Consider the following 57,671-nt stretch of genomic DNA (forward strand, 5'->3'; position numbering starts at 1 on the left):
GGCTTAAGAACAAGGCAGAATTTTTTGGTAAGTAGTTATTCTACAATCAAAAATTCTAACGCAGTTATCAAGCGTTTTAACAAGCTAGGATGATCAGTTATTTACTACGATTGGTATAACCATCATCCATATTCCCCCATACTCACCCGAACTCAACCCTATTGAACAAGTGTGTAGTTGGCTCCGACAGCATGAAATTGCCAATCGTTGCTTTAATAGCTACGAGGATATCGTAGACAAGCTCTGTAACGCTTGGAATCGGTTCTGTGAAGATAAGAATAGAGTCATTTCACTTTGTTTTAGGGACTGGGTTAATCTGACTTATTAATTAGTGCGATTGGTATAATACCAATCGCACTAATTTTGTGATCTAATATCAGCTTCAAAAGGAGCTGATATGACACACGATTTTCCTAAGCTTATCCAAGCAACATCTGACGCGAGAAAACGAACTAGACTTCTTGCTATTTCGCATTTCATTGATGGGAAGACTCGTACTGAGATATCCCAATACCTAAAAGTCAGCCGAGGCAGTGTGAATCGTTGGGTCAGTGCCTACCTAGAAAACGGACTCGATGGGTTGGTAGAAAAGCAGCATACAGGCAGACCTTCCCGCCTTTCTGAAGGACAACGCTCTCAACTAAAAAAATATATCAGTGACAATGCAATCAAACCTGATGGAGGAAGACTACAAGGCACTGATATTATTGAGTATATAAAACAAGAGTTTGACCTCGTTTATAGCCTATCTGGTGTATATAAATTATTGAGAAAGCTAAACTTAGTGTGGATTACTACTCGGTCTAAGCACCCCAAACAGTCACTTGAAGCACAAGAAGCTTTTAAAAAAATTCCTAATCGAAACGATCAATAAGATCCCTGGCCACATTCCATTAAATGACGTCCAAATTTGGTTTCAAGATGAAGCGAGATTTGGTCAACGGAATACAACGACAAGAATATGGGCTGAGAAGGGCACTCGCCCTTTAGCGATTCAGCAGCAACAGTTTGAGTCGGCGTATTTATTTGGTGCCGTATGTATTAACACTGGTGAGACCGAAGCAATAGTTTCTCCGCTGAGCAACATGGAGGCCATGCAGAAACATTTAGCGCTCATTTCGTCAGCGACTCCTTGCGGCAAGCATGCTGTAATTATTATGGACCAAGCCAGTTGGCATCAAAGCTATCTTGCCGATGAGTTCAAGAATCTAACCATCATCCATATTCCTCCATACTCACCCGAACTCAACCCTATTGAACAAGTGTGGAGTTGGCTCCGACAGCATGAAATTGCCAATCGTTGCTTTAATAGCTACGAGGATATCGTAGACAAGCTCTGTAACGCTTGGAATCGGTTCTGTGAAGATAAGAATAGAGTCATTTCACTTTGTTTTAGGGACTGGGTTAATCTGACTTATTAATTAGTGCGATTGGTATAAGTGGCGTAGTGGCCGGGGTTGCGGGCAACCGGGACTCTTTCGACCGAAGGGCGAATACAGTTATTCAAACGTAAAAAAGCCCAAGCAGTTATGCTTGGGCTTAATATAAGTGGCGGAGTGGACGGGACTCGAACCCGCGACCCCCGGCGTGACAGGCCGGTATTCTAACCAACTGAACTACCACTCCGCAGTGGTAAACACGTCTTTAGACGTGGTTCCAACTATTTGTCTTCACTTTTTAAAAGTGAAAATAAATTTGGAGCCTGGCGATGTCCTACTCTCACATGGGGAAGCCCCACACTACCATCGGCGCTATTGCGTTTCACTTCTGAGTTCGGCATGGAATCAGGTGGGTCCACAACGCTATGGTCGCCAAGCAAATTCTTTCTTCTCTGATTTTCTTTCAGAAAAGTAATCTGGAAAGCTGTTTCTTGTTCTCTTCAAACTCATTCAAGCGTTTGTATCTTTGAGTCCATCAAAACCCCTTGGGTGTTGTATGGTTAAGCCTCACGGGCAATTAGTACAGGTTAGCTCAACGCCTCACAGCGCTTACACACCCTGCCTATCAACGTTCTAGTCTTGAACAACCCTTTAGGACGCTTAAAGCGCCAGGGAAGACTCATCTCAGGGCTCGCTTCCCGCTTAGATGCTTTCAGCGGTTATCGATTCCGAACTTAGCTACCGGGCAATGCCATTGGCATGACAACCCGAACACCAGAGGTTCGTCCACTCCGGTCCTCTCGTACTAGGAGCAGCCCCCTTCAATCTTCCAACGCCCACGGCAGATAGGGACCGAACTGTCTCACGACGTTCTAAACCCAGCTCGCGTACCACTTTAAATGGCGAACAGCCATACCCTTGGGACCGACTTCAGCCCCAGGATGTGATGAGCCGACATCGAGGTGCCAAACACCGCCGTCGATATGAACTCTTGGGCGGTATCAGCCTGTTATCCCCGGAGTACCTTTTATCCGTTGAGCGATGGCCCTTCCATTCAGAACCACCGGATCACTATGACCTGCTTTCGCACCTGCTCGAATTGTCATTCTCGCAGTCAAGCGGGCTTATGCCATTGCACTAACCTCACGATGTCCAACCGTGATTAGCCCACCTTCGTGCTCCTCCGTTACTCTTTGGGAGGAGACCGCCCCAGTCAAACTACCCACCAGGCACTGTCCGTAATCCCGATTCAGGGACCAACGTTAGAACATCAACACTACAAGGGTGGTATTTCAAGGACGACTCCACCACATCTAGCGACGCGGTTTCAAAGTCTCCCACCTATCCTACACATGTAGGGTCAATGTTCAGTGCCAAGCTGTAGTAAAGGTTCACGGGGTCTTTCCGTCTAGCCGCGGGTACACTGCATCTTCACAGCGATTTCAATTTCACTGAGTCTCGGGTGGAGACAGCGTGGCCATCATTACGCCATTCGTGCAGGTCGGAACTTACCCGACAAGGAATTTCGCTACCTTAGGACCGTTATAGTTACGGCCGCCGTTTACCGGGGCTTCGATCAAGAGCTTCGACCGAAGTCTAACCCCATCAATTAACCTTCCGGCACCGGGCAGGCGTCACACCGTATACGTCATCTTACGATTTTGCACAGTGCTGTGTTTTTAATAAACAGTTGCAGCCACCTGGTATCTGCGACTCTCGTCAGCTCCATCCGCGAGGGACTTCACCGATAAGAGCGTACCTTCTCCCGAAGTTACGGTACCATTTTGCCTAGTTCCTTCACCCGAGTTCTCTCAAGCGCCTTGGTATTCTCTACCCGACCACCTGTGTCGGTTTGGGGTACGATTCCTTACAATCTGAAGCTTAGAGGCTTTTCCTGGAAGCATGGCATCAATGACTTCACCACCGTAGTGGCTCGACATCGTATCTCAGCGTTAAGAAAGTCCGGATTTACCTAAACCTTCCGCCTACGTACTTGAACCTGGACAACCGTCGCCAGGCCCACCTAGCCTTCTCCGTCCCCCCATCGCAATTGTAAGAAGTACGGGAATATTAACCCGTTTCCCATCGACTACGCCTTTCGGCCTCGCCTTAGGGGTCGACTTACCCTGCCCCGATTAACGTTGGACAGGAACCCTTGGTCTTCCGGCGAGGGAGTTTTTCACTCCCTTTATCGTTACTCATGTCAGCATTCGCACTTCTGATACCTCCAGCAGCCCTTACAGACCACCTTCAACGGCTTACAGAACGCTCCCCTACCCCGCACACTAAAGTGTGCAGCCGCAGCTTCGGTGTATAGCTTAGCCCCGTTACATCTTCCGCGCAGGCCGACTCGACCAGTGAGCTATTACGCTTTCTTTAAATGATGGCTGCTTCTAAGCCAACATCCTGGCTGTCTGAGCCTTCCCACATCGTTTCCCACTTAGCTATACTTTGGGACCTTAGCTGGCGGTCTGGGTTGTTTCCCTCTCCACGACGGACGTTAGCACCCGCCGTGTGTCTCCCGGATAGTACTTACTGGTATTCGGAGTTTGCAAAGGGTTGGTAAGTCGGGATGACCCCCTAGCCTTAACAGTGCTCTACCCCCAGTAGTATTCGTCCGAGGCGCTACCTAAATAGCTTTCGGGGAGAACCAGCTATCTCCAGGTTTGATTGGCCTTTCACCCCTAGCCACAAGTCATCCGCTAATTTTTCAACATTAGTCGGTTCGGTCCTCCAGTTGATGTTACTCAACCTTCAACCTGCCCATGGCTAGATCACCTGGTTTCGGGTCTATATCCAGAGACTGAACGCCCAGTTAAGACTCGGTTTCCCTACGGCTCCCCTAAACGGTTAACCTTGCCACTGAATATAAGTCGCTGACCCATTATACAAAAGGTACGCAGTCACACCACGAAGGTGCTCCTACTGCTTGTACGTACACGGTTTCAGGTTCTATTTCACTCCCCTCACAGGGGTTCTTTTCGCCTTTCCCTCACGGTACTGGTTCACTATCGGTCAGTCAGTAGTATTTAGCCTTGGAGGATGGTCCCCCCATATTCAGACAGGATATCACGTGTCCCGCCCTACTCGATTTCACTGATTATGATGTGTCGGTTACGGGGCTATCACCCTTTATTGCGGCACTTTCCAGAGCCTTCACCTGCATCATTAAAAGCTTAAGGGCTAATCCAATTTCGCTCGCCGCTACTTTCGGAATCTCGGTTGATTTCTCTTCCTCGGGGTACTTAGATGTTTCAGTTCCCCCGGTTTGCCTCTTGCTGCTATGTATTCACAACAAGATACTTACTTATGTAAGTGGGTTTCCCCATTCGGAAATCCCAGACTCAAAAGGTTTTTACTACCTAATCTGGGCTTATCGCAAGTTAATACGTCCTTCGTCGCCTCTGACTGCCAAGGCATCCACCGTGTACGCTTAGTCACTTAACCATACAACCCGAAGAAGTTTCGAGTTGATGACTTATTTGCTTTCACTTTTCAAAAGTGAAGACAAAACAGCAACCAAGGTTTTTGGTTGTAATAAGAAGGGTTAATTCTTATTACGTGTTTGCCGGACTCAATGGTGAATCAATGTAAACATTGATTCGAATACAAGACACTTGAATGTGTTTGTGTTGTGTTTACTGTTCTTAATAAATAAGAGCAGATAAACATTGAGAACTTTTAATTTGATTTAAATAACTGTGTTATTTAAATCAGTCAGCTTTCCAAATTGTTAAAGAGCATGAGACTTCGTTAGAAGTTCATTTTCTAAAGACTCTCACAGTCGAAAAATCCAACCAGCAACCTAAATTGTGGTTTGGAGTTTTGAACTTCCAAGAATATTTAGAGAATGGTGGGCGATACCGGGCTCGAACCAGTGACCCCCTGCTTGTAAGGCAGGTGCTCTCCCAACTGAGCTAATCGCCCACGATAGTTTCCTCTTGCTTTCACTTTTTAAGAAAAGTGAAACAAAAGCCATTCTTCGCGGAAAGAATGGTGGGTCGTGCAGGATTCGAACCTGCGACCAATTGATTAAAAGTCAACTGCTCTACCAACTGAGCTAACGACCCAATGGTATCCCGTAGGGGAGTCGAACCCCTGTTACCGCCGTGAAAGGGCGGTGTCCTAGGCCTCTAGACGAACGGGACACTAAGTTTGCTTCCACTTTAAAAAGCAGAACCAAATTGCTTGAAGATATTGGGATATCTTCGTCTCTTTTACTTTCTAAACCGTATCAATCTGTGTGGACACTTATCGTGAATATCTTCGTATAAGGAGGTGATCCAGCCCCAGGTTCCCCTAGGGCTACCTTGTTACGACTTCACCCCAGTCATGAACCACAAAGTGGTGAGCGTCCTCCCGAAGGTTAAACTACCCACTTCTTTTGCAGCCCACTCCCATGGTGTGACGGGCGGTGTGTACAAGGCCCGGGAACGTATTCACCGTAGCATTCTGATCTACGATTACTAGCGATTCCGACTTCATGGAGTCGAGTTGCAGACTCCAATCCGGACTACGACGCACTTTTTGGGATTCGCTCACTCTCGCGAGTTGGCCGCCCTCTGTATGCGCCATTGTAGCACGTGTGTAGCCCTACTCGTAAGGGCCATGATGACTTGACGTCGTCCCCACCTTCCTCCGGTTTATCACCGGCAGTCTCCCTGGAGTTCCCACCCGAAGTGCTGGCAAACAAGGATAAGGGTTGCGCTCGTTGCGGGACTTAACCCAACATTTCACAACACGAGCTGACGACAGCCATGCAGCACCTGTCTCAGAGTTCCCGAAGGCACCAATCCATCTCTGGAAAGTTCTCTGGATGTCAAGAGTAGGTAAGGTTCTTCGCGTTGCATCGAATTAAACCACATGCTCCACCGCTTGTGCGGGCCCCCGTCAATTCATTTGAGTTTTAATCTTGCGACCGTACTCCCCAGGCGGTCTACTTAACGCGTTAGCTCCGAAAGCCACGGCTCAAGGCCACAACCTCCAAGTAGACATCGTTTACGGCGTGGACTACCAGGGTATCTAATCCTGTTTGCTCCCCACGCTTTCGCATCTGAGTGTCAGTATCTGTCCAGGGGGCCGCCTTCGCCACTGGTATTCCTTCAGATCTCTACGCATTTCACCGCTACACCTGAAATTCTACCCCCCTCTACAGTACTCTAGTTTGCCAGTTTCAAATGCAGTTCCGAGGTTGAGCCCCGGGCTTTCACATCTGACTTAACAAACCACCTGCATGCGCTTTACGCCCAGTAATTCCGATTAACGCTCGCACCCTCCGTATTACCGCGGCTGCTGGCACGGAGTTAGCCGGTGCTTCTTCTGCAGCTAACGTCAAGAAATGCCGCTATTAACGACACCCCCTTCCTCACTGCTGAAAGTACTTTACAACCCGAAGGCCTTCTTCATACACGCGGCATGGCTGCATCAGGCTTGCGCCCATTGTGCAATATTCCCCACTGCTGCCTCCCGTAGGAGTCTGGACCGTGTCTCAGTTCCAGTGTGGCTGATCATCCTCTCAGACCAGCTAGGGATCGTCGCCTTGGTGAGCCATTACCTCACCAACTAGCTAATCCCACCTAGGCATATCTTGACGCGAGAGGCCCGAAGGTCCCCCTCTTTGGCCCGTAGGCATCATGCGGTATTAGCCATCGTTTCCAATGGTTATCCCCCACATCAAGGCAATTTCCTAGGCATTACTCACCCGTCCGCCGCTCGACGCCGTTATCGTTCCCCGAAGGTTCAGATAACTCGTTTCCGCTCGACTTGCATGTGTTAGGCCTGCCGCCAGCGTTCAATCTGAGCCATGATCAAACTCTTCAATTTAAGATTTTGTTGACTCAATGAATACTGATTCTATCTAACGATAGTGAATTGACTGTGCTCTTATTGGTTTTCACTTTAAAAAGTGAAATCAAACAGCTCAATGCTGTACCAATTCGAATTGGTCACTCAGTTCATTGAAATCATTTTGATACTGAAGTATCTGTTGCCTTTGCTTATAAAAGCGAAAACAAACTTAGTTGATATTCATCAACGAGTGCCCACACAGATTGATAGGTTTAAATTGTTAAAGAGCTTTGCTATCAACGCTTTAGCGTTGAAGCGGATGCGTATAATACGCGATTGACTCTGTAAGTCAACATAAAACTCTAAAAAGATTAGAACTTTATGGTAACTTGCTTAGATACTAAGCAAAGTCGAAATTAAAGCCTGGCGATGTCCTACTCTCACATGGGGAAGCCCCACACTACCATCGGCGCTATTGCGTTTCACTTCTGAGTTCGGCATGGAATCAGGTGGGTCCACAACGCTATGGTCGCCAAGCAAATTCTTTCTTCTCTGATTTTCTTTCAGAAAAGTAATCTGGAAAGCTGTTTCTTGTTCTCTCAAACTCATTCAAGCGTTTGTATCTTTGAGTCCATCAAAACCCCTTGGGTGTTGTATGGTTAAGCCTCACGGGCAATTAGTACAGGTTAGCTCAACGCCTCACAGCGCTTACACACCCTGCCTATCAACGTTCTAGTCTTGAACAACCCTTTAGGACGCTTAAAGCGCCAGGGAAGACTCATCTCAGGGCTCGCTTCCCGCTTAGATGCTTTCAGCGGTTATCGATTCCGAACTTAGCTACCGGGCAATGCCATTGGCATGACAACCCGAACACCAGAGGTTCGTCCACTCCGGTCCTCTCGTACTAGGAGCAGCCCCCTTCAATCTTCCAACGCCCACGGCAGATAGGGACCGAACTGTCTCACGACGTTCTAAACCCAGCTCGCGTACCACTTTAAATGGCGAACAGCCATACCCTTGGGACCGACTTCAGCCCCAGGATGTGATGAGCCGACATCGAGGTGCCAAACACCGCCGTCGATATGAACTCTTGGGCGGTATCAGCCTGTTATCCCCGGAGTACCTTTTATCCGTTGAGCGATGGCCCTTCCATTCAGAACCACCGGATCACTATGACCTGCTTTCGCACCTGCTCGAATTGTCATTCTCGCAGTCAAGCGGGCTTATGCCATTGCACTAACCTCACGATGTCCAACCGTGATTAGCCCACCTTCGTGCTCCTCCGTTACTCTTTGGGAGGAGACCGCCCCAGTCAAACTACCCACCAGGCACTGTCCGTAATCCCGATTCAGGGACCAACGTTAGAACATCAACACTACAAGGGTGGTATTTCAAGGACGACTCCACCACATCTAGCGACGCGGTTTCAAAGTCTCCCACCTATCCTACACATGTAGGGTCAATGTTCAGTGCCAAGCTGTAGTAAAGGTTCACGGGGTCTTTCCGTCTAGCCGCGGGTACACTGCATCTTCACAGCGATTTCAATTTCACTGAGTCTCGGGTGGAGACAGCGTGGCCATCATTACGCCATTCGTGCAGGTCGGAACTTACCCGACAAGGAATTTCGCTACCTTAGGACCGTTATAGTTACGGCCGCCGTTTACCGGGGCTTCGATCAAGAGCTTCGACCGAAGTCTAACCCCATCAATTAACCTTCCGGCACCGGGCAGGCGTCACACCGTATACGTCATCTTACGATTTTGCACAGTGCTGTGTTTTTAATAAACAGTTGCAGCCACCTGGTATCTGCGACTCTCGTCAGCTCCATCCGCGAGGGACTTCACCGATAAGAGCGTACCTTCTCCCGAAGTTACGGTACCATTTTGCCTAGTTCCTTCACCCGAGTTCTCTCAAGCGCCTTGGTATTCTCTACCCGACCACCTGTGTCGGTTTGGGGTACGATTCCTTACAATCTGAAGCTTAGAGGCTTTTCCTGGAAGCATGGCATCAATGACTTCACCACCGTAGTGGCTCGACATCGTATCTCAGCGTTAAGAAAGTCCGGATTTACCTAAACCTTCCGCCTACGTACTTGAACCTGGACAACCGTCGCCAGGCCCACCTAGCCTTCTCCGTCCCCCCATCGCAATTGTAAGAAGTACGGGAATATTAACCCGTTTCCCATCGACTACGCCTTTCGGCCTCGCCTTAGGGGTCGACTTACCCTGCCCCGATTAACGTTGGACAGGAACCCTTGGTCTTCCGGCGAGGGAGTTTTTCACTCCCTTTATCGTTACTCATGTCAGCATTCGCACTTCTGATACCTCCAGCAGCCCTTACAGACCACCTTCAACGGCTTACAGAACGCTCCCCTACCCCGCACACTAAAGTGTGCAGCCGCAGCTTCGGTGTATAGCTTAGCCCCGTTACATCTTCCGCGCAGGCCGACTCGACCAGTGAGCTATTACGCTTTCTTTAAATGATGGCTGCTTCTAAGCCAACATCCTGGCTGTCTGAGCCTTCCCACATCGTTTCCCACTTAGCTATACTTTGGGACCTTAGCTGGCGGTCTGGGTTGTTTCCCTCTCCACGACGGACGTTAGCACCCGCCGTGTGTCTCCCGGATAGTACTTACTGGTATTCGGAGTTTGCAAAGGGTTGGTAAGTCGGGATGACCCCCTAGCCTTAACAGTGCTCTACCCCCAGTAGTATTCGTCCGAGGCGCTACCTAAATAGCTTTCGGGGAGAACCAGCTATCTCCAGGTTTGATTGGCCTTTCACCCCTAGCCACAAGTCATCCGCTAATTTTTCAACATTAGTCGGTTCGGTCCTCCAGTTGATGTTACTCAACCTTCAACCTGCCCATGGCTAGATCACCTGGTTTCGGGTCTATATCCAGAGACTGAACGCCCAGTTAAGACTCGGTTTCCCTACGGCTCCCCTAAACGGTTAACCTTGCCACTGAATATAAGTCGCTGACCCATTATACAAAAGGTACGCAGTCACACCACGAAGGTGCTCCTACTGCTTGTACGTACACGGTTTCAGGTTCTATTTCACTCCCCTCACAGGGGTTCTTTTCGCCTTTCCCTCACGGTACTGGTTCACTATCGGTCAGTCAGTAGTATTTAGCCTTGGAGGATGGTCCCCCCATATTCAGACAGGATATCACGTGTCCCGCCCTACTCGATTTCACTGATTATGATGTGTCGGTTACGGGGCTATCACCCTTTATTGCGGCACTTTCCAGAGCCTTCACCTGCATCATTAAAAGCTTAAGGGCTAATCCAATTTCGCTCGCCGCTACTTTCGGAATCTCGGTTGATTTCTCTTCCTCGGGGTACTTAGATGTTTCAGTTCCCCCGGTTTGCCTCTTGCTGCTATGTATTCACAACAAGATACTTACTTATGTAAGTGGGTTTCCCCATTCGGAAATCCCAGACTCAAAAGGTTTTTACTACCTAATCTGGGCTTATCGCAAGTTAATACGTCCTTCATCGCCTCTGACTGCCAAGGCATCCACCGTGTACGCTTAGTCACTTAACCATACAACCCGAAGAGGTTTCGAGTTGATGACTGTTTGCTTTCACTTTTCAAAGTGAAGACAAAATAGCAACCAAGGTTTTTGGTTGTAACAAGAAGGGTTAGTTCTTATTACGTGTTTGCCGGACTCAATGGTGAATCAATGTAAACATTGATTCGAATACAAGACACTTGAATGTGTTTGTGTTGTGTTTATCTAATAAAAGATAAACATTGAGAACTTTTAATTTGATTTAAATAACTTTGTTATTTAAATCAGTCAGCTTTCCAAATTGTTAAAGAGCAGATTTCTTAATGAAACCATGTTTAAAAGCACTATCGCTAATGCGCTTAAAGATGGTGGAGCTAAGCAGGATCGAACTGCTGACCTCCTGCGTGCAAGGCAGGCGCTCTCCCAGCTGAGCTATAGCCCCAACGAAATCGATATTGACCGCTATCTCTGGGAAAAGATAGTGGTGGGTCTGAGTGGACTTGAACCACCGACCTCCCGCTTATCAGGCGAGCGCTCTAACCAGCTGAGCTACAGACCCAATATCGTCTCTTAACTTTCTAAACCGTATCAATCTGTGTGGACACTTATCGTGAATATCTTCGTATAAGGAGGTGATCCAGCCCCAGGTTCCCCTAGGGCTACCTTGTTACGACTTCACCCCAGTCATGAACCACAAAGTGGTGAGCGTCCTCCCGAAGGTTAAACTACCCACTTCTTTTGCAGCCCACTCCCATGGTGTGACGGGCGGTGTGTACAAGGCCCGGGAACGTATTCACCGTAGCATTCTGATCTACGATTACTAGCGATTCCGACTTCATGGAGTCGAGTTGCAGACTCCAATCCGGACTACGACGCACTTTTTGGGATTCGCTCACTCTCGCAAGTTGGCCGCCCTCTGTATGCGCCATTGTAGCACGTGTGTAGCCCTACTCGTAAGGGCCATGATGACTTGACGTCGTCCCCACCTTCCTCCGGTTTATCACCGGCAGTCTCCCTGGAGTTCCCACCCGAAGTGCTGGCAAACAAGGATAAGGGTTGCGCTCGTTGCGGGACTTAACCCAACATTTCACAACACGAGCTGACGACAGCCATGCAGCACCTGTCTCAGAGTTCCCGAAGGCACCAATCCATCTCTGGAAAGTTCTCTGGATGTCAAGAGTAGGTAAGGTTCTTCGCGTTGCATCGAATTAAACCACATGCTCCACCGCTTGTGCGGGCCCCCGTCAATTCATTTGAGTTTTAATCTTGCGACCGTACTCCCCAGGCGGTCTACTTAACGCGTTAGCTCCGAAAGCCACGGCTCAAGGCCACAACCTCCAAGTAGACATCGTTTACGGCGTGGACTACCAGGGTATCTAATCCTGTTTGCTCCCCACGCTTTCGCATCTGAGTGTCAGTATCTGTCCAGGGGGCCGCCTTCGCCACTGGTATTCCTTCAGATCTCTACGCATTTCACCGCTACACCTGAAATTCTACCCCCCTCTACAGTACTCTAGTTTGCCAGTTTCAAATGCAGTTCCGAGGTTGAGCCCCGGGCTTTCACATCTGACTTAACAAACCACCTGCATGCGCTTTACGCCCAGTAATTCCGATTAACGCTCGCACCCTCCGTATTACCGCGGCTGCTGGCACGGAGTTAGCCGGTGCTTCTTCTGCAGCTAACGTCAAGAAATGCCGCTATTAACGACACCCCCTTCCTCACTGCTGAAAGTACTTTACAACCCGAAGGCCTTCTTCATACACGCGGCATGGCTGCATCAGGCTTGCGCCCATTGTGCAATATTCCCCACTGCTGCCTCCCGTAGGAGTCTGGACCGTGTCTCAGTTCCAGTGTGGCTGATCATCCTCTCAGACCAGCTAGGGATCGTCGCCTTGGTGAGCCATTACCTCACCAACTAGCTAATCCCACCTAGGCATATCTTGACGCGAGAGGCCCGAAGGTCCCCCTCTTTGGCCCGTAGGCATCATGCGGTATTAGCCATCGTTTCCAATGGTTATCCCCCACATCAAGGCAATTTCCTAGGCATTACTCACCCGTCCGCCGCTCGACGCCGTTATCGTTCCCCGAAGGTTCAGATAACTCGTTTCCGCTCGACTTGCATGTGTTAGGCCTGCCGCCAGCGTTCAATCTGAGCCATGATCAAACTCTTCAATTTAAGATTTTGTTGACTCAATGAATACTGATTCTATCTAACGATAGTGAATTGACTGTGCTAAGACCGAAGTCTTAATTGGTCACTCAGTTCATTGAAATCATTTTGATTCCTAAGAATCAATTTTTGATATTCATCAACGAGTGCCCACACAGATTGATAGGTTTAAATTGTTAAAGAGCTTTGCTATCAACGCTTTAGCGCTGAAGCGGATGCGTATAATACGCGATTGACTCTGTAAGTCAACATAAAACTCTAAAAAAGATTAGAACTTTATGGTGACTTGCTTAGTGACTAAGCAAAGTCGAACCTTTTGTCTTCACTTTTGAAAAGTGAAAATAAATAGGAGCCTGGCGATGTCCTACTCTCACATGGGGAAGCCCCACACTACCATCGGCGCTATTGCGTTTCACTTCTGAGTTCGGCATGGAATCAGGTGGGTCCACAACGCTATGGTCGCCAAGCAAATTCTTTCTTCTCTGATTTTCTTTCAGAAAAGTAATCTGGAAAGCTGTTTCTTGTTCTCTCAAACTCATTCAAGCGTTTGTATCTTTGAGTCCATCAAAACCCCTTGGGTGTTGTATGGTTAAGCCTCACGGGCAATTAGTACAGGTTAGCTCAACGCCTCACAGCGCTTACACACCCTGCCTATCAACGTTCTAGTCTTGAACAACCCTTTAGGACGCTTAAAGCGCCAGGGAAGACTCATCTCAGGGCTCGCTTCCCGCTTAGATGCTTTCAGCGGTTATCGATTCCGAACTTAGCTACCGGGCAATGCCATTGGCATGACAACCCGAACACCAGAGGTTCGTCCACTCCGGTCCTCTCGTACTAGGAGCAGCCCCCTTCAATCTTCCAACGCCCACGGCAGATAGGGACCGAACTGTCTCACGACGTTCTAAACCCAGCTCGCGTACCACTTTAAATGGCGAACAGCCATACCCTTGGGACCGACTTCAGCCCCAGGATGTGATGAGCCGACATCGAGGTGCCAAACACCGCCGTCGATATGAACTCTTGGGCGGTATCAGCCTGTTATCCCCGGAGTACCTTTTATCCGTTGAGCGATGGCCCTTCCATTCAGAACCACCGGATCACTATGACCTGCTTTCGCACCTGCTCGAATTGTCATTCTCGCAGTCAAGCGGGCTTATGCCATTGCACTAACCTCACGATGTCCAACCGTGATTAGCCCACCTTCGTGCTCCTCCGTTACTCTTTGGGAGGAGACCGCCCCAGTCAAACTACCCACCAGGCACTGTCCGTAATCCCGATTCAGGGACCAACGTTAGAACATCAACACTACAAGGGTGGTATTTCAAGGACGACTCCACCACATCTAGCGACGCGGTTTCAAAGTCTCCCACCTATCCTACACATGTAGGGTCAATGTTCAGTGCCAAGCTGTAGTAAAGGTTCACGGGGTCTTTCCGTCTAGCCGCGGGTACACTGCATCTTCACAGCGATTTCAATTTCACTGAGTCTCGGGTGGAGACAGCGTGGCCATCATTACGCCATTCGTGCAGGTCGGAACTTACCCGACAAGGAATTTCGCTACCTTAGGACCGTTATAGTTACGGCCGCCGTTTACCGGGGCTTCGATCAAGAGCTTCGACCGAAGTCTAACCCCATCAATTAACCTTCCGGCACCGGGCAGGCGTCACACCGTATACGTCATCTTACGATTTTGCACAGTGCTGTGTTTTTAATAAACAGTTGCAGCCACCTGGTATCTGCGACTCTCGTCAGCTCCATCCGCGAGGGACTTCACCGATAAGAGCGTACCTTCTCCCGAAGTTACGGTACCATTTTGCCTAGTTCCTTCACCCGAGTTCTCTCAAGCGCCTTGGTATTCTCTACCCGACCACCTGTGTCGGTTTGGGGTACGATTCCTTACAATCTGAAGCTTAGAGGCTTTTCCTGGAAGCATGGCATCAATGACTTCACCACCGTAGTGGCTCGACATCGTATCTCAGCGTTAAGAAAGTCCGGATTTACCTAAACCTTCCGCCTACGTACTTGAACCTGGACAACCGTCGCCAGGCCCACCTAGCCTTCTCCGTCCCCCCATCGCAATTGTAAGAAGTACGGGAATATTAACCCGTTTCCCATCGACTACGCCTTTCGGCCTCGCCTTAGGGGTCGACTTACCCTGCCCCGATTAACGTTGGACAGGAACCCTTGGTCTTCCGGCGAGGGAGTTTTTCACTCCCTTTATCGTTACTCATGTCAGCATTCGCACTTCTGATACCTCCAGCAGCCCTTACAGACCACCTTCAACGGCTTACAGAACGCTCCCCTACCCCGCACACTAAAGTGTGCAGCCGCAGCTTCGGTGTATAGCTTAGCCCCGTTACATCTTCCGCGCAGGCCGACTCGACCAGTGAGCTATTACGCTTTCTTTAAATGATGGCTGCTTCTAAGCCAACATCCTGGCTGTCTGAGCCTTCCCACATCGTTTCCCACTTAGCTATACTTTGGGACCTTAGCTGGCGGTCTGGGTTGTTTCCCTCTCCACGACGGACGTTAGCACCCGCCGTGTGTCTCCCGGATAGTACTTACTGGTATTCGGAGTTTGCAAAGGGTTGGTAAGTCGGGATGACCCCCTAGCCTTAACAGTGCTCTACCCCCAGTAGTATTCGTCCGAGGCGCTACCTAAATAGCTTTCGGGGAGAACCAGCTATCTCCAGGTTTGATTGGCCTTTCACCCCTAGCCACAAGTCATCCGCTAATTTTTCAACATTAGTCGGTTCGGTCCTCCAGTTGATGTTACTCAACCTTCAACCTGCCCATGGCTAGATCACCTGGTTTCGGGTCTATATCCAGAGACTGAACGCCCAGTTAAGACTCGGTTTCCCTACGGCTCCCCTAAACGGTTAACCTTGCCACTGAATATAAGTCGCTGACCCATTATACAAAAGGTACGCAGTCACACCACGAAGGTGCTCCTACTGCTTGTACGTACACGGTTTCAGGTTCTATTTCACTCCCCTCACAGGGGTTCTTTTCGCCTTTCCCTCACGGTACTGGTTCACTATCGGTCAGTCAGTAGTATTTAGCCTTGGAGGATGGTCCCCCCATATTCAGACAGGATATCACGTGTCCCGCCCTACTCGATTTCACTGATTATGATGTGTCGGTTACGGGGCTATCACCCTTTATTGCGGCACTTTCCAGAGCCTTCACCTGCATCATTAAAAGCTTAAGGGCTAATCCAATTTCGCTCGCCGCTACTTTCGGAATCTCGGTTGATTTCTCTTCCTCGGGGTACTTAGATGTTTCAGTTCCCCCGGTTTGCCTCTTGCTGCTATGTATTCACAACAAGATACTTACTTATGTAAGTGGGTTTCCCCATTCGGAAATCCCAGACTCAAAAGGTTTTTACTACCTAATCTGGGCTTATCGCAAGTTAATACGTCCTTCATCGCCTCTGACTGCCAAGGCATCCACCGTGTACGCTTAGTCACTTAACCATACAACCCGAAGAGGTTTCGAGTTGATGACTGTTTGCTTTCACTTTTCAAAGTGAAGACAAAATAGCAACCAAGGTTTTTGGTTGTAACAAGAAGGGTTAGTTCTTATTACGTGTTTGCCGGACTCAATGGTGAATCAATGTAAACATTGATTCGAATACAAGACACTTGAATGTGTTTGTGTTGTGTTTACTGTTCTTAATAAATAAGAGCAGATAAACATTGAGAACTTTTAATTTGATTTAAATAACTCTGTTATTTAAATCAGTCAGCTTTCCAAATTGTTAAAGAGCAATAATAGCTCGAAGCTTACGCTTCAAAACCATCAATCTGTGTGGACACTTATCGTGAATATCTTCGTATAAGGAGGTGATCCAGCCCCAGGTTCCCCTAGGGCTACCTTGTTACGACTTCACCCCAGTCATGAACCACAAAGTGGTGAGCGTCCTCCCGAAGGTTAAACTACCCACTTCTTTTGCAGCCCACTCCCATGGTGTGACGGGCGGTGTGTACAAGGCCCGGGAACGTATTCACCGTAGCATTCTGATCTACGATTACTAGCGATTCCGACTTCATGGAGTCGAGTTGCAGACTCCAATCCGGACTACGACGCACTTTTTGGGATTCGCTCACTCTCGCGAGTTGGCCGCCCTCTGTATGCGCCATTGTAGCACGTGTGTAGCCCTACTCGTAAGGGCCATGATGACTTGACGTCGTCCCCACCTTCCTCCGGTTTATCACCGGCAGTCTCCCTGGAGTTCCCACCCGAAGTGCTGGCAAACAAGGATAAGGGTTGCGCTCGTTGCGGGACTTAACCCAACATTTCACAACACGAGCTGACGACAGCCATGCAGCACCTGTCTCAGAGTTCCCGAAGGCACCAATCCATCTCTGGAAAGTTCTCTGGATGTCAAGAGTAGGTAAGGTTCTTCGCGTTGCATCGAATTAAACCACATGCTCCACCGCTTGTGCGGGCCCCCGTCAATTCATTTGAGTTTTAATCTTGCGACCGTACTCCCCAGGCGGTCTACTTAACGCGTTAGCTCCGAAAGCCACGGCTCAAGGCCACAACCTCCAAGTAGACATCGTTTACGGCGTGGACTACCAGGGTATCTAATCCTGTTTGCTCCCCACGCTTTCGCATCTGAGTGTCAGTATCTGTCCAGGGGGCCGCCTTCGCCACTGGTATTCCTTCAGATCTCTACGCATTTCACCGCTACACCTGAAATTCTACCCCCCTCTACAGTACTCTAGTTTGCCAGTTTCAAATGCAGTTCCGAGGTTGAGCCCCGGGCTTTCACATCTGACTTAACAAACCACCTGCATGCGCTTTACGCCCAGTAATTCCGATTAACGCTCGCACCCTCCGTATTACCGCGGCTGCTGGCACGGAGTTAGCCGGTGCTTCTTCTGCAGCTAACGTCAAGAAATGCCGCTATTAACGACACCCCCTTCCTCACTGCTGAAAGTACTTTACAACCCGAAGGCCTTCTTCATACACGCGGCATGGCTGCATCAGGCTTGCGCCCATTGTGCAATATTCCCCACTGCTGCCTCCCGTAGGAGTCTGGACCGTGTCTCAGTTCCAGTGTGGCTGATCATCCTCTCAGACCAGCTAGGGATCGTCGCCTTGGTGAGCCATTACCTCACCAACTAGCTAATCCCACCTAGGCATATCTTGACGCGAGAGGCCCGAAGGTCCCCCTCTTTGGCCCGTAGGCATCATGCGGTATTAGCCATCGTTTCCAATGGTTATCCCCCACATCAAGGCAATTTCCTAGGCATTACTCACCCGTCCGCCGCTCGACGCCGTTATCGTTCCCCGAAGGTTCAGATAACTCGTTTCCGCTCGACTTGCATGTGTTAGGCCTGCCGCCAGCGTTCAATCTGAGCCATGATCAAACTCTTCAATTTAAGATTTTGTCGACTCAATGAATACTGATTCTATCTAACGATAGTGAATTGACTGTGCTCTTATTGGTTTTCACTTTAAAAAGTGAAATCAAACAGCTCAAGGCTGTACCAATTCGAATTGGTCACTCAGTTCATTGAAATCATTTTGATTCCGAAGAATCTGTTTGCCTTTGCTTATAAAAGCGAAAACAAACTTAGTGATATTCATCAACGAGTGCCCACACAGATTGATAGGTTCTAATTTTTAAAGAGCTTCTAGCGTTTTGTGATTTATATCTCAATCGCTAGGGGTGCGTACTATACTCGCACTGTTTTGAGAGTCAAGGGTTATTTTCAAACTCTTTTTTCTCTACCGATTTCAGTGTGTGACTTTCGTCTCACTCCGTGTCGGTGAGGCGGCATTATAGAGAGATTCGAATGGAGCGCAAGGGCTTTTTTAAATAAAAATTTCGTTCGACTAAAAAGCCATCAAAAGCGCTTGTTTTGAATAAAAACTAAACATTTGAGACGCATCACAGCAATACATTGGAAAAATACAAACCATGAACGTAAGATTCATGTGTCTATTTTGTTAATAGTAGATGCGTCTATTTCGTTTATTAATATGTAGTAATCCGATATGAATTCAAAAAAATCGATGTTGTTAATTGTCGCACTGGCTGTATTAGGCGGCATTGTGTTTTCACAGGTTGATATATCGCCTGCAATTACTTTCGTTCTCGGTGTCTTGGCTTCAGCTTTTATTCTTAACCTTTCAGGCTCAGACACAAAATCAGATTCAGAACCTAAAGCTTCAACTCAAACCCTATACGTGGGTAACCTTCCATATAAAGCCAACGAATCACATGTTCGCGAACTTTTCTCTGAACACGGTGAAGTATTTGCCGTAAGACTAATGAAAGATAAGCGTACTGGTAAAAGAAGAGGATTTGGTTTCGTGGTGATGGCTAGCAACGATGTCAATAACGCCATTGCTAGCTTAAATGATAAAGACTATATGCAGCGTACCTTGAAGGTACGTATCGCAAATGACCCTAAGCATCCTGAAGCGGACGGATCTGAACAGGCATAAAACCCATTTCTTTTAATGTTCTATTGAGTGCACCTTCTTTTCTTAGGGGTGCACTACAATATACCTCTCTTATTCCCACTACTTTATCTTCACTTTCGACTGCTAATAGGCTTTGGACACGTTTGGCAATCGCATTGCCCGAGTCCACTAACATAACATCCTCTCCCATTACGCTCTGGATCTCTTCTTTTATTAATGGGAAATGCGTACACCCTAATACAGCGACATCCACAAGATTCATCATTGGACTGAGAATCTGAGCCAACTCCTCGAGGTTAACGAGCTCCCCACGTAATTTCTCTTCTGCCATGTCCACCAGCTTTGTCGAACCCAATAGTTCAACGTGCTTATCACTAGAAAAGCTTTTGATCAGATCATGAGTATATTGACGAGTAATCGTTGCTGGCGTGGCAATCAGACCAACCGCTTTGTTTGCCATAAGAGATGCAGGCTTGATCGCCGGAACGACACCAACGATTGGAATCGTATTATTGGCACGCAAGGTTGGAAGAACAATGGTACTTGCGGTATTACACGCAATCACCACTATATCGATAGCGTGGCTTTTGATAAAGCTAGCGACAATTTGCTCAACTCGATCTATCAGAACCTGTTGTTCCAATTCACCATAGGGATAGGCTTCATTATCGAAAGCATAGATATAGTTATGGTTCGGCAGTAGCTTGTTTATCTCTTTATAGACAGATAAACCTCCGACGCCCGAATCAAATACCAGTATGTTTTTTTGTTGCTCGCCCAACACTGCATCTACCTATAAATAAGTTCGCAGCAATCATACCTCTTCACTTATTATTCGCCAACTTAGTCACGGCTTATGTTAGCCAAGTAACGTTGATGTACGAAACGTTCTCCTCTATCGACTTCAAGCAACGAAACCTTTATTGCCCCATCAAATGATGGTGCTTTAGTTACTAATGTGTGGAACTCTCCATCCTCACCGCAAGGGTCAACACCGTTGGGGAGGTTCTCTAACAATGACTTTGTATAAGCTTGCCCACAATACTCTGCGGACAAAGCATTGGTATCGATTGTTACTAAGAAGGTTTCGATGCCTCTATCTATGATCTCATCGGCCAGTTTACTGCTCTCTTCTCCAAGTAGTGGGAATACACACTCCCAGCCAGCAGGTTCAATATAACTTCGACGATAATCCGCAATACCATTGCAGAACATGTCGCCAAATGCGACCGCATCAATGGTTAAACTCGATTGCTTCAGTGCATTAACAATAGTGCTCTGATAAATTTCGTTTGATGGGAACACTTCCGGCAGCTCAATCATGATGAGAGGTAAACCGAGTAGTTCCGCCTGCATTGCGACGACTTCTCTTGGGGTTGCTTGAAAAGGGACCTCGTCGCCGACATAAGTTGTATATAGACCAACCACTTCATAGTCAGAACTTTCTACTAGGCGTTCGAGGGTTAACGTAGAGTCTTTACCAGAAGACCAGCTGATGATGACTTTCTTTTTCATATTGGATATCTATCGATAAGAAAAAACCGCCCGAGGGCGGTTTAGGTAATTAGAATTGGTATGAGGCACTTAGGTAATAGCTACGCTCTGGAGTTATGTAATCTTTCGCAGTTTGATAATCTTCATCAAACAGGTTATTAACTTTTCCTGATAAAGTAATATTCGACGTAACATAATAGTTTGTCGATAGATTCCACAGTGAGTAGGCGTCTAATTTGTCATTGTTACTGTAGTCACTGTAACGATCACCTTGATAAACCATACCCAAAGATAAGTCCCACGAGTCTTGGGAAAAAGTACCAACCCACGAAGCTGTTTCTTTTGCTCTTCGAGCTAATTGCTTCCCTTCTGAATCCTCGGGATCCATATAAGCAAGACCAACTGTGTGATAAATAGGCCCAGTATCAAAGCTACCTTCAAACTCAACCCCAGAAATATCAGCATCCGTATTTGTTGGTGCCCAGTTCAAGTGTTCATAATAAATTATCATGTCTTCCAACTTAGAAGTGTAAGCACTCAATCTCCAATCAATCAGTTCGAATTGACCAATTAGACCAATTTCAGATGAAGCAGACTCCTCTACCTTGAGATCTGGATTACCATACGCTGGATCATATAAATCATAGAATGACGGAGCTTTGAATGCCGTTCCATAACTACCATACACTCTAAGTTTTTCATTAAAATCATAGGCGACAGCAGCAGACCAAGTCGTGAAGTTATCAAAACTAGTATCGTCGTCGAACCTAACGCTACCATCTAAGGTGAACTGACCAAGCTCTTTAGTTGAGGTAACGAATACACCCGTATTCGTTCTATCTTTTTTCACGTAGTCCACTGTACCGCTAGATACATCTTCATTTACAACATCTAAACCGGCATTAACTTTGAAACCATCTTCAACAAAAAATGAATTCAGCCAATTTAAAGATGTACGATTCGTTTTGTATGTTGATACGTACGCAGGTTCACTTACAGGGTAAGTAGTACTCTCTTGGATAGACTTCGAAAGATTAATACGACTAGACAGAACATCATTACTGTATAGCGCACCACCGCTTACTTGGAAGAACTCTGCATCTCGTTCATTTAGAGTTGTCGCAAATGAACTATTGTTACCATTGTACTCAGATAAACTATCGCTATAGAAAACATCTAGATTCAACTGAACCTGAGAAGAAAGTTCATGGAAAAGTGATGCCGAAAAATCCTTTGACTCTCCACCATATTCACCACCAATGTCTTTCGATGTACCAGCCTTAATGTTATAGCCGTCCGTCTCTTTGTAATTTACAAAAAACGTCCCATAAGTTTTTTCATTTAATTGTCCACGAGACTGCCAAGATGTCTGATAGTAACTGTCACTTCCCATACTCGTTTTAATTTGATGCAGAGAATCACCAGCCTGATGAGTGATGAAGTTAATAACACCACCAATAGCATCGGCACCATAAATGGCAGCACGAGGACCACGGATAATTTCAATTCTCTCAATGATCTCGATAGGTAAGAGAGAGAGATCAAAACCACCTTGAGATGCGCTATTTACTTTTACTCCATTCAAAAGAATGAGCGAGTGCTTACTCTCAGAACCCCGAATAAAAATAGAAGTCGAATGAAATGAGCTTCCATTTTCCCCAAGCTGTACGCCAGGAACGTACTTAAATACTTCTGTTAATGACTTAGCTTGAAGAATGTCTATCTCTTCACGTGTAATCGTGGTCACTGAAGCCAACACACTTGCTTCTGACTGCTCAAAACGGTTCGCCGTCACCACCATGGTTTCATCGGCAGAGGCTTCTTGGGCGTGTAAATTGGAGATAGGTGAAAGCAGCGACGCTACAGCTATCGCTAAAAGGGACTTGTTCATATTGTGATCCTAAATCGCGTAAATTCCTACCAAGCCAAATATTGCGGCTTAGCTGCTGGCAGGTATTCGGACTCAAGAGCTCAACCTAGTGGTTACCTAATATTCGACTTCCCACATAATCCTGTATGCAGTGTCTTGGTGAATACTCGTTCTCTTTTACCGCTGCGCGTCAGTTCTGGATTTACACCAGATTCCCTTTCAGCCATCTATACATCTAAATGGCACCAGCTGGAAAAGGATACTATTGCTCTATCGATAATTTGTCTAGTCTAAGATAGTTATAAGCTATAGTTTTCATGGCCAATTTACAGGTAATGACTCTCAACACTGGACAAGAAGCTGTGATTGAATAAAATCTGCGCTCTTGATTTGAACGTACCACAGCAAAAGGCATAACAATGGCGACTTTAGATGTAAACCCACAACGCTACCAAGAACAACTAACAGAAAAGACCAAGCGTCTGACTGAGATGTTCTCACAATACAATGTGCCTGAATTGGAAGTGTATGAATCACCAGAACAGAATTACCGTATGCGCGCAGAGTTCCGCGTGTGGCATGAAGGTGATGACATGTACTACGTGATGTTCAATCAAGAAACCAAAGAGAAGTACCGCGTTGATCAGTTTCCAGCAGCAAGCCGTCTTATCAACGACTTAATGCCGCTACTAATGGAAGCAATGAAAGGCAATCCTTCACTGCGTCACAAACTGTTCCAAGTCGACTTCCTTTCAACCCTAAGCGGTGAAGTACTTGTATCACTGCTATACCACCGTCAACTTGATGAAGAGTGGATTGAAAACGCGAAAGCACTCAAGCAGCAACTCAATGATGAGGGATTCAACTTAAACCTGATTGGCCGTGCGCGTAAGATGAAGATTGTGCTAGACCAAGACTACGTAATTGAAAAGCTTAACGTGAATGGCGACAGCTACATTTACCAACAAGTAGAGAATAGCTTCACACAGCCTAACGGTAAGATTGCGGAGAAAATGCTGGAGTGGGCGGTAGACTGCACTCAAGAAAGCAAAGGCGACCTACTTGAGCTGTACTGTGGTAACGGAAACTTCTCTTTAGCGTTGGCACAAAACTTCGAACGAGTACTGGCAACAGAACTGGCTAAGCCATCGGTAGACTCTGCGCAATACAATATTGCAGCAAACAACATCGATAACGTTCAGATCATTCGTATGTCGGCTGAAGATTTTACTGAAGCGATGGAAGGTAAGCGCGAGTTCCGTCGTCTAAAACAAGCTAATGTCGACCTAAAGAGCTACAACTGCAACACGATCTTTGTTGATCCACCGCGATCAGGCATGGATGTTGATACATGTAAAATGGTACAAGGCTATGAACGCATCATGTACATCTCTTGCAACCCAGACACACTCAAAGAGAACTTGGACATTCTGAGCGAGACGCACAACATCACGCGTTTTGCTCTGTTCGATCAGTTCCCATACACTCATCATATGGAAGCAGGTGTGTTCTTAGAGCGCAAAGCTAAATAGAAACGATAGATACAAAAGAACCGACCTTAATGATCGGTTCTTTAGATCAAAAAAACGAGCCACGCGGCTCGTTTTTTATTGTCTATTCAGCTGAAGTTACGCTGACTTAGACATAAATCCTAGTTTCTTGCCTACCCAAGCGAGTAGTAGCATTGCCACGACAATAGCAAAGAAGTTAGAGCCCGCTTCTGGGTGTTGTGCTTTCACAAACGCCGAGTGGCCAAATGCCCCTACGAAGAAACACGCTAGGCCAACTAGTGGGATATCTTCAGATACTGGGTTTGCTAGGTACTCTTGATAAAGAGCTTGAACAGCCAGTACTAGCGCAATAAGAGGGAAAATAGAGAAACCAACTTCGCTCATCGTTACCCAAGATAACAATGCGTCACCACAGACACCCGCAACAAGAGCCAGTACCAGTGTTTTTCTTTCTGAACCGCGGTTCACAGTATTCTTTTCATTCGACATTATTCAATCCCGCCTTTTAGTCGGTTACGTTCACGTTCTTTGCGATACCAATAAGCCCCTTTGGCTATCATTCGCAATTGCATAATCAACCGCTCAGCAAGTTCATCTCGCTCACGGCTATTTAAATCCAAAGCTTCTGCGCCGGAACTAAATACCAAGGTGACTGATGCTTCTGCTTGGGTAAAAGCCTCTTCACGAGTCATCCCTGTACCTATTAGATATTCCGTCATTTCCGCAACAAAGTGCTGCATTTCTCTTGCGACGGCTGTTCGAAACTCAAATGAGGTTCCTGAACGCTCGCGCAATAACAGTCTGAATACGTTTGGGCTGCTTTCGATGAACTCCATAAAGGTTTCAACCGAAGTGCGGATAACACTGCCTTCTTTGACGATTCGTTGCCTTGCCTGCCGCATCAACTGGCGCAATAGCAAGCCACCTTCGTCGACCATGGTCAAACCGAGTTCATCCATGTCTTTGAAGTGACGATAGAAAGAAGTTGGAGCAATGCCGGCTTCGCGAGCAACCTCTCTTAAGCTCAGATTTGAAAAACTGCGGTCAGCACTCAACTGACTAAACGCAGCATCGATTAAGCTTCGACGAGTTTTTTCTTTTTGCTGTGCGCGAATTCCCATTGGTTTCATACTTTATCAATTTCTTCTTTTACAGCCTAAACAGGCATGCCTAATACTCAGGTAAATATAACTCGAATCACTCTATTTTATAAGGCATTCTCGCTATATATGACATCAGACACCCCTCTTTGTTCACGTACCGAAGTAAATACGTTCGAGAACAAAATTTCAATCGCGGAGCTGTAATTTGGAGACATACAACATACCAAATATAACTTTTTCTTTAACACTGCGTGATCCGCTCGACTCTCTGATGTCCTTTTCATGTACCAAATAACGGAATCAGTTAAAATCTGGCTAAAGCAATGTTAAACAAATATAACAAGGAAGATATCTATGTCGCATTCGAACCACTTTGATGTGATCGTGATTGGTAGTGGCCCCGGTGGTGAAGGGGCAGCGATGGGATTAACCAAAGCCGGGTTGAATGTTGCCATCATTGAAAAAGAGAGCAGTGTAGGTGGCGGGTGTACTCACTGGGGTACCATCCCATCGAAAGCACTACGACACGCCGTTAGTCGTATTATCGAATTCAACAGCAACCCACTCTTTTGCCAAAATAACAAAAGCCTCCACGCAACCTTCTCTGACATTCTTGGTCATGCTAAATCCGTTATCGACAAGCAAACGCGACTTCGCCAAGGCTTCTACGATCGCAATCAATGCACATTAGTCTTCGGTACTGCACGCTTCATTGATAGCAACACGGTTTCTGTGATGCAAAGTGACGGTACAGAAGAGCTTTACTCTGCTGACAAGTTTGTAATTGCGACAGGCTCAAGACCTTACCAACCTGAAAACGTCGACTTCCTACATGAGCGTATCTACGACAGTGATTCAATCCTGTCACTAAAACACGACCCGCAACACATCATCATTTACGGTGCTGGTGTTATCGGTTGTGAGTACGCATCTATCTTCCGCGGGCTGGGTGTAAAGACAGACCTTATCAATACTCGAGACCGTCTATTGTCATTCCTAGACAATGAAACGTCTGATGCGCTCTCTTATCACTTCTGGAATAGCGGTGTCGTCATTCGCAACGATGAAACATTTGAGCGAATTGAAGGTACAGACGATGGAGTGGTCATCCACTTAGAGTCAGGTAAGAAGATGCGTGCAGACTGCCTGCTATATGCAAATGGCCGAACGGGTAATACCGACAAACTTAATCTCGAAGCGGTTGGTTTAGAAGCAGACTCACGCGGTCAAGTCTCTGTCAACGCCAACTACCAAACCAGTGTTAACCACATATATGCAGTGGGTGATGTGATTGGCTACCCTAGCCTAGCGAGTGCCGCATACGACCAAGGCCGATTTGTCGCGCAAGCCATTGTCAAAGGCGAAGCCGAAAGACACCTGATTGAAGATATCCCAACCGGTATCTACACCATTCCAGAGATCAGTTCTGTTGGTAAAACCGAGCAAGAGCTTACTGCAGCCAAAGTACCTTACGAAGTGGGACGTTCTTCATTCAAACACCTAGCCCGTGCGCAAATTGCAGGTAAAGACATCGGTAGCTTAAAGATTCTATTCCATCGTGAAACCAAAGAAATCTTGGGCATCCATGTATTTGGTGAGCGTGCCGCAGAGATCATTCACATCGGCCAAGCGATTATGGAGCAGAAAGGCGAAGCGAATACCATCGAGTATTTCGTCAACACAACCTTCAACTATCCGACTATGGCAGAAGCATATCGTGTTGCTGCCCTTAATGGTTTGAACCGTTTGTTTTAAATAGGCGTACAGCTCTGGGAGCATTTGACCACCTATAGGCCAAATACTAAAACAGCAAGCACACACGCTTGCTGTTTTATTTTAAATCAAATACTTAACAACACTAAGAGAGTAATTAGATCATGGTGTTCTAAATGCTTATCTATCCGTACACTACGCTAAAAACTCATTCCTTTTCCACTGTCTAACAAACAATACCGCCAGTCCAACTCCGCGCATCCCCATGAAGAAAATCATCGCAAACCATAGTGCATGGTTCTCTAACGATGAGGCTAAAAAGAAGATAAGGAAGAAAGTGCAAGTCGCAACAAACATACTATTGCGCATCTCTTTCCCCTTAGTCGCGCCGATAAAAATACCGTCTAGCAAAAAGCACCACATCGACACCAACGGCATTGCGACGAGCCAAGGCAAGTAAATCATCGCCTGCGCTTTTACCTCAGGTATAGTTGTGATCATATTTATCATGTTGCTACCTAGCATCATGAACACCGCAGTCAGGCCAAGGCAAATGATCAGGCTCCAGAAAAAAGTACCCACGAGGGACTGATTCAACTCTTGCCTATCTTTAGCACCAATGGCTTTTCCCACCATCGCCTCCATCGCATAGGCAAAGCCGTCCATCCCATAGGAGATGATCATCAAGAAACTCATCAATACCGCGTTGGCAGCAACCACATCATCGCCAAAACTTGCGCCCTGGAAAGTCATAAAAGTAAAAGTGGCTTGCAAGCACAGAGAACGTAAAAAGATATCGCGATTGAGTTTGACGAAACGAGAAAGCCCTTGAGTGGTCTGTTTTATCAAAGACAAAGTTGAGGGCAGCTGCCTCTGTGACCAAACACGTGCTACGCACATCAAGCCAAACAACAGCCCTACGTAATCGGCCAGCACTGACGCATAAGCTGCCCCTTCAACTTGCCAACCGAGTCCAATCACAAACATCACATCAAACACAATATTAGTGACGTTGGTGATGATCACCATCCACATCGGCGCCTTGGCATTTTGTGTTCCAAGCAGCCAACCAAGAATCACAAAATTACTCAGGGCTGCGGGAGCACTCCAGGCTCGAATCGAAAAGTACTGCTCACCATAAAACTTCACTTGCTCGCTAGCACTACTGAAAGAGAACACCAGTTCAGCGATCACGCCATGCAGCAGTAAAAATAGTGCAGCAAAAGCTAAACTCATGGTTATGCCCTGCACGAACACCAGACCCAATTGCTGATTATCATTGGCACCATAAGATTGCGCCGCTAAGCCTGTCGTCGACATTCTTAGAAAGCCGAGTAACCAAAAGGTCACACTGATCATAGTGCCGCCAAGTGCTACACCACCTAGATACCAAGCGTGCTCCAGGTGACCGATAACAGCTGCATCAACCAAACCAAGCAGTGGGACGGTTATATTGGAGAGAACCATAGGTATCGCGAGCATGAGTACTCGCTGGTGCACCGATAAATTCGTTAGAGTTTGAACAATAGATTGGGGGAGAAATAGCTTCACGATCACCTCTTTGATTTGAGGTGATAGTTTAACCTAGGGGGTAGAGATTCACTATGTGATGACTAAAGCTTAATCGTGAACGAGGTGGAGAATCCCGCTACCACTTCATCACAATAAGTTGTGGAGTCAGTCGCTTCTTGTATTGAGTCAACTTACTCAACATTCTATGCCATAGCTTCCAGCGGTTACATTGCTGATCCAAAGGTGAGAAGGCTTTGACCCATTGAGTCCATGGTAGCCAATTCAACACACTATCAACGGGAGAAGCCAAACCGTGCGCGTATTCGCCAGAACCCAGCTTTTGACCAAGCTTGCTTGAGGTCTTATCCCCCGCAAGAACTAAGCAGGCATGCGCATGAGTAAATTGACGACTCAACGCTTGAGTAAAATGCGCGGTGGTTTGTTCATCGCAATCGAGCAGTGCATGTTCACAGACGATCAAAACAGGGGCTTGCTCTGGAATATTCAGTTCATCAAGACAAGTCAGATCATTTACTGAGCCACATTCTAAGCGATAGCGTTCATTTTTATGAAATAAACGCTGACGCCATACCAAGTTTTCAGTGACATCTAGCTCTACCCAGTGACAACGACCATTGTCCAAGCGGTAGAAACGTGTATCAAGCCCTGCTCCAACGTTAATAATCCACGCTTCGGGGTTATGAGACAGATACTGTTGGATTTGATTGTCACAAAGCTGAGTCAATGTTGCGTAAAGAAGCTGTTGTTGATCGAGCTCTCCCGTTAAGCACTCAGGGGCAAGACGACAACGAGTACACGCTTGGGCAGCAATTGGATCGTAAACGAGGCCATCGTCAGCGAGACTTTCTCGGCTGCGAAACCAAAGAGGTTGGATAAGGTTACTGGGAACATGAAATTCAGAATGAACCATGTCTTGCTGAGCCATCGGCTTACGGGCAGCGCCATGCTTTGAAGAAAGCAGTGCTGACTGAGGTTTATTTTGATTAGACATGTTCATCTTCCTTGTAGCTTGACAAGGAAGATGATAATGAATATCAATTACAATAACAAGCTATTGAGAATAAATATCAATAGCTCATTATGTGATATTACATCCAATCTGTGTTGCGAATAATACCAACCGCTAAACCTTCAATGGCTAAGTGCTGGGTTTCTAAATCCACTTGGATTGGAGAAAACTCTGAGTTTTCAGCATGTAGCAGTACTGTTGAGCCTTTACGCTCCAAACGCTTAACCGTTACATCATCGTCGACACGAGCAACCACAACCTGGCCATCGCGTACGTCTTGCGTTTTATGCACAGCCAGTAGATCACCATCCATGATACCGATGTCTTTCATACTTTCGCCATTCACGCGCAATAAGAAGTCTGCTTGTGGCTTAAACATACCAGGATCAACTTGGTAATGTGTTTCTACATGCTCTTGAGCAAGGATAGGCTCACCCGCCGCCACTTGACCGATCAAAGGCAGACCTTCTTCGTCGTTGGCAGCGTCATCAAGCAAGATGCGAATACCACGAGACGCACCCGGAATGATCTCAATAGCCTCTTTTCGAGCTAGAGCTTTTAAATGTTCCTCTGCTGCATTAGCAGAGCGAAAGCCTAATTCACGCGCAATTTCAGCACGTGTCGGTGGCATACCGGACTCTTCGATCTTGTTCTTTATCAGGTCGAAGACTTGTTGTTGGCGGGGCGTTAACGGCTTCATGAGTCACCTGTCTTTTTATACAGTTGACTGTGAGTATATCCAGTAACTGAACAAAAGCAAAGCAATTGGTTGTTTTTAGTTCATTTTTAAACAATGAGCTCATTTTTATGACTTTATAAACAGTCAACTAAGTTATTGTTTTAAGCAATGGCTTTAAAAATTAGTGACGATTAAACCTATACTCAATCAGTCGATGAATGATTTTCCGCAAACTTAACGTCATTATGACTAATTCCATTAAAAGGTTAGACCAGTTTCTGGTATTCTTGCATCGATTAAATTTACGCCTAAGCCTACCTCTATTTAAAACCACCCATGAAACATAGAGATATGCTTGAGCATGACAAAAAACTACTGAGGCAGTGAACCTATATGTCTTCTGGACAATCTTTTTCACGTTCAATGATGAAGCTTCCTTTATCGGTATTGGTAAAAGGCACATCCATTCCTTCAAACCCTATTGAAGATTTGAACATAGATTTAGGCAAACCAATTGTATATGCGTTGCCTTTCCGATCGAGTGTCGATCTCCTAACTCTACAAAAACATGCATTAGAGCTTGGACTTCCTGATCCACTGAGCCCACTTGAGATTAACGGTAAATCACTGCAACGCTACGTATTTATCGCGTCGCGCAAAACCCTAGTACAAGATGATGATCACATACCTAGTTCCTCGATCGCAGTATTCACTGAGCTGCTTCAGCTTCATGAGTCTGACTCAGAGCTAGACGTTCAGGTTATCCCAGCGACCGTATTGTGGGGCCGCAAACCGGGGAAAGAGAATACCCAAAAACCTTATCTGCAAGCGATGAATGGATTAGAAAAGTCAAAAGCGGTTCTCTTAGCTGGCCGCGACTGTTTAGTTCGTTTCAGCCCAGTGGTATCACTACGCTACATGGCAAACTCTCACGGTACTGACAGCACCATTGCGCACAAACTAGCGCGCGTAGCTCGTATCCATTTCTCTCGCCAAAAACTCGCGGCGTCTGGTCCTAACCTTCCAAGTCGCCAAGCGCTATTCAACCGCCTACTAAAATCAGAAGCGATCAAAAAAGCGATTGAGGATGAAGCAAAGTCAAAGAACATCTCGATCGAGAAAGCGAGCAAAGAAGCACAAAACATCATGGATGAGATTGCGGCTGATTTCTCTTACTCTCTGATCAAACGCGGTGAGAAAATCCTAGGCTGGCTATGGAATAAACTTTACCAAGGCCTGCACATTCACAATGCGTCTACGGTTCGTAAGCTGGCTCAAGACGGCCACGAAATTGTTTATGTACCCTGTCACCGTAGCCACATGGACTACCTACTACTCTCTTATGTGCTTTACCACGAGGGTATGGTTCCTCCACACATCGCAGCGGGCATCAACCTCAACTTCTTCCCAGCTGGTCCTATTTTCCGTCACGGTGGGGCGTTCTTTATTCGCCGTAGCTTTAAAGGCAACAAGCTGTATTCAACGATTTTCCGTGAGTACCTAGCTGAGCTATTTGCGAAGGGTTACTCAGTTGAGTACTTCAGTGAGGGGGGGCGCTCTCGAACGGGTCGTCTACTGCAAGCAAAAACCGGCATGTTGGCTATGACGATTCAGGCAATGCTGCGTGGCATGAATCGTCCTGTTACTCTAGTGCCTGTTTACATTGGTTACGAACATGTAATGGAAGTGGCGACTTACGCGAAAGAGCTGCGTGGTAAGCGTAAAGAGAAAGAGAATGCAGGCTTAGTAATTCGTACCATTCGTAAACTACGCAACTTTGGTAAAGGCTACGTTAACTTCGGTGAACCCATTCAGTTGAACCAATACCTGAATGAACATTCTCCAGAGTGGACCAAAGACATCGATCCTATTGGCACGAGCAAGCCACAATGGATGACACCGGTTGTGAACGATCTGGCCACTAAGATGATGACACACATTAATGATGCAGCAGCAACCAATGCTCTGACTTTGTGTGCAACCGCTCTGCTGGCGTCACGTCAACGTGCATTGTCTCGTGATTCACTGGTTTCACAGATTGATTGCTACCTGTCGCTACTGAAGAATGTGCCTTACTCTGACACATTCACAGTACCAAAAGACAGCGCAGAAGATTTGGTCAAACACGCTGAATCTCTGAATAAGTTCTTGATCGAATCAGACACTATGGGCGACATCATTTCGCTCGACCGTCACCAGTCGATCTTGATGACTTACTACCGCAACAACATCATCCATCTATTTGCGCTGCCATCATTGGTCGCTCAGATGCTAATTCGTCAACGAGAGTTATCGATTACAGATATTCAAAACAATGTGGCGATCATCTATCCGTTCCTGAAGAAAGAGCTATTCCTTAGCTATCCAGAAGATAAGCTAAATGAAGTTGTCGCCAACATTATCTCTGAATTGGAACGCCAAGGTATGATCAGGACCAAAGACAACGAAGTCACGATCAACCAATCGAACAGCCAACCGTTGATGCTACTAGGACGAACTATCTCTGAAACACTGCAACGCTACTCTATTGCATTGAACCTGCTGGCGGAGAATCCAGACCTCGATAAGGCAGAACTTGAGCAGAAGAGTCAAGATATCGCACAGCGCCTAGGTCGTCTGCACGGCATCAATGCTCCAGAGTTTTTCGACAAGGGTGTATTCGCGTCAATGTTCGCAACGCTGAAACAGCAAGCGTACTTAGATAGAGATGGGGACTGCGATCTAGAAAAGACCACGGTTTTCGCTAAGTTGCTTTACTCGATGCTTTACCCTGAGGTCCGCTTGACGATCGAAGAGAGTATTCATCAAGCAGAATAATTCGATCAAAAGCTTAAAAACAGAAAAGGCACTCATTGAGTGCCTTTTTTACAAGTGGTGTTTTTTACCAGAATGCGATAAGTAAACCTGCGGTCACTGCCATTCCAACATAGTTATTATTTAAGAAGGCTTGGAAGCATAAGTCTCGATCACGGTGACGAATCAGATGCTGCTGGTACACAAACAGTCCACCGGCAACCAACAAACTCCAATAAAAACTCCCACCTAGTTGATAGTGCATACCAAGCGCAATCAACATTGCTAAAGTCATCAACTGCAACACACCAATCACTAACTTGTCTTGGCGGCCAAACAGAATCGCCGTCGATTTAATACCAATCTTAAGGTCATCGTCTCGATCAACCATCGCATATTGAGTGTCATAAGCGATGGTCCATAGTGCGTTGATGGCAAACACAAACCACACAACGCTCGGTAGTTCATTGGTTTGTGCAGCCCACGCCATAGGGATCGCCCAACTGAAGGCCAGACCCAAAAAGAGTTGAGGTAGATGAGTAAAGCGTTTCATGAAAGGATAGATAAACGCCAAGCCAACGCCAACAAACGACAGCTGAATTGTCAGCGTGTTCATGGTTAACACTAGTAGAAAAGAGACAATGGCTAGCACCAAAAACAACACTACCGCTTCTTTACTCGATACGGCACCGGAGGGTAAAGGTCGCTGCTTAGTGCGCTTTACATGACCATCAACCTTGCGATCGGCAAAATCGTTGATCACACACCCCGCCGAGCGCATTAACACGACACCCAACACGAACACCACGAAGACCGACAGATCCGGTAGACCATTGGCGGCAATCACTAGCGCCCATAAGGTTGGCCACAACAATAATAAGGTTCCAATCGGGCGGTCCATTCGCGTTAACTGCCAATAGGCTTTCGCTTTCGTGGCCAGCATTTACACACTCTCCTTAGAGTAAATGGGTGAAGTTGGTAAAAAAAGTTCCGCCACTAACATGGGCTTATGATTCATCCATAAACGCGATCGGCGAGCAAGCAAACGCTCTTCACCGACCACAACCCAACCGACTTTCAGCGCATCACGCTTAACATTTTCTGCGCTAAACACCGTCAGTCCGAGCGGGACATTGCCTTGCTGAGACAGATCTGAGTGTTGGTCATCTAGTGTAAGACGCGGGATTAAGGTACGGCCAAGTACCCAAGGCTCACCATCCCCCTCCAAGATAACCTTACGAAGTAAACAATCTGATGATGAAAGCAAAGTCTCTTCGTCGTGCTGTAGTGTTGAGCGCTCCACGACTTGATTATGAAGTAACTCGACCGATAAGTGTTCACAACACTTACCCAAACGACGAGATAACGAACCTTGCTCCATTAACCACCCTTTGATGGTTTGATTCGGAAAATCAAATTTTTCTGTATTTTGCCAATCTACATTCATTAACGAATTAAGATACAGCGATATTGGCTGATTCATACTGGTATTCAATAGGTGACTTTACACGTACAATAAAGCATCAACTTACGAGCTGTTTTAACCGCAAGCTGTGTTATAAACGTATTTAGATTTAGACCGCTCATTGTAACAAGACAAACGCGTTTCGAATATCGCGATTAAACTAAAGAAAAGTCACAAATATGCACAAACGTTATGTAGCCCAAATATTTCTAGCGATCTCTCTACTTTTTTCTTTGCCTTCATTGGCGGAAGAGGAGTCAGCGCCCAAATTGGCATACTTTACGCTAGAACCTGATCTCACCACCAACTTCTATACCAAGGGCAAAAAACTGGGATACATTCAAGTGCGCATCGACATTATGGTTGCTAACTCAACTGACCTCCCAGCGATTGAGCTACACCAACCTCTTATTCGCGATGCTGTGATTGAGCTGCTTGGTAAACAGAATGAAGAGACCATTAAGTCTCTTTCTGGTCGTGAAGACTTACGTAAAACCCTAGTTGACCGACTTAATGAGATCCTATTACCTGAAACAGGCAAAACCATCATTGCCGACCTCTTATTTACTAAATACCTATACCAATAAAGAAATAACACAATAAAGAAAAGCGGCTCCATCGAGCCGCTTTTTCGTATTTACAAAGAAGCTCACCACACATATTGCTATATGGCATGCTTTGATTTTATCGAATCAATCCAACCGATACCGACACCTGCAATCAAACCCGCAAGGTGTGCGGTGTTAGCAATCGCCATAAAAGGCTGCATGTATCCAAGCACTAACCAAATCAGCATGAAGCCAACTATCTGCCTTGGTATGGTTAGACCTAATTGAGGGGCTTTAGTACTCACGACCCACAAATAACCCACTAGTGCGTACACTACTCCAGATAACCCGCCAAAGTTCGCACCTTCAACCCAATACTGCCCCGCTCCGGATAATGCTGATGAGATAGCGAAAATCTGCAGTAACTTAAAGCCACCTAATTTCTTCTCGATATCACCGCCGAACTGCCACCACCATAGAATATTGAAGGCGATATGCATAACGGAGAAGTGGAGAACAGCATGGCTCAGCCAGCGCCACAATTGCCACTGTTGGCCATCCAAAGCAGGAAAATGCAGCTTCTGAAAGATCTGCTGATTGAAGCCAAGCTGCTGCAGCGCAAAAATCACCACACACAACAGCATAATGCTAAGCGTGATCGGGCCAGCTTTAGACTGAATCATGCTTAGAAAACTCGGAGTATGGTAGTGAAATTGACTTTTACGCGTTTCAGCTACATCCCAGGAAGCAGCTTGATAGCGTTTATGGGTCGGCTCAGATAAAAAGCGGGTGAGCTCAGCTTCTGTCTCTACTTGATGTTGAGCATCAATCAGCCACAAAGCGACACGCCCTTCCCCTTCTGGAGACATCTGAATCGTGATATGACGCGACGCCATATAATCAATGAAGGCCTGCGCAACACGCGCATTGTTCAATACCATCAATCTTACCATTAGAGTTTCCTGCTTAAATTTGTTTATGGAAGCAAACTAGCCTGTTACCACAGGGAGCTGGGCACGATGCCAAGCTTCAAAGCCTCCATCAACACTGTATACGTCTTCAAAGCCCTGGTTGACTAGATACTGCGCCGCACCTTGACTGCTAATGCCGTGATAACACATCACAAGGATAGGCTGTTCGAATTCTACTTCATCCATAAACGCGACCATGGTGTCATTCGTCAAATGATACGCACTTTCTGGGTGTGCAACGGCAAATGATTGTGGATCGCGAATATCTACTAGGCGTGCATCGCTCTGCTCAATGAGGGCTTGAGCACCTTGCACATCAATATGTTTAAACTGGTCCATGACTTTCTCTTGTACTGATTTACTTTGGTGCCATTGTAACCTATCCCAAGGCCAACATTTACACCAACTTAATAAGGTTATCCACTAGCGATCACTTTTACACCATATGTGGATAAATCTGTGAATTGCGTGAATAAAGTGTTTTATGAAAAATAGATCCACAATATGTAGTGATGATCCTGATCTATCTGTGGGTTAGTTTGAAAATATCCCCATCAGTAAAACCGTCTGCAAGCCTTACTACACCCTGCTTTTTGACAACTGACGAAGAAACTCCTCACAGAGTTATCCACAATATAAGGTTGAAAGTTTCGATCGCAAATACGCCAAAATGCGATCCAAATAAAAAGGCCGAGATCTCTCGATCTCGGCCTTTTCAAAAAAATTGTGTGTGAGCTTAGAAGTCGCCGACTGCTTGTTTTAGCTTCTTCATTGCATTCTTCTCTAGCTGACGAACGCGTTCTGCTGAGATGTTATAAGTTTCAGCAAGATCTTGTAGCGTAGCCTTGTCGTCATCTAACCAGCGAGAACGAACAATGTGTTGGCTGCGGTCATCTAGGCTTGCTAGTGCATGACCAAGACGATTGTTGGTATGCGTTTCCCAGTTTGCCGCTTCAACCGTTTCTGCTACGTCTGACGCTTTGTCTTCTAGATAGTACACTGGTGCTGTGTAAGCCGAACCACCGTCATCATCGTCCATAGGTGCTTCAAAGGTCGCATCTTGTGCTGCAAGACGAGATTCCATTTCACGAACCTCTGAAGGCTCTACACCTAACTCGCGAGCAACGGTTTCTACTTCACCGTTATTGAACCAACCTAGACGTTTCTTCGACTTGCGCAGATTGAAGAACAGCTTACGCTGCGCTTTGGTTGTTGCAATCTTAACGATACGCCAGTTACGAAGTACGTACTCATGGATTTCAGCTTTAATCCAGTGAACAGCGAAAGATACCAGTCTTACCCCAACTTCAGGGTTGAAGCGCTTAACCGCCTTCATTAGACCAATATTACCCTCTTGAACAAGGTCAGCCATAGGCAGGCCGTAACCAGAGTAACCTCTCGCTACATGAACCACGAATCGTAGGTGTGAAAGGATCAAGCCTTTCGCAGCTTCGATCTCACCTTTGTAATGCAATCGCTCTGCAAGTTCACGCTCCTCTTCAGCAGTTAGCATTGGGTAGCTGTTTGCTGAGCGGATATAGCTGTCTAGGCTATCTTGTGTGACTAAAGCCATTTGATACGCTTGGTTTGCCATTCGGTTCCTCATCAATCTCTGATCTGGAGTAGTCTTTCTATTAGAACCCGCTAATCTTGAACCTAAAATGAACAGGTTTCAAGAAGGGGGAAGTAATTATGCATAATCAATTCGTCTATACAAGGCGAAAACTGACTAGCATGTGTCTATTTCTCGTCTAAATATGACTCAATTCACCTAAACAGGTTCAATTTCTTTTAGGTGTCTTTGGGCAGAAAGTTTTGCTGCCACACTACCAAGTAAGGTTCCAACAATCAAAAGCAGCAATGATTCATCCCAGCTTAAGCCAATTAAACGGAAATGACTGTCGTATAACTGAGCTAAGTCGTCCACTGCACTATTGAGTAAGACGGTAATCAATGCTGTCATGATCCATGCACTGATAGAGCCCAATACACCAAACCACATACCTGTATACAGATAAGGGCGTAGAATGAAACTATCGGTTGCCCCGATGAGCTTCATAGTTTGGATCTCTTCTTTGTGAGCAAGCACATTAAAGCGCAGGGTATTACCAATAATTAGAAATACCGCCCCTAGCATAAGGAAGGTTAATGTCACTACGATGACAGTAGCCAGTGCTTTAATCGCATCAAGTCTTGCCAACCAATCTTCATCAAGGCGAACATCAGTCACCGAAGGTTGCTCTTTGACTTGCTCAGCCAGTGCTTTAATTTCCGTGTCAGTTCCAACGCTCGGTGTAATGATCAATACACCTGGCAGTGAGTAATCATCAAGGATGGTCAATGCGTCATCAAAACCTGAATATTGACTGAGGTCGGCAAGGCCCTGTTGTGGCGAGATATATTCCACCAGCTCTACTTGTGGCCAACTCTCAATCTCATCCTTCATCACCATCACTCGCGGTTCAGGGATACCCTCTTCTATGTAAGCACTCACCTGAGAAGGGCTTGCCACATCTTGTGCAGCTTCACCCACGTTTTTACCCAGTAGGTATAAACACGCTGGCATCGCTAATGCCATAGAGATCACGGCTAAAGTGAGCAAGTTACCTAATGGACGCTGCCACAGTTCTGATAAAGAAGACTTCGCCTGCTTCCAATGAATCACTAAAAAGCCATCACTGGCGGCACGATTATTGGCGCGCTTTGGCTTCGCCTTTTTAAGACGTTTATTAACGGCCATAGTCTTCTACCTCACTTAAGAAGCCCTGGTTTAACTCGAAATGACGATATTGTGGGCGAGTGTTTACTAACCCCACATCATGTGTAGCTAAAAGGATGGTCACGCCTGCTCGATTAAACTCTTCGAACAGCCTTAAAACTCGGTTCGATAATTCTGGGTCTAGGTTGCCGGTCGGCTCATCAGCCAAAAGTAAGGTTGGTCGATTCACCACAGCGCGAGCAATGCCCACACGTTGCTGCTCACCACCGGACAATTGACTCGGTAAACAACGCGCTTTATCTAAAAGGCCTGTTTTATCCAATGCAGCACCTACGCGTCGCTTGATTTCATTTTCAGAAATCGACTCGATACGCATTGGCAGTGCCACATTGTCGTAAATAGAGCGGTCCATTAACAAACGGTGGTCTTGAAAAACAATACCGATGTTACGGCGCAAGAAAGGAATATCTTTACTCGGTATTCGAGTAATGTCGTGATCGTTAAACCAAACGCGCCCGTCGGTCGGGCGCTCAATAGCACAGATCAATTTCAGCAGTGTACTTTTGCCCGCACCGGAATGCCCACCCAAAAAAGCCATTTCACCTCGCTTAAGATGAAAATCCACTTTTTGTAATGCTTGGCGTCCACCTCGGTAGGCCTTGCTCACTTGCTGAAATTTGATCACCGAAAATTCCTCTTACGATCACTCTTATCAAATTTAAAAAGGTAGCAGGTTAAACATAAACCAAATTGCTACCCCAATTACTCTTCGCGGCTAAACAGCGCTTCAATAAAGTCTTTTGACTCAAATGGACGCAGATCGTCAATACCTTCACCAACACCAATAAAGCGAATTGGAATCTGGAATTGGTCAGCGATAGAGAAAATCACACCGCCTTTTGCTGTACCATCTAGCTTAGTTAGTGTGATACCGGTAACTGGCGCGACTTCACTGAACAATTTCGCTTGGCTGATTGCGTTCTGACCAGTACCTGCATCTAACGTTAGCATGATTTCATGCGGTGCTGAGTCGTCAATCTTCTTCATTACACGAACAATCTTACGCAGCTCTTCCATCAAGTTGCTCTTGTTCTGTAGACGACCCGCTGTATCAGCGATAACCACATCCACACCACGAGCCTTTGCAGCTTCAATCGCATCATAGATAACCGAAGCACTGTCAGCGCCAGTGTGCTGAGCAATAACAGGTACGTCGTTGCGCTTACCCCATACTTGAAGCTGCTCAACCGCTGCAGCACGGAAGGTATCACCCGCCGCCAGCATCACTTTCTTGCCTTCATTCTGGAACTGTTTCGCAAGCTTACCTATGGTCGTTGTTTTACCTACACCATTAACACCAACCATTAGGATGACGTAAGGCGTTTTAGTGGTATCCACCTCTAGAGGTTGTTCCACTTGGCTTAGGATATCAGCCATCTCTTCTTTCAATAGACCATACAGCGCTTCCCCATCTTTCAGGTCATTGCGAGATGCTTTTTCTGTTAGGTTATCAATGATTTTGACTGTGGTGTTCATGCCCACGTCAGCAATCAACAGTTGTTCTTCAAGCTCTTCGAATAGATCTTCATCAATTTGTTTGCCTTTGAACAAACCAAAGAAGCCTGCACCAATGTTAGCTTTAGTGCGGCTTAGGCTGCGCTTCAAGCGCGCAAAGAAGCTTTCGGTTGGTTTCTCTTGAACTTCTTCAACTTGTGGCTCTTCTGCAACCGCTTCAGGCTCTGCTTCTGCTTCTGCTTCTGCTTCTGCTTCTGCTTCTGCTTCTGCTTCTGCTTCTGCTTGTTCAGGTTGAACCTCAGCACTTGGCTGTTCAAGCTCTTCTTGTAACTCCGCCTCTTGTGCAGATTCTTCCTTTTCTACCGGTTGCTCAACCTCAGCTTGAGGCTGCTCTTCCGTTTGCTGCTCTACTTTAGAGTCAGTCTGCGTTTGTGGGCTCTGTTCTTCTTCACCAAAGCCAAGCCACGATAATAATCCGCGCTTCTTTTTTTCCGCCATCAGAGGAGTTTCCTAGATCTACTAATTAACTGTATTGACTTAATGCACGTCGACTCTTTGCTATTGTTCTACAATACAAACTTGCAGACACGAATAGTAAAGAAAAATGACAAAGCAGTGATATGCTTGCTGTTTGCTTGATACACTTTGTCATTGCAAAATTTATTTAATACTCGAACCAAACTAAATTGGGCTCGATATAGTATCACTTTATTAGCGGTCAAAAAATCTATGGTAAGACGTCGCCAGCAAAACACATCACAAAAAAAGCCATCTGGAGGCTTTGTTAGAATCATCAGTGGCTCATGGAGAGGTCGAAAACTCCCAGTTCACGACTTAGAGGGGTTACGCCCAACCATTGACCGAGTAAAAGAGACACTCTTTAACTGGGTAGCTCAAGATATCCCAAACGCGACGTGTCTGGATGTATTTGCAGGCTCTGGCGGGCTCGGTTTTGAAGCAGCGTCTCGCCAAGCGAAGATGGTGACACTTTTAGAGATGAACCAAAAGGCGGCTAAACAGCTTGCAGACAACGCTAAAGAACTGAATGCCGACAACATAAAGGTGGAGAATATCGACGCTATCTCTTACCTCAGTAAGCCGGGGACACCCTATGATGTGGTTTTCTTGGATCCACCTTTCCGCAAAGGCCTTCTTGCTGAGACAGTCAACCTACTCGAATCTAACGGTTGGTTGGCTGAAGATGCTGTTGTGTATGTCGAAACTGAAAAAGAACTTAAGCTGGAAGGCATGCCTGAGAACTGGGAGCTCTATCGTGATAAAACGACTGGGCAGTCGAGTTACCGCCTTTTTCATAGAACTAATTCTGAATAGGATTTAAATAATGAATGTACTGATTCCCGTAGCCAAAGCGGCTATTGCTTTCGTTTGGTTTGTTCTTATCGTCAATATTTTCCATCCATTCCCAGGAAACGCAGCTATTGCTCTGTATATCATGACGGCTTTCTTGTTCTTCATGCACGGTCTACAAATGCTGATCTTCATTGGTGCATTTGGCGATAAGATCTCAATGACGCGCTGGGAGAAGTGGTCAATTCTGATCTTCGGCATCTTTGCTCTGCTCGATATCCGACGCAAATACATGATGTAAAAATAAAGCCGCTCATTTGAGCGGCTTTATTTTAATTTTACTGGGGCAAACAGATGTTAAGAGAGCATGTAAGCTTTGATACCATCAAGGAACATCTGCGTTGATATCATAATAAGCAATAGACCCATCAATCGCTCTACCGCTTTCAGGCCTCGCTCTCCGAGGATACGCAGGAAGAAACCATTAAACATCAAGATAAAGAAGGTTGCGCCCCAAGCCAATAAGACCGCTGCAGATAGCTCCAACATATTACCTGGGTGCTGAGTCGATAGCAGAATCAAGGCTGCAATCACCGATGGCCCCGCAATCATCGGAATCGCCATAGGTACAATAAATGGCTCTTCACCCGCCGCTAATCCAGTGATACTCCCGGCACTTGGAAAAATCATCTTAATCGCGATGATAAACAGGATAATACCGCCCGAAATACTCAAGGTTTCTGGCTGAACGTGCAAAAAGTTGAGAATGCTCTGACCGGCAAACAAGAACAATAATAGGATAATCAACGCGAACATAAGCTCACGAATCAAAACAATTCGGCGTCGCTTTGGATCGATATGTTTAAGTATGGAGAGCACGATCGGCAAGTTGCCTAACGGATCCATAATAAGAAACAGCATGGTGGCTGCAGATAGGATTTCCATGAGTAAGTCCTGAAAAGCGAAGGTGCGCGGAGTATAGCAGCCTCAATCCGGCTTTTCGAACCCGGTAGGGAGGTTGTGTGTTAAATATTTGATTTAAAGGGAAGCAGCAATCCACTTCCCCAAAACAATCGAATTAATGGCTACATACTCGTGCCATGTTGGTTCTCAGTTTGTCGTCCTCTAGCACCACCTTCTCCATTTTCACAAAGAATGTTAGCAATGCATCTAAGTCCAAACCACTTAACTTACAAGTATGGAAACGGGCTTCTGAACCATATTCTTGTGCTAGCTTTTCCGCTAACTCTTCACGCGTTAGAGCTTGTTCGTTTAATAAGTTCAGTACATTGTGAGCATGGATTTCTGTCGTCATTAGAGGTTCCCCTTTTGTCATATCTCACCAAGCATAGCGGATTGCTGTTAGCACACTTTGATATAACGCAGCCTCAGAGCTGTTATCGACTAAAGGGTTAATGACGCCACGATTAAAGAGTGAGCTAGGAAATAACTACCTGTCACCCACACGTAAGCCCCTTTGATCGGGCTTCGATAACCATTTAATGCGTAAGCCAAAGCTGAAAGTAATAAGACACAACAACCAATGAAGCCAACGCCATGTGACAGATGTGGATCAAGTAACCACACCTCTCCCGACGCCCATGCCAACTGAATCAGTACAATTCCCATAATCACAACGGGAAATACCAACTTATCCAGACGAGGTAACAATAAGAAAAAGGCAACGACGCATGCCGCAAGTAACAAGGCGAATAGCCACCATACCAGTTGCCCAGACAGTTGTAGCCAAAATGCCTTGCTATAACAGAGTTGTGCCACTAAGAAAAAAATGAAGTGCAGTGGCTTTCTCTTAGACAGAGTATGCAGAATATCCGCCAGTGCAGACACAACCAAGCCACCAACAATCCAATAACTGTAGTTGGTAATCTCAGGCTGGCTTAATGCAATCGTCGCTAAGAGTACGAAAGTGAAAACTTTATAGATTAAGGTTTGAGTAACATGCCTATGCTTGGCTCCTGCTATCGCTCCGATACCAGATAACGAAACTGCTAACCAACTCCACATAACATCTATCCTATAACCTCAAATCGTCGCCAGTCTAGGCACCTCAATAGTGATGTAAAGCGCTAGCCCCTCAAAATTGGATCTTGCTTACGCTTCCACTAAAAATGTGATCACGTTTTGAATTTCACCCAAATGTCCTACCACGTGTTTTTTGCCCCATAATTTTCGACTTATTCTCATCAACATCTCCAAAAACACCTCCTATCCCCAACCTGTATAACCTAAGTCAATTTTTACTAAGCAACAGCCTCACATTCTCGGTAATATTCCACTTAACCTCAATTAATAAAAGCAATTTTATAGGCACAAAAAAATTTAAAATCAATCACTTAAAAACAAAACATAAACTTTATAGCATTAATACACCTCAAAAATTCATTTATATACAAAACAATAAAAATTACCCCCTTTGTAATGAGGTATCTCCTTTATCGATAGCTACCATGACTAATATCAAGAGATATAAAACACAAATAGACGCCATAACAACAACCGAAAAACAACAATGACCATCAACAATCATTAATACACTTTAACAATATTTAACAACTATCTTTACAATAATTAAATCCACTAAAACAACAACTTAATACAAAAAAGAGCAAACAGAAACCACAATGATTAAATTTAAACCACCACAAAAAACACAACAAACCTAACCAAATAACCGCATATAAACATAAGTTTTCTTGCCTTTTTAGAGACTTCAAAACTAATTCTTGATCTAAAGCCAGAATCGGTGCTATTCTTAACAACATAGCGATAGTTAACCAAATATAGGAGTAGTGTTATGATTTCATCTTCGCAAAAACAAGGACTTGTAATGATCGCAGTAGTTGTTGGCCTTATGACACTACCGATGATGTACTAAACAAGTATCAAAAAAGAGAAAAGGGACGCCGTGGCGTCCCTTTTCTTTTATCTAAATCTATTACTTTGAGAATAGATGCAACGTCAGTACATCCCAATTGGCATAATAAAACCCAGCCGCAGCCAAAGTCATTACCATCATTAAGAGAATGGCCACACGCCAAACAAAACGCCCACTTCTTGGGGTTAGTGCTTTCTCACAATCATTACACATCATGATGAACTGATCATAATCCTCTAATTGCGTATCATGATCATTCACTACCTTGTTTCGACAAGTGGCAATGTAGCGTAGTTTTACCACCATATCGTGTGGCAGTCTCTCTTCACAACTCGTGACCAGCTCATGCAGCCCTTCTCCCTCAGCGTGATACTGAAGTCGCAATAACTTCTCTATATTACGAGTCCTTGTGACTACTTTTTCAATGTCCGTCATATTGACCCTCCCACTCCACATTGTAATTTTAGTCGAGCACTACCTTATTCTTATACAAATTGATCACGATTTACGTGAGAAAGAGACAATAAATAACAACGTGTTATCCACAAATGGCGTTGAAATGTGATATCAGCCGAAAAACAACTCGCTCAACTTACATCAATTCACGAATAGCGGCTTTAAACACATATCCCGTGCAGTCGACCGACTAGAATACCCTTCAGGACTATATGGAGGTTGTATGCCTAATTCACTTTTTCTTGCGATTATTGTACTTGTCACCCTTGCAGGCTGGGTTTTTGTTGGCTTTTACCGAAAGCATATGCAAGGAGAGAACGCGCCAGAGAAAAAGGTGGATGTAACGGTACTCGATAAACAATCCATTGATCTTCCAGATGCGCAACCAGGCCAAGAAGACCAAGAGTATTGGATCTACGTTCAGCGCGGACTGGTTGGCCCCAAACGTGAGTTCCAAGTTGGTATTCATTACTACCACGCTCTCAATCCTGGGGACAAAGGCACATTGACTTACCAAGGCGATAAGTTTTTGCACTTTGCTCTCAAGCGCTAACTTCTTTGTACTCTCAGATTCCTAGTGTTATGGCAATAACCAGCGTGTTTTCTCTGACTTTGCCATCAACCAACTCATCCATAACGCACCAGCACCACTGATCACTACCCATAGTGGAATCACCCAAGCTGGATGGCCCTGATACCAACCAAACTCCTTCATTGGCCATAGGAAGATTGGGTGCAACAAATAAATGCCTAAGCTATGTTTGCTGATAAAACCCACCACTTTATTCGACTTGTCAGATAAACCTTCTCCAAAGTAGCGACACAACATAAACACCATACTTGCAGCTAATACTGTATTGAGTGTTTTGTAAGACAGCCAGCGACCTACTGTATACTTCTCTGCCGCGAGACTCGCATCAACTACCATATAAACCGTGGTAAACAGTGCCAAGGCCCCCAATATCGTAGTCCCTGTGACCACAGATGCGGTAAGAGGCAGTTTCTTATACAAAATATAGCCAAGTGGTAAATAACCAGTATAAAGCCATAGCTCATGACTCCAGGGGCCATCAACTTTGCACAAGAATAGCAATGTGGTGAACAACCAGAGCGCAGTAAAGCTGTAAATGAACGGATCACCATATTTGCGCAGCCCAATCTGCATAAACGGAATCACAAAGTAGAGCGGTATGAAGTAGTAGAAAAAGCCCAAATGATAGTAAGTATAGTGATGATAGCTGTTACTCAACACCTCCCAACTGACCGATGCATCATAACCTGACGCTGACCAACCAGAGAAATAGGTATAAAACAGCGACCACACAAGAAATGGTATCAATACCTTACCTAAGCGGCGTTTTAAGTAATATTTGGCATCAAACGGGCGCTGATCACTGAGCATCAATGCGCCGGTAATCAAAATAAACACCGGAACCGCCCATCGACTGAAGCCATTCACCGTAACGGCTGTCAACCACTCATTGAATGGAATCATATTGAGCTCATTACGATACGGTGCTAGCACATGAATTGCGATCACAGCCACCGCTGCAACACATCGTGCCAAATCAAAAAAGAGTATTCGCTGTTTCATGTAAGCGCCTGATTAATATTCAATCATTCTACTATAGCAACAAAAAAGCTGACTGGTATGGTGACCAAGTCAGCTTATTGTTAAAGCAAGCAGCGTTCACAAAAAGAATTGCGCCATTTATCGGCTATGCAACCTCAGTTTGTGGCACTTTCGGCAGCTTAAGAGAAATGAGTGTGGTGAACGCCAAGAAAGCAAACGACACCCATAGACACGCCGCGAGCCCTGCCAGCTGAAATACCCAACCAGACAGAATCGTACCAATCAAACGCCCCATCGCATTCGCCATGTAATAGAAACCGACATCAAGCGACACGCCATCGCCTTTTGCATAACTTACGATGAGGTAAGAGTGCAGTGATGAGTTAACCGCAAAGATAGCACCAAACAGCATTAGACCACCGATGATCACAAGCTCTGGTTGCCATTCTATCTGTACTGCATAAGCGATACCTGCAGTCACTAATGCCAAACCACCTGCCCACAGCAATGCTGCATGACCATCAGGCACTTTGCCTTGCGCCTTACCAGTAATCTTAGGTGCAATACCTTGTACAAAGCCGTAAGCGATAGTCCAAACCGCAAGGAAGCCACCGACCATTGAGTGATCCCACCCAAAGACACTCCCCAAATAGATAGGCAGAGCAATGACAAACCATACATCACGTGCACCAAACAGGAACATACGTGCCGCAGACAAGATGTTGATCGATTCTGACTTAGAGAACATCTGACTAAACTTAGGCTTGGTTTTCGCTTTGCCCATATCCGCTTCTAGGCTTAATACACTGCCAATGAACACCAGAGTTAGCACAGCTGCCATTGCTAGCACCGCGTATTTGAAGCCGATTAACGATAGTAATAAACCACCGACAAAAAAGCCTGCGCCTTTGAGAGCATTTTTAGAACCGGTCAGAATCGCAACCCACTTATACAACGCACCTTGCTGCTCGTCTGGCACTAAGGTTTTGATTGAACTCTTGGCACTCATCTTATTCAGGTCTTTCGCAATCCCGGACAGTGCCTGCGCCGCCATCACCCAAGGAATCGTCAACATTGCACTTGGTACTGCGAGCATTGCCAAGGCAACAATTTGCATTCCAAGGCCAAGGTTCATGGTCTTATTGAGACCAAGACGCGCGCCCAACCAACCACCGATTAGGTTCGTCACCACGCCAAAGAATTCATAGAAAAGGAACAGTGAAGCGATCTCTAACGAGCTGTAGCCAAGGTCGTAGAAATACAGCACCACCAGCATGCGCAGTGCGCCATCAGTAATGGTGAAATTCCAGTAGTTGAAAGTCACCAACATGTATTGGCGAACGCTCTTACTTAGATTTGAAAACATAATGCTATCTCTGCAATCAAAACAAAAAGAGCTTTTGGATCACAATAAGCTAAACACTCAAGATACCAAAAGCTCCTTGTCTAACAATGATGGCTGTTAGCTATTCGCTACGCCATTAATGTACTCAACCTGGATAGGTTTAGTAAAAGCACCTGGACGCAATGCTTGAACTTCTTGAACGATCTTATCAAGGTCCCAACCTTTCTCTAATAGAAGATGAGCCGCGAATAGACCAGTACGACCTGAACCGCCCATGCAATGCATTGCGACCTTAGCGCCGCTATCGACGATTTTGTGTAACTCTGGGCTTGCTGAAGACCATTTTGCTGCAAACTCAGCACCTGGTGCACAATCGTCTTCGATTTCGATTTGAAACCACTGCATGCCTAGCGCACGCGTTTTCTCGCCAAGTGATGCTACGTCTTTGCTTGCAAGCTCTGCGTCATCAAGCGCAGTCACGATCGCTTCAACGCCCTGTTCTTTTAGCTGCGCCAGAGATGCATCTAGATCAGCATCTTTAGTACCTGGGCATGGAGTTAGAATCAGCGCGCCTTGCTCAAGGTCTAGTTGCCATGTTGGATGTGTCATTGTGTAATCTCTTAAATTCTTATAGAACCAATACTCAAAGAAGAGTATTAAGCTAGACCGACTGTACGTACTAACTCTGCCGTACGCGTCGCGTAACCCATCTCGTTATCGTACCAAGCGTAGATCTTCACCATACGCTTACCAACCAACATGGTAGAGAGTGCATCTACGATTGTAGAGCGTTGGTCACCTTTGTAGTCGATAGACACCAGTGGACGCTCTTCAAAGCCCAGAATACCTTTTAGCTCGTTCTCTGATGCTTCTTTTAGAAGTGCGTTAACTTCTTCTGCTGTCGTGTCTTGCTTCACTTCGAAGATAATGTCAGTCAGAGACGCGTTCGCTAGCGGTACGCGTACCGCATGACCGTTAATACGGTTTTCAAGCTCAGGGAAGATCTCAACAATCGCCTTAGCAGAGCCGGTTGTGGTTGGGATTAGGCTCATACCACAAGCACGTGCACGACGTAGATCTTTGTGCGGTGCGTCTAGGATAGTTTGCGTGTTAGTTAGATCGTGAATGGTTGTGAAAGACGCGTTCTCAATACCAAGCTTCTCGTTGATCACTTTCACCACTGGAGCGATACAGTTAGTAGTACAAGATGCTGCTGTCACGATCTTGTGCACTGCTGGGTCAAAGATGTTGTCGTTAACACCCACCACAATGTTTGCGATGCCTTCTTCTTTAACAGGTGCAGACACCACAACGCGCTTCACGCCTTGCTCTAGATACTTGTTTAGGAAAGAAGTTTTACGGTGAACTCCTGTCGCTTCAATCACAACATCACAACCAGACCAGTCGATCGCGTCGATATCACGCTCTTGCGTGGTATTAATGCGCTGACCGTTGATGATCATCTCATCACCTTCAGCAGTGACTTCATGGTGCCAGCGACCTTGAACTGAATCGAACTCGAGAAGGTGTGCAAGCGTTGCTGTATCGCCAGCTACATCGTTAATCTGAACAAACTCTAGCTCTTCCCAATCGAAAGCTGCGCGAAGTGCTAGACGACCGATACGGCCAAAACCATTAATACCTACTTTAACTGTCATTTTAATGTCTCTCAGTTAGTGGTGAATCCAAAAATATTCGATTAAACGCAACATTGAGGGCGCGAAGTCATTGCTTCTAGGCGCTCAATATCTTGTTGATATTGGGTTTTCAAACAGTTGGATGCGATAAGGTCTTCAATCAACTTTAGCATCCAACCTGGTAAATCCTTGGACAGACGGTAAAACACCCACTGCCCTTGACGAACATCCGTTAGGATCCCGTTTGAGCGCAACTGCGCTAGGTGGCGAGATACCTTTGGCTGACTCTCTTGTAGTGCTTCAGTGAGCTCACCAACAGATAAACACTCTTGGCGTACAATCATCATTAGGCAACGTACTCGCGTTTCATCAGACAACAATTTAAAAAACTGGTGAGGAAGCATAATTACATTCTCATATATGGATATGCGCATATGTTAGTTATAAAAAAGCGCACGTCAAGGCGTGCGCTTCTACTGTCATAAAAGTTTAATCTTCACACAACTAGGTTTGACTCGTAACGCTATGACTCCAACGCTGCGCCTCAGCAAGTTCATTTTTAACCTGCTCAACACTGAGCCCTAACGTATTACAATACTCTTCCATCTGACGCCAATCGGCATGCTCAAAGCTCTCTTCTAGAGCTAGCAACTGACCATAAGGCCCTTCTCGACGCAGCAACGCCAGCTTAATGATCTTACACAATGGCAATTGTTCAACTAGGTGTTCTAACGACAGATCAAGTAACGCGTCCAATAAGGAGAACAACCCAATCATAAAGGCTTGCTCTGTGTGCACCTCAAAGGGTTGATAGCGTGACATACGCTGACAGAATTGAGCACGTTGCAGAGATAAGCTGTATAACTCTTTTGGCTTCTTATCAGAGACATAAGAGGCAACCGCCAAAGATACAAACATCTTAAGATTGTCTTGCCCTAAATATACCAGCGCCTGACGAAATGAAGAGATGCTGACCTCCAAGCGTGGCGACATGGTATTGACAAAACGCAGTAGCTTGTATGAGAGCGCGACATCCTTTGCCACAATGCTTTCTACGCGCTGAAAGTCGACACTAGGCTTGCAAACCTCTTGGAACAGCTCCATCGCAATCACGTGTTCAGGGCTGATGTATTTGGTCTTAACCATTTCTGGCTTACTAAAAAAGTAACCTTGAAAAAACTTAAAACCCGCCTGCTTGGTTCGCTGAAACTCCTCTTCAGTTTCAACACGCTCTGCGAGAAAGCTGTATTTCTTGCCTTGGTGTTTTTGCACCAACTCACACGCGGCATCTAAGCCCATCTGCATAATGTCGAGCTTTACAATGTGCGTGTACTTAAGGAAGGCTTCCCACTCAGGTGTCGAGGTAAAGTCATCCAGAGCAATCATATAACCCTGTTGATAGAGATCTTTCACCGCCTCTAGCAACTCAGCTGTCGGTGGACAGGTCTCCAGGATTTCAATAACCACCTTGTCTTTTGGCAAGCTTTGAGGAAGACGGCGCAATAGACTTTGATACGGGAAATTAATGAAGCAGCGCGATGAAGGAATCGATGGGTTAAGACCCACCGATAAAAAATTTTCGACGATCAGACGATACGTAGCTCGATTCGACTCAATATGCGCTGGATAGGCATTATTGTCCCCATCACGAAACAACAACTCATAACCAAGAGTATGTTTTTTTCGGTTAAAGATAGGTTGTCGAGCGACGTATGTAGCGGTCATCTATTTTCTAACTCTATGATTGGTTAAGCCTTAGCCGCGGCAAGCAGTGCGCCGCAACCCATGAACATACCACCAAAAATCTTATTTATCTTACCCATTACGCGATCTGAACGAATAAAACGTCCCATTTGTGATGCCAATGAGGTGTAGCCCAACATAACAACGCTATCAATGAATACTGTTGTCACACCGAGTACCAAAAGTTGTGGCGCTTGGGGTTGTGAAGGGTCTATAAATTGCGGGAACAATGCAACCAAAAATACGATAGATTTCGGATTTGTAAGATTAATTAATACCGCATTGCGTAACAGTGTCCAACTTGACTGCGATGCACCCTCTTCCGTCGCAACCATACTAGAGGTATCACGCCACTTCTGAATACCGAGCCAGATGAGATAAACCACACCTACCCATTTAATTAATGTGAACGCGAAAGCGGATTTAGCCACCAGCGCACCAATCCCCGCCCCCACTAATAAAATATGAAACGCCAACCCAATTTGTAGGCCTGCAATCGAAGCCAGTGACTTGCGAGTGCCATAGCTGAGTCCATTGCTGATCGAATTCACGGTGCCTGAACCCGGCGCTAAACTAAACAGAATTGCGGTCACGACATAAGCGAGCAAAACATGAGTATCCATTGCATTTCCTTAGCAGTACTTTAATCTAATAACATCATTAGCGATAAAAGCTCTCATCAGTTTTCAGGTAACTTCTCATGGCAAACAACGCTGCCGCACCTTCATATTTCACTCAAGAGCCTCAATTTGAGGAAGCGATTAAACACCCGATCTCAGCCTTTTGGCAACAAAGAAATGAAGGTTATGTCACCTCATCGAGCAAGAAAAAGCTCTACTGGGCAAGCTTGACTTCACCACAGCATAGTAAAGCGATTGTTATCTCGAATGGGCGTATTGAGTGCTGCGAAAAATACCAAGAGCTTTTCTACGATCTCTACCATCAAGGTTATGACATTTACTCTTTTGATCATCAAGGTCAAGGTCGTTCACAACGCAGTGTGCAAGACTCTGACATTGGTCATATTCATGAATTTGATGATTACATCCGTGATATGCGCGAGGTTCTCCAACACTTCCCACTCGACAAGTATGAGCAACGTTACTTACTCGCTCATTCGATGGGCAGTACCATCGCCACTCGCTACCTACAAACCACGCCAGACCACCGTTTTGAAAAAGTCGTCTTGTGCGCACCTATGTTTGGTGTGAATACGAATTGGTATCTCAAACCTATCGCTATGTCAGTCGCGCAACTGCTTACAGGGTTTTGTGCCAAGCCAACCTACGCGCCGGGACACAAGGCGTATTACACGAAACCTTTTGAAAACAACCTGCTCAGTCAGAGTAAAGTTCGTTACCAATGGTTTAGAAAACTGTATGACGACAATCCAGCAATGCAAGTTGGCGGTCCGAGCACGCGTTGGGTATGGCAAGGGTTGATGGCCGCCAAACAAGCCATTCAGCAGACGCGCCAAATTAAAATTCCTCTTTTGTTGATTCAGGCAGGCAACGAGCAGATCGTATGTAATCAAGCTCAACAACGCTTCATCAATAAACTGCGCAAAACGAACATCGACAGCAAGATGATTACCATCACAGGCGCAAGGCATGAAGTGTTGTTTGAAAGCGATCAGTATCGCAATCAAGCCTTGGATGCGATTGTTGCGTTTTTTCGCTAAAACAATTTGGTAAAGAGGAAGACAAGTTATAGAGCTTTGCCCTCTTTTGTTACGCTAATTTCACGTACAATTTGTCTTACAACATTAGGCACCATCTATTGCTTGGTGCCTCTACCAGTCAAATACGCTGTATCGAGGGTTAAATGACGATTCCTGCACTAAAAGATTCCATCAATATTGTAGCCTCTGATCTTGATGGCACGCTGCTCGCTCCCAACCATAAGTTGAGTGACTTTACCAAGCAGACATTGAAGAAGTTACACCAGCAAGGCTTCACCTTTATCTTTGCCACTGGTCGACACCATGTTGACGTTGCAGGCATTCGTCAACAGGCCGGTATTCCAGCGTATATGATCACCTCTAATGGCGCGCGTGTACATGATAAAGACGACCAACTGATGTACAGCCAGAACGTGCCTCAAGATCTTGTTCAACCTGTGATCGACATTGTTCGTCAGGATCCGAACATTTTCATCCACATGTACCAAAACGAAGATTGGTTGTTGGATCGTGAAGACGAGGTGCTCGCTAAGTTCCATAGTGAGTCAGGCTTTAGTTACCAACGCTTTGAAGCGGAGCGAGCACCCACTGAAGGTATTGCGAAGGTCTTCTTTACTCACCCAGAGCACGATCATAAGCACCTAGTGACGTTCGAGCAAAGATTGCGAAAAGCCTTTGGCGATAAACTGAATATCGCCTTCTCTACCCCTTGGTGTTTAGAAGTGATGGCTGCCGAAGTCTCGAAAGGCCATGCGTTAGAAGCCGTGGCAAAATCGCTCAACCTGACTCTAGAGAACTGCATTGCTTTTGGTGATGGTATGAACGATGCTGAAATGTTAGCAATGGCAGGTAAGGGCTTGGTAATGGGAACATCGCATGAAAAAGTGATGCAAGCACTGCCAAACAATGAAGTGATCGGTAGCCACGCCGATGATGCCGTCGCTCACTACCTTGAAGAGCATCTACTGTAACTCTCTCTTTCCCCTAAAACCTAAAAGGCAGCCAATCGCTGCCTTTTTTGAACCTTCATGTTCCCATAAGCTCTAACGTTAACGAGAACCCAACACCTCTTTGCTCAGAATAGCCTGCCACTCTTGCTCCGTTACAGGCATGATGGATAAGCGATTACCGCGCTTTACCAAAGGCATATTCTCAAGTTCAGGCATCGCTTTTAGCGTCGCTAGGGGAATCAAGCGTTCTGTGGTTCGAACATACTCGACATCGACCATTACCCAGCGAGGGTTGTCTGGTGACGATTTGGCATCGTAATAGTCACTCTCTGGATCAAACTGAAAGTGATCCGGATACGCCTCTCGCGTCACTTTTGCGATACCAGCAACGCCAACTTTCTTGCATGACGAGTGGTAAATCATCACGAGATCACCCAGTTTGACCTGATCACGCATCATATTACGAGCTTGGTAGTTGCGAACCCCCTCCCAGCAAGAGGTGTTTTGCACTCGCAGAGTATGAATAGAAAAGGTGTCGGGTTCTGTTTTAAATAACCAATATGCCATAATAAATCCAATTAACGGTTGCTCCGAGGAAGATATAACATGAAGGTACTCAAAAACCCAGCGGTATGGCTCACAGCCATCGCTCTGACGGGCTGTAGCCAAACCCAACAGTCCATTTCAGAACCAGAAAAATCACCCGCCGCTAACCTAGATGCCCCAAGTACCATTCAGCCGCAAACCTTTATTATGCGTGGTCAGGTGGTTGTTGGACATGAAAGCCGCACCTTTACGCCTTGTGGTAGCCAAGAGCAATACTGGTTAGATTTGTCACCAGAACTGGCACTAGAAGCTCAAGGACTCTCCAATACGCCCTATCAACCTATGTATGGTGAACTGATTGGCCACCTGACAGTGCCGAGTCAAACCGGATACAACGCCGATTTCACAGCTCGCTTTGTTGTTGACCAAGTCAATATTCTCACCGCCGAGAACCCCAACCGCTGTAGTCAACCACTCAAATCAACGCGTGCTTTTGGTAATGAACCTTTCTGGTCTGCACAATTCGATAAGAGCCAAGTGACCTACTCAAAAATAGGGGAGACGCCGCAAGCTTTTGAGATTCAATCAAGCCGCATGAGCAACGAGCAACGTCACTATCAATTAACCAGTAACCAAGGTGGTGGCGAACTGCACCTTACTAACAGCCGCTGCAACGACACCATGAGTGATAGCTTATACGGCTGGAATGCCAAGCTCACTATTAATGATGATTCTTACAAAGGCTGTGCTACGCTCTCGAATCAAGATACGACGCTACAGTGGGCTGATCGCTACTTTGCCAGCTCGACACAGAATACCGGTTTCTCGGTCACTCTTGAGTTAAATTCCGATCACAGTGCAGTCACTACCTACTCATACAGCAATGGTGATGCTCCTATTATTGAACAAGGGTTCTGGCAGCAGCTCAATGCTGACCAAGTTCAAGTGGTAATGACGCGCCACCAGCAGCAATATCTCATCTCAGAACGCATTTTTACCCGTGAGAGTGGCAAGCTGACGGCGACAAAAGAGCGGGTCGGGAATGTTGTGTATCCGATCGCCGACGGTGGCCTAACGCTCTTTAAAATGAGAGAACAACAAGATCTAATCTCAACACCTAAATCCGCCGTCGATCTTACCCCACGGAATATCAACGGTAGCGATCAATTTGATCCCAAGGTCGACCGCGCGATCCGCGACTATTTTAAGATCCACAATACCTCAACAGATGACACCCAGTATCGTTGGTTGACCTATGACCTCAATGGCGACGGGCAAGAGGAGTTCCTTGTACAACTGAATTGGTGTGGTTCTGGAGGATGTACCCTTCTGATTTTTGAAAACCATCAACAACAATGGCGCTTCAACAGCCGAGTGACTCTGGTACGAGGAAAGATCCACTTAGGAAAAGAGCAACATAATGGTTGGCACGATCTTGTATTTAACGTCGGTGGTGGTGGCGCGACACCTGCGCAACATGCGCTGCAGTACTCAGGTGTTAGTTACCCACTTAACCCAAGTGTCGCCCCAACAACGACGAGTGACAAAGTGAGTCAAGTCATTCTCTTTGCCGACGAGATCTCTCCGATGCAACAGGGAGTCAAACTCTAGTATGGAAAAGCGAGTTGCTTGCCAGCGATGCGGCTTCACTCATCAATGCATTTGTGCGCAGATACCTGCTCTTGAAAGCAAGGTGAACATTGCACTGCTTACTCATGAGAATGAGCTCAAACGCGACACCAACACAGGAAAGCTGCTGCTGCAAACACTCCCCAACAGCCAAAGCTATGTTTGGCAACGCAAGAGTGCGCCAGCAGACTTAATGGCTATGATTAATGATGATACGGTTCAGGCTTTGCTGCTGTTTCCCAGTGAGCAAAGTGTTGATGTCAGTGAGATTACTAAGGTGTACCCTGTCGCGAATAAAAAGCGACTGTTTATTGTGCTTGATGGAACATGGCAAGAAGCTAAGAAGATGATGAACAAAAGCCCGTGGTTGCAGAGTATTCCACAGGTACACCTCACCCCTAACTTAGATTCAGCCTATACCTTAAGGCGCAACCAAGATACTGGGCATTTATGTACCTGTGAGGTGGGAAGCTTGTTACTGAATCAATTAGGTGAAATCGATCAAGCTCAACAGCTAAACCATTACTTTCATCACTACCTAAAGGTCTTCCAAGCAGATAAAAGCGGCCACGCCCTTAAGTAGAATCAAAGAGCGAGACTTGGCTCGCTCTTTACGTTTCACGTGAAACAACTTGTTTGAATATCAGAACAAACGCCTTGGTTCGCCGACGAAATAACCTTGTAAGTAGTCGACACCCATATCCTCAGCAATACGACACACCTCTTGATTATGAACAAACTCCGCCACAGTTTTGGCATTGAGTATCTGGCATAAACTGACCAACTGCTCCGCTATTTTTCGCTGCTTTCTATCCTGGTCAATATTGCGAATTAAACTACCATCAAGCTTAATCACCTGAGGTTCCAGTTTGAGGATCTCATCAATATTGGAATAACCAGAGCCAAAGTCATCCACAATGATGTTCACACCAAGCTCTCTAAAATGATTACAGATTTCAATCAAGCGGCCATAATCTTTGATCTGCTCGGTCTCTAACACCTCTAAACCGATACGCTGAGGGTGACTAATGCTTTTGATCGCTTGCTCAAGGTGGAGCACTGTTTTCTCATTGGTAAAATCTTGCGGTGCAAGATTAATGCTGAATGAATCGGTACGATTTCTCATAAAGTCAAAGGTACGAGAAATCATTTGACGGCTTAAACGAGTGTAAAGGTGAGTCCCTTCGATAATCGGTAAAAAGCGTCCCGGGGTAATCAACTCACCCTCTTCTTCGATTCGAACCAAGCATTCATAGCTCTCTACTTGGTGAGAGTGAGCTGAAACGATCGGCTGGGCACAGGCAACAACGTTCTGATTCATCACTGCCCGGCTAACGCAAGATAACCAACTTAGCTGTTCTTGACGCTGCTTTTCTAACTGCACTAAGGTCTTAGCGTTAACCAAATGCTTATTTTGACTCACAGCACTGCGGCGCGCATCGATGGATTTCAACAATAAGTCATCAATTGATGTGGTTGGAAAATCACGACGACTGGCAATCCCGGCACCAATCGAGACTGACAAGTAATCAATATCAGGTAGCCCCATCGGTTCAAAGTTTACATGCTCAGTCTCATCCGCAAATTTAGAGAAGCGTTGCTGTATGTATTCATCGCTGGCTAAGCTATCGAAGACTACCGCCCACTCGCCAATCCCCACACTATATAACTGACACTCTTGTTCGAAATAGC

General features: G+C 46.0%; 42 protein-coding genes, 6 tRNA genes, 9 rRNA genes, 1 pseudogene and 1 riboswitch (1 of these 59 only partly in view). Of the genes and pseudogenes, 14 read left to right on the forward strand and 44 right to left on the reverse strand.

From position 1 onward, the window contains the following. Positions 1 to 127: 127 nt before the first annotated feature. Together vsple_RS13370 and vsple_RS13375 are read left to right on the forward strand one after the other, a co-directional pair. A pseudogene (locus vsple_RS13370) lies at positions 128 to 328 on the forward strand (transposase); the annotation flags it as partial. 69 nt (positions 329 to 397) lie between these two features. After that, positions 398 to 1,421 (forward strand): IS630 family transposase gene (locus vsple_RS13375; RefSeq protein WP_420833782.1). Its coding sequence is split into 2 segments (ribosomal slippage): positions 398 to 852 and positions 851 to 1,421, totalling 1,026 coding nucleotides; the frame shifts between segments, so codons are not numbered across the junction. Between the two features lie 128 nt (positions 1,422 to 1,549). On the opposite strand, the gene vsple_RS13380 is transcribed toward vsple_RS13375, so the two are convergent. The 15 genes from vsple_RS13380 to vsple_RS13450 form a co-directional block, all read right to left on the reverse strand. Continuing rightward, positions 1,550 to 1,626 (reverse strand) — tRNA-Asp (locus vsple_RS13380). 74 nt (positions 1,627 to 1,700) lie between these two features. Continuing rightward, positions 1,701 to 1,816: ribosomal RNA gene (rrf, locus tag vsple_RS13385) — 5S ribosomal RNA — on the reverse strand. A gap of 119 nt (positions 1,817 to 1,935) precedes the next feature. Then, positions 1,936 to 4,826, reverse strand: a 23S ribosomal RNA gene (locus vsple_RS13390). 404 nt (positions 4,827 to 5,230) lie between these two features. Then, positions 5,231 to 5,306: transfer RNA gene (locus tag vsple_RS13395), tRNA-Val, on the reverse strand. A 67-nt stretch (positions 5,307 to 5,373) separates the two neighbouring features. After that, positions 5,374 to 5,449: transfer RNA gene (locus vsple_RS13400), tRNA-Lys, on the reverse strand. A gap of 2 nt (positions 5,450 to 5,451) precedes the next feature. Next, positions 5,452 to 5,527: transfer RNA gene (locus vsple_RS13405), tRNA-Glu, on the reverse strand. A 123-nt stretch (positions 5,528 to 5,650) separates the two neighbouring features. Beyond that, positions 5,651 to 7,202, reverse strand: a 16S ribosomal RNA gene (locus tag vsple_RS13410). A 385-nt stretch (positions 7,203 to 7,587) separates the two neighbouring features. Next, a 5S ribosomal RNA gene (rrf, locus tag vsple_RS13415) occupies positions 7,588 to 7,703 on the reverse strand. 118 nt (positions 7,704 to 7,821) lie between these two features. Next, positions 7,822 to 10,712: ribosomal RNA gene (locus tag vsple_RS13420) — 23S ribosomal RNA — on the reverse strand. Positions 10,713 to 11,046: 334 nt separating this feature from the next. After that, positions 11,047 to 11,122 (reverse strand) — tRNA-Ala (locus vsple_RS13425). A 40-nt stretch (positions 11,123 to 11,162) separates the two neighbouring features. Then, a tRNA-Ile gene (locus vsple_RS13430) sits at positions 11,163 to 11,239 on the reverse strand. Between the two features lie 66 nt (positions 11,240 to 11,305). Further along, positions 11,306 to 12,857 (reverse strand): 16S ribosomal RNA (locus vsple_RS13435). Between the two features lie 345 nt (positions 12,858 to 13,202). Further along, positions 13,203 to 13,318, reverse strand: a 5S ribosomal RNA gene (rrf, locus tag vsple_RS13440). Between the two features lie 118 nt (positions 13,319 to 13,436). Beyond that, a 23S ribosomal RNA gene (locus vsple_RS13445) occupies positions 13,437 to 16,327 on the reverse strand. 362 nt (positions 16,328 to 16,689) lie between these two features. Continuing rightward, positions 16,690 to 18,241, reverse strand: a 16S ribosomal RNA gene (locus vsple_RS13450). Together the 16S, 23S and 5S rRNA genes with 6 tRNA genes alongside form the textbook arrangement of a ribosomal RNA operon. 619 nt (positions 18,242 to 18,860) lie before the next feature. Here vsple_RS13450 and vsple_RS13455 point away from each other — a divergent pair. Beyond that, on the forward strand, positions 18,861 to 19,313 hold the full coding sequence (locus vsple_RS13455; RefSeq protein ID WP_032553404.1) for an RNA recognition motif domain-containing protein: 453 nt from the start codon (positions 18,861 to 18,863) through the stop codon (positions 19,311 to 19,313). On the opposite strand, the gene murI is transcribed toward vsple_RS13455, so the two are convergent. Genes murI through vsple_RS13470 form a run of 3 tightly spaced genes read right to left on the reverse strand, consistent with a single transcriptional unit; the run spans position 19,276 to position 22,677 of the window. Further along, the gene (murI, locus tag vsple_RS13460; RefSeq protein ID WP_261882230.1) at positions 19,276 to 20,076 is read right to left on the reverse strand and encodes a glutamate racemase; all 801 of its coding nucleotides are present in this window, start codon (positions 20,074 to 20,076) and stop codon (positions 19,276 to 19,278) included. The genes vsple_RS13455 and murI overlap by 38 nt on opposite strands. A gap of 59 nt (positions 20,077 to 20,135) precedes the next feature. After that, positions 20,136 to 20,807, reverse strand: coding sequence for an adenine nucleotide alpha hydrolase (locus tag vsple_RS13465; protein WP_255229658.1), 672 nt, complete (start codon positions 20,805 to 20,807; stop codon positions 20,136 to 20,138). A 49-nt stretch (positions 20,808 to 20,856) separates the two neighbouring features. Continuing rightward, positions 20,857 to 22,677 (reverse strand): TonB-dependent receptor domain-containing protein, encoded by a 1,821-nt coding sequence (locus tag vsple_RS13470; protein WP_261882231.1) that lies wholly within the window; start codon positions 22,675 to 22,677, stop codon positions 20,857 to 20,859. A gap of 40 nt (positions 22,678 to 22,717) precedes the next feature. Continuing rightward, positions 22,718 to 22,921, reverse strand: a riboswitch (cobalamin riboswitch). A gap of 154 nt (positions 22,922 to 23,075) precedes the next feature. Here vsple_RS13470 and trmA point away from each other — a divergent pair. Beyond that, the gene (gene trmA / locus vsple_RS13475) at positions 23,076 to 24,188 is read left to right on the forward strand and encodes a tRNA (uridine(54)-C5)-methyltransferase TrmA (protein ID WP_261882232.1); all 1,113 of its coding nucleotides are present in this window, start codon (positions 23,076 to 23,078) and stop codon (positions 24,186 to 24,188) included. Positions 24,189 to 24,284: 96 nt separating this feature from the next. On the opposite strand, the gene vsple_RS13480 is transcribed toward trmA, so the two are convergent. Together vsple_RS13480 and fabR are read right to left on the reverse strand one after the other, a co-directional pair. Next, complete coding sequence (locus vsple_RS13480) at positions 24,285 to 24,656, reverse strand: YijD family membrane protein (protein WP_261882233.1); 372 nt, start codon at positions 24,654 to 24,656, stop codon at positions 24,285 to 24,287. Continuing rightward, positions 24,656 to 25,297, reverse strand: a complete 642-nt coding sequence (fabR, locus tag vsple_RS13485; protein ID WP_032553397.1) for an HTH-type transcriptional repressor FabR — start codon at positions 25,295 to 25,297, stop codon at positions 24,656 to 24,658. The genes vsple_RS13480 and fabR overlap by 1 nt, the downstream gene beginning before the upstream one ends. Before the next feature lie 327 nt (positions 25,298 to 25,624). On the opposite strand from fabR, the gene sthA reads away from it, so the two are divergent. Then, entirely contained in the window at positions 25,625 to 27,025 is a 1,401-nt protein-coding gene (gene sthA, locus vsple_RS13490; protein ID WP_255229654.1) for a Si-specific NAD(P)(+) transhydrogenase, read from the forward strand. Positions 27,026 to 27,178: 153 nt separating this feature from the next. Here the strand turns inward: sthA and dinF are convergent, their stop codons facing one another. The 3 genes from dinF to lexA form a co-directional block, all read right to left on the reverse strand. Next, complete coding sequence (gene dinF / locus vsple_RS13495) at positions 27,179 to 28,534, reverse strand: MATE family efflux transporter DinF (protein WP_261882234.1); 1,356 nt, start codon at positions 28,532 to 28,534, stop codon at positions 27,179 to 27,181. Between the two features lie 97 nt (positions 28,535 to 28,631). After that, on the reverse strand, positions 28,632 to 29,507 hold the full coding sequence (locus tag vsple_RS13500) for a class I SAM-dependent methyltransferase (RefSeq protein ID WP_420833783.1): 876 nt from the start codon (positions 29,505 to 29,507) through the stop codon (positions 28,632 to 28,634). A 97-nt stretch (positions 29,508 to 29,604) separates the two neighbouring features. Next, positions 29,605 to 30,225 (reverse strand): transcriptional repressor LexA, encoded by a 621-nt coding sequence (lexA, locus tag vsple_RS13505; RefSeq protein WP_255229652.1) that lies wholly within the window; start codon positions 30,223 to 30,225, stop codon positions 29,605 to 29,607. Between the two features lie 372 nt (positions 30,226 to 30,597). Between lexA and plsB the strand changes: the two genes are divergently transcribed. Continuing rightward, positions 30,598 to 33,021, forward strand: a complete 2,424-nt coding sequence (gene plsB, locus vsple_RS13510) for a glycerol-3-phosphate 1-O-acyltransferase PlsB (RefSeq protein WP_261882235.1) — start codon at positions 30,598 to 30,600, stop codon at positions 33,019 to 33,021. Between the two features lie 64 nt (positions 33,022 to 33,085). Here the strand turns inward: plsB and ubiA are convergent, their stop codons facing one another. Then, positions 33,086 to 33,940, reverse strand: a complete 855-nt coding sequence (gene ubiA, locus vsple_RS13515; protein ID WP_261882236.1) for a 4-hydroxybenzoate octaprenyltransferase — start codon at positions 33,938 to 33,940, stop codon at positions 33,086 to 33,088. Then, the gene (locus vsple_RS13520) at positions 33,941 to 34,480 is read right to left on the reverse strand and encodes a chorismate lyase (protein WP_261882237.1); all 540 of its coding nucleotides are present in this window, start codon (positions 34,478 to 34,480) and stop codon (positions 33,941 to 33,943) included. Between the two features lie 161 nt (positions 34,481 to 34,641). Between vsple_RS13520 and vsple_RS13525 the strand changes: the two genes are divergently transcribed. Then, positions 34,642 to 35,049 carry a flagellar basal body-associated protein FliL gene (locus tag vsple_RS13525; RefSeq protein ID WP_261882238.1) on the forward strand — a complete coding sequence of 136 codons (408 nt, stop codon included), beginning with the start codon at positions 34,642 to 34,644 and terminating at the stop codon, positions 35,047 to 35,049. Between the two features lie 77 nt (positions 35,050 to 35,126). On the opposite strand, the gene glpG is transcribed toward vsple_RS13525, so the two are convergent. From glpG to ftsY, 6 genes are all read right to left on the reverse strand, one after another. Beyond that, entirely contained in the window at positions 35,127 to 35,963 is an 837-nt protein-coding gene (glpG, locus tag vsple_RS13530) for a rhomboid family intramembrane serine protease GlpG (RefSeq protein WP_261882239.1), read from the reverse strand. 36 nt (positions 35,964 to 35,999) lie between these two features. Next, positions 36,000 to 36,320 (reverse strand): thiosulfate sulfurtransferase GlpE, encoded by a 321-nt coding sequence (glpE, locus tag vsple_RS13535; protein WP_255229644.1) that lies wholly within the window; start codon positions 36,318 to 36,320, stop codon positions 36,000 to 36,002. 397 nt (positions 36,321 to 36,717) lie between these two features. Beyond that, positions 36,718 to 37,575, reverse strand: a complete 858-nt coding sequence (gene rpoH / locus vsple_RS13540; RefSeq protein ID WP_255229643.1) for an RNA polymerase sigma factor RpoH — start codon at positions 37,573 to 37,575, stop codon at positions 36,718 to 36,720. Between the two features lie 177 nt (positions 37,576 to 37,752). Continuing rightward, positions 37,753 to 38,721: a permease-like cell division protein FtsX gene (gene ftsX, locus vsple_RS13545; RefSeq protein ID WP_255229642.1), complete on the reverse strand. Its 969-nt coding sequence runs from the start codon at positions 38,719 to 38,721 to the stop codon at positions 37,753 to 37,755. Then, a complete protein-coding gene (ftsE, locus tag vsple_RS13550; protein ID WP_032553381.1) occupies positions 38,711 to 39,385 on the reverse strand; it encodes a cell division ATP-binding protein FtsE in 675 nt (224 codons plus the stop codon). Before ftsE ends, ftsX begins: the two co-directional genes overlap by 11 nt. 77 nt (positions 39,386 to 39,462) lie before the next feature. After that, positions 39,463 to 40,713 (reverse strand): signal recognition particle-docking protein FtsY, encoded by a 1,251-nt coding sequence (gene ftsY / locus vsple_RS13555; protein ID WP_261882240.1) that lies wholly within the window; start codon positions 40,711 to 40,713, stop codon positions 39,463 to 39,465. Between the two features lie 231 nt (positions 40,714 to 40,944). On the opposite strand from ftsY, the gene rsmD reads away from it, so the two are divergent. Continuing rightward, positions 40,945 to 41,547: a 16S rRNA (guanine(966)-N(2))-methyltransferase RsmD gene (gene rsmD / locus vsple_RS13560; protein ID WP_261882241.1), complete on the forward strand. Its 603-nt coding sequence runs from the start codon at positions 40,945 to 40,947 to the stop codon at positions 41,545 to 41,547. A 10-nt stretch (positions 41,548 to 41,557) separates the two neighbouring features. Then, the gene (locus vsple_RS13565; protein ID WP_032553377.1) at positions 41,558 to 41,824 is read left to right on the forward strand and encodes a DUF1145 domain-containing protein; all 267 of its coding nucleotides are present in this window, start codon (positions 41,558 to 41,560) and stop codon (positions 41,822 to 41,824) included. A 56-nt stretch (positions 41,825 to 41,880) separates the two neighbouring features. Here vsple_RS13565 and vsple_RS13570 read toward each other — a convergent pair whose 3' ends face one another. The 4 genes from vsple_RS13570 to vsple_RS13585 form a co-directional block, all read right to left on the reverse strand. Continuing rightward, complete coding sequence (locus vsple_RS13570) at positions 41,881 to 42,468, reverse strand: YhgN family NAAT transporter (RefSeq protein ID WP_032553376.1); 588 nt, start codon at positions 42,466 to 42,468, stop codon at positions 41,881 to 41,883. A 133-nt stretch (positions 42,469 to 42,601) separates the two neighbouring features. Beyond that, positions 42,602 to 42,838: a YecH family metal-binding protein gene (locus tag vsple_RS13575; protein ID WP_255229640.1), complete on the reverse strand. Its 237-nt coding sequence runs from the start codon at positions 42,836 to 42,838 to the stop codon at positions 42,602 to 42,604. Positions 42,839 to 42,927: 89 nt separating this feature from the next. After that, positions 42,928 to 43,548 carry a lysoplasmalogenase gene (locus tag vsple_RS13580; RefSeq protein WP_255229639.1) on the reverse strand — a complete coding sequence of 207 codons (621 nt, stop codon included), beginning with the start codon at positions 43,546 to 43,548 and terminating at the stop codon, positions 42,928 to 42,930. 931 nt (positions 43,549 to 44,479) lie between these two features. Then, positions 44,480 to 44,854, reverse strand: coding sequence for a DUF4145 domain-containing protein (locus vsple_RS13585; protein ID WP_261882242.1), 375 nt, complete (start codon positions 44,852 to 44,854; stop codon positions 44,480 to 44,482). A 244-nt stretch (positions 44,855 to 45,098) separates the two neighbouring features. On the opposite strand from vsple_RS13585, the gene vsple_RS13590 reads away from it, so the two are divergent. Continuing rightward, the gene (locus vsple_RS13590) at positions 45,099 to 45,428 is read left to right on the forward strand and encodes a DUF2500 domain-containing protein (protein WP_255229637.1); all 330 of its coding nucleotides are present in this window, start codon (positions 45,099 to 45,101) and stop codon (positions 45,426 to 45,428) included. Positions 45,429 to 45,455: 27 nt separating this feature from the next. Here the strand turns inward: vsple_RS13590 and vsple_RS13595 are convergent, their stop codons facing one another. The 7 genes from vsple_RS13595 to rhtB form a co-directional block, all read right to left on the reverse strand. Continuing rightward, positions 45,456 to 46,469, reverse strand: a complete 1,014-nt coding sequence (locus vsple_RS13595; RefSeq protein WP_261882243.1) for an acyltransferase — start codon at positions 46,467 to 46,469, stop codon at positions 45,456 to 45,458. A gap of 124 nt (positions 46,470 to 46,593) precedes the next feature. Beyond that, positions 46,594 to 47,814, reverse strand: a complete 1,221-nt coding sequence (gene arsJ, locus vsple_RS13600; protein ID WP_261882244.1) for an organoarsenical effux MFS transporter ArsJ — start codon at positions 47,812 to 47,814, stop codon at positions 46,594 to 46,596. Between the two features lie 96 nt (positions 47,815 to 47,910). Then, complete coding sequence (locus vsple_RS13605) at positions 47,911 to 48,402, reverse strand: cyclin-dependent kinase inhibitor 3 family protein (RefSeq protein ID WP_261882245.1); 492 nt, start codon at positions 48,400 to 48,402, stop codon at positions 47,911 to 47,913. 47 nt (positions 48,403 to 48,449) lie between these two features. Continuing rightward, the gene (locus vsple_RS13610) at positions 48,450 to 49,451 is read right to left on the reverse strand and encodes an ArsJ-associated glyceraldehyde-3-phosphate dehydrogenase (protein ID WP_261882246.1); all 1,002 of its coding nucleotides are present in this window, start codon (positions 49,449 to 49,451) and stop codon (positions 48,450 to 48,452) included. A 41-nt stretch (positions 49,452 to 49,492) separates the two neighbouring features. After that, positions 49,493 to 49,834, reverse strand: coding sequence for an ArsR/SmtB family transcription factor (locus vsple_RS13615; RefSeq protein WP_261882247.1), 342 nt, complete (start codon positions 49,832 to 49,834; stop codon positions 49,493 to 49,495). Positions 49,835 to 49,934: 100 nt separating this feature from the next. Beyond that, positions 49,935 to 51,155, reverse strand: a complete 1,221-nt coding sequence (locus vsple_RS13620; RefSeq protein ID WP_261882248.1) for an EAL and HDOD domain-containing protein — start codon at positions 51,153 to 51,155, stop codon at positions 49,935 to 49,937. 23 nt (positions 51,156 to 51,178) lie between these two features. Further along, on the reverse strand, positions 51,179 to 51,796 hold the full coding sequence (gene rhtB / locus vsple_RS13625; protein WP_261882249.1) for a homoserine/homoserine lactone efflux protein: 618 nt from the start codon (positions 51,794 to 51,796) through the stop codon (positions 51,179 to 51,181). Between the two features lie 77 nt (positions 51,797 to 51,873). Here rhtB and vsple_RS13630 point away from each other — a divergent pair, with 77 nt between their 5' ends. After that, complete coding sequence (locus tag vsple_RS13630; protein ID WP_255229629.1) at positions 51,874 to 52,854, forward strand: alpha/beta fold hydrolase; 981 nt, start codon at positions 51,874 to 51,876, stop codon at positions 52,852 to 52,854. Positions 52,855 to 52,997: 143 nt separating this feature from the next. Further along, positions 52,998 to 53,825: a Cof-type HAD-IIB family hydrolase gene (locus vsple_RS13635; RefSeq protein WP_261882250.1), complete on the forward strand. Its 828-nt coding sequence runs from the start codon at positions 52,998 to 53,000 to the stop codon at positions 53,823 to 53,825. Positions 53,826 to 53,903: 78 nt separating this feature from the next. Here vsple_RS13635 and vsple_RS13640 read toward each other — a convergent pair whose 3' ends face one another. Continuing rightward, entirely contained in the window at positions 53,904 to 54,371 is a 468-nt protein-coding gene (locus tag vsple_RS13640) for an EVE domain-containing protein (protein ID WP_032553358.1), read from the reverse strand. Positions 54,372 to 54,410: 39 nt separating this feature from the next. Between vsple_RS13640 and vsple_RS13645 the strand changes: the two genes are divergently transcribed. Both vsple_RS13645 and vsple_RS13650 read left to right on the forward strand, forming a co-directional pair. Beyond that, the gene (locus tag vsple_RS13645) at positions 54,411 to 55,961 is read left to right on the forward strand and encodes a COG3650 family protein (RefSeq protein ID WP_261882251.1); all 1,551 of its coding nucleotides are present in this window, start codon (positions 54,411 to 54,413) and stop codon (positions 55,959 to 55,961) included. 1 nt (position 55,962) lies between these two features. Beyond that, positions 55,963 to 56,562 (forward strand): tRNA-uridine aminocarboxypropyltransferase, encoded by a 600-nt coding sequence (locus tag vsple_RS13650; protein WP_261882252.1) that lies wholly within the window; start codon positions 55,963 to 55,965, stop codon positions 56,560 to 56,562. Between the two features lie 60 nt (positions 56,563 to 56,622). On the opposite strand, the gene vsple_RS13655 is transcribed toward vsple_RS13650, so the two are convergent. Further along, positions 56,623 to 57,671, reverse strand: the final stretch of a protein-coding gene (locus tag vsple_RS13655) for a bifunctional diguanylate cyclase/phosphodiesterase (protein WP_261882253.1). 1,432 nt of this gene lie beyond the right edge of the window; 1,049 of the gene's 2,481 nt are visible here — the last part of the coding sequence; its start codon lies off the right edge, out of view; the stop codon is at positions 56,623 to 56,625.

Origin of the sequence: Vibrio pelagius, from assembly GCF_024347575.1 — a bacterium.
Classification (GTDB): Bacteria; Pseudomonadota; Gammaproteobacteria; order Enterobacterales; family Vibrionaceae; genus Vibrio; species Vibrio pelagius.

What these genes read in the sequence shown, in the direction of transcription:
- rpoH (WP_255229643.1), bottom strand. Translation starts at nt 37,575, where the DNA reads ATGGCAAACCAAGCGTATCAAATGGCTTTAGTCACACAAGATAGCCTA.
- vsple_RS13585 (WP_261882242.1), bottom strand. Translation starts at nt 44,854, where the DNA reads ATGACGGACATTGAAAAAGTAGTCACAAGGACTCGTAATATAGAGAAG.
- lexA (WP_255229652.1), bottom strand. Translation starts at nt 30,225, where the DNA reads ATGAAGCCGTTAACGCCCCGCCAACAACAAGTCTTCGACCTGATAAAG.
- vsple_RS13520 (WP_261882237.1), bottom strand. Translation starts at nt 34,480, where the DNA reads ATGAATCAGCCAATATCGCTGTATCTTAATTCGTTAATGAATGTAGAT.
- glpE (WP_255229644.1), bottom strand. Translation starts at nt 36,320, where the DNA reads ATGGACCAGTTTAAACATATTGATGTGCAAGGTGCTCAAGCCCTCATT.
- ftsX (WP_255229642.1), bottom strand. Translation starts at nt 38,721, where the DNA reads ATGGCCGTTAATAAACGTCTTAAAAAGGCGAAGCCAAAGCGCGCCAAT.
- vsple_RS13595 (WP_261882243.1), bottom strand. Translation starts at nt 46,469, where the DNA reads ATGAAACAGCGAATACTCTTTTTTGATTTGGCACGATGTGTTGCAGCG.
- rhtB (WP_261882249.1), bottom strand. Translation starts at nt 51,796, where the DNA reads ATGGATACTCATGTTTTGCTCGCTTATGTCGTGACCGCAATTCTGTTT.
- vsple_RS13650 (WP_261882252.1), top strand. Translation starts at nt 55,963, where the DNA reads ATGGAAAAGCGAGTTGCTTGCCAGCGATGCGGCTTCACTCATCAATGC.
- ubiA (WP_261882236.1), bottom strand. Translation starts at nt 33,940, where the DNA reads ATGCTGGCCACGAAAGCGAAAGCCTATTGGCAGTTAACGCGAATGGAC.
- vsple_RS13635 (WP_261882250.1), top strand. Translation starts at nt 52,998, where the DNA reads ATGACGATTCCTGCACTAAAAGATTCCATCAATATTGTAGCCTCTGAT.
- vsple_RS13605 (WP_261882245.1), bottom strand. Translation starts at nt 48,402, where the DNA reads ATGACACATCCAACATGGCAACTAGACCTTGAGCAAGGCGCGCTGATT.
- sthA (WP_255229654.1), top strand. Translation starts at nt 25,625, where the DNA reads ATGTCGCATTCGAACCACTTTGATGTGATCGTGATTGGTAGTGGCCCC.
- vsple_RS13620 (WP_261882248.1), bottom strand. Translation starts at nt 51,155, where the DNA reads ATGACCGCTACATACGTCGCTCGACAACCTATCTTTAACCGAAAAAAA.
- fabR (WP_032553397.1), bottom strand. Translation starts at nt 25,297, where the DNA reads ATGAAACCAATGGGAATTCGCGCACAGCAAAAAGAAAAAACTCGTCGA.
- vsple_RS13465 (WP_255229658.1), bottom strand. Translation starts at nt 20,807, where the DNA reads ATGAAAAAGAAAGTCATCATCAGCTGGTCTTCTGGTAAAGACTCTACG.
- vsple_RS13580 (WP_255229639.1), bottom strand. Translation starts at nt 43,548, where the DNA reads ATGTGGAGTTGGTTAGCAGTTTCGTTATCTGGTATCGGAGCGATAGCA.
- vsple_RS13590 (WP_255229637.1), top strand. Translation starts at nt 45,099, where the DNA reads ATGCCTAATTCACTTTTTCTTGCGATTATTGTACTTGTCACCCTTGCA.
- vsple_RS13610 (WP_261882246.1), bottom strand. Translation starts at nt 49,451, where the DNA reads ATGACAGTTAAAGTAGGTATTAATGGTTTTGGCCGTATCGGTCGTCTA.
- arsJ (WP_261882244.1), bottom strand. Translation starts at nt 47,814, where the DNA reads ATGTTTTCAAATCTAAGTAAGAGCGTTCGCCAATACATGTTGGTGACT.
- plsB (WP_261882235.1), top strand. Translation starts at nt 30,598, where the DNA reads ATGTCTTCTGGACAATCTTTTTCACGTTCAATGATGAAGCTTCCTTTA.
- vsple_RS13645 (WP_261882251.1), top strand. Translation starts at nt 54,411, where the DNA reads ATGAAGGTACTCAAAAACCCAGCGGTATGGCTCACAGCCATCGCTCTG.
- glpG (WP_261882239.1), bottom strand. Translation starts at nt 35,963, where the DNA reads ATGGTAAGATTGATGGTATTGAACAATGCGCGTGTTGCGCAGGCCTTC.
- vsple_RS13575 (WP_255229640.1), bottom strand. Translation starts at nt 42,838, where the DNA reads ATGACGACAGAAATCCATGCTCACAATGTACTGAACTTATTAAACGAA.
- vsple_RS13565 (WP_032553377.1), top strand. Translation starts at nt 41,558, where the DNA reads ATGAATGTACTGATTCCCGTAGCCAAAGCGGCTATTGCTTTCGTTTGG.
- vsple_RS13525 (WP_261882238.1), top strand. Translation starts at nt 34,642, where the DNA reads ATGCACAAACGTTATGTAGCCCAAATATTTCTAGCGATCTCTCTACTT.
- vsple_RS13630 (WP_255229629.1), top strand. Translation starts at nt 51,874, where the DNA reads ATGGCAAACAACGCTGCCGCACCTTCATATTTCACTCAAGAGCCTCAA.
- vsple_RS13500 (WP_420833783.1), bottom strand. Translation starts at nt 29,507, where the DNA reads ATGTCTAATCAAAATAAACCTCAGTCAGCACTGCTTTCTTCAAAGCAT.
- vsple_RS13470 (WP_261882231.1), bottom strand. Translation starts at nt 22,677, where the DNA reads ATGAACAAGTCCCTTTTAGCGATAGCTGTAGCGTCGCTGCTTTCACCT.
- vsple_RS13480 (WP_261882233.1), bottom strand. Translation starts at nt 24,656, where the DNA reads ATGTCGAATGAAAAGAATACTGTGAACCGCGGTTCAGAAAGAAAAACA.
- vsple_RS13615 (WP_261882247.1), bottom strand. Translation starts at nt 49,834, where the DNA reads ATGCTTCCTCACCAGTTTTTTAAATTGTTGTCTGATGAAACGCGAGTA.
- trmA (WP_261882232.1), top strand. Translation starts at nt 23,076, where the DNA reads ATGGCGACTTTAGATGTAAACCCACAACGCTACCAAGAACAACTAACA.
- ftsY (WP_261882240.1), bottom strand. Translation starts at nt 40,713, where the DNA reads ATGGCGGAAAAAAAGAAGCGCGGATTATTATCGTGGCTTGGCTTTGGT.
- vsple_RS13455 (WP_032553404.1), top strand. Translation starts at nt 18,861, where the DNA reads ATGAATTCAAAAAAATCGATGTTGTTAATTGTCGCACTGGCTGTATTA.
- vsple_RS13640 (WP_032553358.1), bottom strand. Translation starts at nt 54,371, where the DNA reads ATGGCATATTGGTTATTTAAAACAGAACCCGACACCTTTTCTATTCAT.
- vsple_RS13570 (WP_032553376.1), bottom strand. Translation starts at nt 42,468, where the DNA reads ATGGAAATCCTATCTGCAGCCACCATGCTGTTTCTTATTATGGATCCG.
- rsmD (WP_261882241.1), top strand. Translation starts at nt 40,945, where the DNA reads ATGGTAAGACGTCGCCAGCAAAACACATCACAAAAAAAGCCATCTGGA.